This is a genomic window from Actinokineospora sp. (assembly GCF_050699995.1).
Lineage (GTDB): Bacteria > Actinomycetota > Actinomycetes > Mycobacteriales > Pseudonocardiaceae > Actinokineospora.
The window spans coordinates 1-41,282 of sequence record NZ_JBOHGC010000127.1; the positions used below are offsets into that span (position 1 = coordinate 1).

Here is a 41,282-nt window from a genome sequence, read left to right on the forward strand (position 1 = left end):
CCGCCCTTGGAGTTGAAGTGGTTGGCCACCACGAACACCGTCTTGCCGTTGAACTTGAACTCGCCGGCCAGCGGCTTGCGGCTGTTGGCGAACGCGTCGTTGGTGGGGTCGATGCGGCCCGGGGAGATGGACAGCTGCGGCTTCGGCTTGCGGTCCTTCGACGACACAACCTGCACCGCCGTCGTGGCGTTGCCGCCCGGACGGTCCACAAAGGACACCCGAGCCGGGTTGAACAGGAAGCCGACCCGGATGTTGCCGCCCGGCTCGCCGCCGTCCTGGTCGTCGACCGGGTTGATCTGGCGGTAGTCGTAGGCAGGCCCGCCCGCCGCGGCGATGGCGCTGATCAGCTCGCCGTATGTCTGGTCGGCGGCCACGACGCTGCTGTTCGTGGCTCCGTCGTTGTCCTGGATCTCCTCGACCACGACGATTCCCGGCGAGCGCAGGTTGTCGACGATGGTCGAGGCGTGCCCGTCGAAGCTGCTCTGCGGGTCGTTCGGATCGAGGTTCTCCACGTTGTAGGTCGCCACCGAGAGCTGTCCCGCCGGGGTCACCGCGGTGGTCTCCTTGGTGAGCCCGCCCGACACCCGGCTCAGCGCCGAGGTCAGTTCCAGCTTGAAGTTGCCGAAGTCGTAATCGATCACCCCGACAGCGGGACCGGAGAAGTGGTCGCCCACGTTGACACCCGCCGGGGTCGAGCCCACGGCGACGGCGTCATCGAGGATCACGCGCTCCGGGTTCGCGTCGCTCTGCCGGAGCAGGATGCCGCCGCGCGCGGTGCGCACGCCCGCGCCCGCGCCGTCGTCGGCCAGGACGGGGATCTCGCCGTACGCGCTGCCCGCGTCGGTGGCGACCGGGTTGTTCACCTGCACGCGCATGGCTTCGAGCGACTCGTAGAAGTCGATGCCGTCGGTGCCCGCGTCGAACGTGCCGCTGATCTCCACACTGCCCGTGGCATCGTCGTCGATGACCGACGTCGGCGGGACCCGGCCGCCGGACCCGATCACGGTGGCGGCGGGCACCGGTTTCGTCGCGAGCACGGTGATCGACGGCGAAGTGATCTCGGTGGTGGTCAGACCGGTGGAGGACGCCCCGCCCGGCCGGTACTCGGTGACGGTGCCGCCGACCGCGACCTCCTGGCCCACCACGACCGACGGCGCCGACGCGGTGTAGACGAAGACCGCTTCGGAGGTCGCCGGGTCCGCGTCCGGGCACGGGTCCTGGAAGTAGAAGCCGGTGGACCGCTTCGCGGTGACGACACCGCGCACATCGGTGACCGACATGCCGTTCTTGGGTGAGGTGTGGGCGCTGCCCTGGATCTGGCGGATGAGCGTGCCGGTGTGGCAGCCGCCACCGCCACCAGGACCGGTCAGCGGAGTCGGCACGCCCGCGGCGAAGTCGGTGCCGTTGACGTCGGTGTCGGTGTCCGGGTTCGTGCGCGCGACGGACTTGGTGTTGGACCCGGCGGGCGCCCTGGTGCCCTCGAAGTCGTTGGCGGTGGTGCCGTAGCCGACGAAGTCGCGAACGCCCGGCGCGGTGTCGCAGTTCGACCCGCAGCCCAGCGCCGCGGTCGAGGTGACGAGAGCGACCTTGCCCGACGTCGCGGACATGTTCGTCGTCCCGGTGGCGTTCGGCGTCGGCAGGGCGACCCCGCTCGACCCGCCGGAGCCCAGTTTGACCAGGTATCGCGCGCCCGGCGCGATGCTGCCGCTGAGCGCGGTCGCCAACCAGGTGGTGCCCGCGGCGGCCGCGTACTGCACCGACCATCCGGCGACGCTGACCGAACTCGCGCCGCGGTTGTAGAGCTCAAGGAAGTCGTGGGTGTACGGGGCACCCGTGTTGCCACCGCCGCCGTACACCTCGGAGATCACCACGTCTGGGGACACGGCAGCGGCCTGCCCCGGGGCCAGGACCAGCCCGGCGGCGACGAGCACGGATAAGGGAAAGGCAAACCTGGTCACGAACACTCCCTTGCGTCAGAGGGAAATGACTCAACGCAAGGTTGTACTCGAACGGGTGATCGCCGTGACCGCCCAGCAGGTGAACAACCGAGGTCGGTTCGCCCCACCCGGGGCGCGAAGATTCACGGAGACACGGGTCAGCGGCGGTCGAGATTGAGGACCGAGTCGGCCAACCATGCGTTCGTGACCTGTCGGCGGTCGTCGATCACGTACCGGATCCGAACCCGCTCGCCCACCTTTCGCTGCGGGGCGCGTCCTGCCGCATCCGGGCGGTCCGAGACTCGCCGCCAGGCAGATGGAAGTCGACCACCACCTGAAGTGCCGACAGTCCATCAGGACGTGATCGCACCCGAGTCGAAGCCGTTAGGCCCCATACACCAGAAATGTGACCCCCATCTCATTCGTGTATCCCCACCCCGAAACCCCGCACTTGAACTCATGGGAGCGCGGGTGCTGCTTGGGGGAGGAGCATCCGCGGAGGGGGGAATCGGACTGGAGTCCGCCCGACGTGGGGGCGGGCGGACTCCACTCTGGCCCGTATCCGCCTCATGAGCCGTGTTTCCGTCACCGGCGCACAATCACCGCGGCCAGGCCTCTGGTGTTCATGACGTCTGTCTGATTCGATTAAGAGAGACCGCTGACCTCTTGACCTGCGGCACCACGCGCGGGCAGTAGGGTTCAGCGGAAGTACCAGTCAGTCCAGCCCAAGGGATGAGGGAGACGCACGGTGACGGTTCGCGTAGGTGTCAACGGTTTCGGTCGCATCGGCCGCAATTTCTGGCGGGCGCTCGAGGCCAGTGACCACGACATCGAGATCGTGGCCTTCAACGACCTCGGTGACATCAACACCATGGCGCACCTGCTCAAGTACGACAGCGTGCTGGGCCGCCTGCCCTACGACGTGAAGGTGACCGACGACGGCATCCAGGTCGGCGACCACCACCTCAAGGCGCTCGCCGAGCGCGACCCGGGCAAGCTGCCCTGGAAGGACCTCGGCGTCGACGTCGTGGTCGAGTCCACCGGTTTCTTCACCAACGCCGCCGACGCGCGCAAGCACGTCGACGAGGGTGGGGCCAAGAAGGTCATCATCTCCGCCCCCGCCAAAGGTGAGGACCTGACCGTCGTCCTCGGCGCCAACGACGACCAGTACGACGGCTCGCAGACCGTCATCTCCAACGCCTCCTGCACCACCAACTGCCTGGCCCCGCTGGCGAAGGTGCTGCACGACTCGTTCGTCGTCGAGCGCGGTCTGATGACCACGATCCACGCCTACACCCAGGACCAGAACCTGCAGGACGCCCCGCACAGCGACCTGCGTCGCGCCCGCGCGGCCGCGCTGAACATCGTGCCGACCTCGACCGGTGCGGCGAAGGCCATCGGCCTCGTCCTGCCCGAGCTCAAGGGCAAGCTCGACGGCTACGCGCTGCGCGTGCCCGTGCCGACCGGCTCGGCCACCGACCTCACCGTCACCCTGGGCCGCGAGGTCAGCCTCGAAGAGGTCAACGCCGCGTACAAGGCCGCCGCTGAGGGCGCCCTCGCCGGCATCCTGCGCTACAACGAGGACCCGATCGTCTCCACCGACATCGTCGGCGACCCGGCGTCCTGCATCTACGACGCGCCGCTGACCAAGGTCAACGGCAACCAGGTCAAGGTCGTCGGCTGGTACGACAACGAGTGGGGCTACTCCAACCGCCTCGCCGACCTGACCGCGCTCGTCGCCTCCAAGCTCTGACCGCGATGAGGAATCTCGACGACCTGATCGCCGAGGGCGTCAAGGGTCGGCGCGTGTTCGTGCGCTCCGACCTCAACGTCCCGCTTGACGGCGACAAGATCACCGATGATGGCCGAGTCCAGGCGTCGCTGCCGACGATCTCCAAGCTGGCGGAAGCCGGCGCGAAGGTCGTCGTGGCGGCGCACCTGGGCCGCCCCAAGGGCAGCCCGGACCCGAAGTTCTCCCTCGCCCCGGTCGCCAAGCGGCTCGGCGAACTCCTCGGCAAGCCGGTCGCACTCGCGACCGACGTCGTGGGGGAGTCGGCCAAGTCCACTGTGGACGGCCTGGCCGACGGCGGCGTCGCGCTGCTGGAGAACGTGCGGTTCGACGCGCGTGAGTCGAGCAAGGACGCCGCCGAGCGCGGTGCCCTCGCCGACGAGTTCGCCGCGCTGGTCGGCGAAACCGGCGCGTTCGTCTCCGACGGATTCGGTGTGGTGCACCGCAAGCAGGCCTCGGTCTACGACATCGCCACCAAGCTCCCGGCCTACGCCGGGGGCCTGGTGCTCGCCGAGGTCGAGGTGCTCCGGCAGCTCGCGGGCGAGCCGAAGCGGCCGTATGTCGTGGCACTGGGCGGTTCCAAGGTGTCGGACAAGCTCGCGGTCATCGAGTCGCTGCTGCCCAAGGTCGACACGCTCCTCGTCGGCGGCGGCATGTGCTTCACCTTCCTCGCGGCCCAGGGCCACGGGATCGGTGACTCGCTGCTCGAAGCCGAGATGGTCGAGACCTGCAAGAAGCTGCTGGCCGACGCGGACGGCAAGATCGTGCTGCCGACCGACATCGTCATCGCCGACGACTTCTCCGCCGAGGCCAACACCGAGACGGTGCCCGCCACGGAGATCCGCGACGGCTGGAAGGGTCTCGACATCGGCCCGGACAGTGTCGCCGCCTACGGCAAGGTCCTGCGCGACGCGGGAACGGTCTTCTGGAACGGCCCCATGGGTGTGTTCGAGCTGGCTCCCTTCGCCGAAGGCACTCGCGGTGTCGCGCAGGCGATCGCGCAAGCAACCACAGCTGGAGACGCCTTCTCGGTCGTCGGCGGCGGCGACTCGGCGGCGGCCGTGCGGCTACTCGGCCTGCCCGAGGACGGGTTCTCCCACATCTCCACCGGCGGCGGCGCGTCGCTGGAATACCTGGAGGGCAAAGAGCTCCCCGGCGTAGCGGTCCTGGAGGCCTGAAGTGGCTAGGCAAGTCCTGATCGCGGGCAACTGGAAGATGAACCTCAACCACCTCGAGGCCATCGCCCTGGTGCAGAAGATCGCCTTCTCGCTGCCCGAGAAGTACTACGCGAAGGTGGAGGTGGCCGTGCTGCCGCCGTTCACCGACATCCGGTCGATCCAGACCATGACCGACGGCGACAAGCTGCTGCTCAAGTACGGCGCGCAGGACATCTCCCCGCACGACTCCGGCGCCTACACCGGCGACGTGTCGGGGCTGATGCTCGCGAAGCTCGGCTGCAGCTACGTCACCGTGGGCCACTCGGAGCGCCGCGAGTACCACGCGGAGACCGACGAGCTGGTCAACAAGAAGGTCAAGGCCGCGCTCAAGCACGGGATCACGCCGATCCTGTGCCTGGGCGAGCGCATCGAGGTCCGCGAGGCGGGCAACCACGTCGAGCACTGCACCACGCAGCTCGTCGAGGGCCTCAAGGGTCTCAAGACCGAGCAGGTCGCCAAGGTGGTCATCGCCTACGAGCCCGTGTGGGCGATCGGCACCGGCCGCGTGGCCACCCCGCAGGACGCGCAGGAGGTCTGCTTCGCCCTGCGCAAGCAGCTGTCGGAGAAGTACGGCGACGACGTCGCCAACACCGTGCGCGTGCTCTACGGCGGCTCGGTGAAGTCCGGCAGCATCGGCGAGCTGGTCGCCCAGGACGACATCGACGGCGCTCTCGTCGGCGGTGCGAGCCTGCAGGCCGACGAGTTCACCAAGCTCTGCGCACTGGCCGCAGGCGGTCCGTTGCCGTAGGTGAGGACGCTTTTTCCGGGCCGGGTAGCATTGCGCTGCCCGGCCCGCGGCGTTCTCGCGGATGCGGGCGCCTTGGATATCTGGTAACAGTTCGCGGCTTTCAGGCCGGGGCGGTGCTCGAAGACGTGCGCCGCACCAGGTAGCCTGTGGCTTCCACCGTTCGACAGCGAGGATGACATGGTTCTGACCCTGCAGATCGCACTCATTGTGACCAGCCTTCTGCTGATCCTGTTGGTGCTGCTGCACCGCGGTCGCGGCGGTGGCCTCTCCTCGCTCTTCGGCGGCGGAATGCAGTCCAGCCTCTCCGGCTCCAGCGTCGTCGAGAAGAACCTCGACCGTGTGACGCTGTTCGTCGGGTCGGTTTGGATCATCTGCGTCATCGGCTTGGGCCTGCTCGTCAAGGTCATCTGAGTCGGCATTCACCCGCTGCCGGGCTGGGGCCAGGCGGCGGGGCTCGCAGGACAAACTGACGAACCACGTGGTGGGGGTGTGAACATCAATGGCCGGTGGCAATGCGATCCGGGGTACCCGGGTCGGGGCTGGTCCCATGGGTGAATCCGAGCGAGGCGAGTCCGCCCCTCGGCAACGAGTTTCCTACTGGTGCGCGAACGGACACGAGTCGCGTCCGTCGTTCGCCCTCGACGCGGAGCGCCCGGAGTCCTGGGACTGCCCGCGCTGCGGTCTCCCGGCCGGGCTCGACGAGAAAGAGCCGCCGAAGGCGCCGCGCAACGAGCCGTACAAGACGCACCTCGCGTATGTGAAGGAGCGCCGCTCGGACGCCGATGGCGAAGCCATCCTGGCCGAGGCATTGGCCAAGCTCCGCGCCCGCCGCGAAGGCTGACCTTCAGCTGAAAAGCCACCCCAGGGTTTCCTGGGGTGGCTTTTTCGGTTCTCGCAGCGCCCGCCGACTATTTGAGATCTAAACAGAAAGCGGGTAAGTGGCGCGGACCCGGAATCCGCCATCCGCTGTCGGTCCCGCGGTGAAGCTGCCGCCTAGCAGACCGGCCCGCTCGCGAAGTCCCAATAGTCCGTGGCCCCCTGATGGAAGCCCGGACGGACGGCATTTCGGCCGGTCGTTGCGGATCTCCACCACCAGCGTCGACCCGGCGGCCTGCACCCGCACGGTCGTCGGCGAGCCCGCGGCGTGCTTGTGCACGTTGGTCAACGCCTCCTGGATCGTGCGGTACGCGGCGCGCGACACCGGCGCCGGAAGCAGCTCCGGCGAGGCCTCCATGGCCAGCGTCACCGACACGTCGCAGCCGTGCACGAGCGTGCCGATGTTCTCCAGCCCCGGCTGGTATTCGTCCTCGTCGCCACCCGAGCGCAGCACGCCGACAAGCTCGCGCAGCTCCTCCAGCGTCCGGGTGCTCAGCGCGCGGATCGTCTCGGCGGCGTCCACCGACTCGGCGTCCTTGGCCGACACCTTCAGCGCCCCGGCCTGCATCGCGATCAGGGTCACCTGGTGGGAGACCACGTCGTGCATCTCGCGCGCGAGTTTGGCCCGTTCGGCCGAGCGCACGGTCTGGGCGTGCAGGCGCTGTTCGCGGGCGCGGCTGCGGGCGAGCTGGGTTATCCGGGCCGACAACTCCTGCCGAACCGTGATCAACATCCCGATGGCCACGGGCATCCCGGCGACCAGCACCCCGTAGATCGCGTCCAGGAAGTGCTCGCGCCACGTCAGGTCGAGGAAGTCGGCCCACGGCCACAGCACGAATCTGCACAGCCCGACCAGGAACGCGGCCACCAGCGTCCGCCAGGTCAGCAGGTAGCGCTTGGCCAGCGTCCCGAGGGCGATCATCGCGGCGAGCTGGGCCCACCCGGTGAAGAACCCCGGGATGGTCAGCACCAGCGCCACGCACGGCACATGCCTGCGCAGCGGCATCGCCAGCACGGCCAGCCACGACAGCCAGCTGGAGTAGCCGGGCGCGCCGTCCGGCTCGACCAGCCACACGTCGAGCGCGGCGATCGCCGTGGCGGCGATGTCGGAGACGATTCCCCTGACCCGGGGGTTGGCCCACAGTGCGGCGAGTTTTGGCGGCAGGGGGATCCGGCGACGCGATCGCCCGGGTGTTCGGGCAGGCGTCACGAGCGCGGTGTCGTCAGGAACGACCATCTGGGCGACCAGGGTGCCACCTCCATCGACGAGCGCAGTGTCCAAGACCGTTTCTCGCTGCTCAGGCTGGTCATGCAGGGCCGCACGCTGCTCGGGAACGGTCTTCGAGGTTGTAGCATTCTTGCGGTTCGATCCCGGGCGGTGCGGTAGGTGTGGCATGGATCGCCTTTCTGGCCCACGAGCACTCTCGGGGCTCGCTACCCACAACGACGGATAATCGCCCATATCGGGACGGAATAGTGCCCGATTCTGTGCGAGAGCAAATCGCCGGCCACAAGCTTGGCGGGGAGGGAGGAGGAGATTTGCGTACGCTGATCATCGATAACTACGACTCCTTCACCTACAACCTTTACCAGGCTTTGGCCGCCATCGATGGCGCTCGGCCGACTGTCGTCCGAAATGATGAGGATTGGGACCTCGGCGGGCTCGTCGATTTCGACAACGTCGTCATCTCGCCCGGGCCCGGCCATCCCGGCGTGCACCGCGACATCGGCCTGAGCCGCGCCGTCCTCGCCGCCGCGCGGCAGCCGCTGTTAGGGGTCTGCCTGGGCCACCAGGGGCTCTGCCTGCTCGCGGGCGCCGAGGTCACCAGGGCGCCCGAGGTGCGCCACGGCAGGCTCTCGGAGGTCCGCCACGACGGCCGTGAGCTGTTCGAGGGCATCCGCTCGCCGATGCGGGTCGTGCGCTACCACTCCCTGGCCGTCGAAGACCTGCCCGCGGAGCTCGAAGCGACCGCCTGGGCCGAGGACGGCGTCCTCATGGGCGTGCGCCACCGCGAGCGGCCCGCGTGGGGCGTGCAGTTCCACCCCGAGTCGGTGTGCACCGAACACGGCGACGCCCTGTTGGCGAACTTCGCCGAACTGACCCGCCGCTGGTGGGACGAACACCCGCGCGAGACTGTGGTCGCCGCCCCGGTGCCTGAGGCCCACCACCCCGAGCCGCCGCCCGCCGCGCCGGTCCATGTCCGCAAGCTGACGGTGCCGGTCACCGCGGAGGAGACGTTCGACGCCCTCTACCGCGACTCCGCGCACGCCTTCTGGCTCGACAGCGCCACCGGCGGCCGGTTCTCGTTCCTCGGCGACGCCTCCGGCCCGCTGGCCCGGGTCGCGACCGCCGACGTGTGGACCGGCCAGGTCACCATCACCTCGCGCACGGGCGTCGAGGTCGTCCAGGAGGAGTTCCTCGCCTGGCTCGACGCCGACCTCGCGCGGTGGCGGGTCGAGGTCCCGGACCTGCCCTTCGGCTTCGCCCTGGGCTGGGTGGGCTATCTGGGCTACGAGCTCAAGGCCGAGTGCGGCGCCGACCGGGTCCACCACTCGCCCGACCCGGACGCGCAGCTGGTCTTCGTCGACCGGGCGGTGGTGTTCGACCACGCGACCGGCGAGGTGTACCTGCTGTCGTTCGACCTGGAGTGGGCGGACCGGACCGCGGCCCGGCTCGTCGACCTCGCCGCCGCGCCCGAGCCGTCGCCGCCGGTGGAGCGCGGTGTCGTGGCGGGAGCGCTCACCCCACGCCACGACCGCGCCACCTACCTGGCGATGATCGACGAGTGCCAGGCCGCGATCGCCGCGGGCGAGACCTACGAGGTCTGCCTGACCAACGTGCTCACCGCGGGCGCCACGATCGACCCGTGGCAGGCGTACCGGTATCTGCGCCGCAAGAGCCCGGCCCCGTTCGGCGCGCTGCTGCTTTTCGGCGACCTGTCGGTGCTGAGCACGTCCCCGGAGCGGTTCTTATCCGTGACGGCCACCGGCCAGGTGGAGTCCCGCCCGATCAAGGGCACCCGCCCGCGTGGCCGCACGGAGGCCGAGGACGAGGCGCTGCGCCACGACCTCGGCACCGACGAGAAGGACCGCGCCGAGAACCTGATGATCGTCGACCTCGTCCGCAACGACCTCGGTGTCTACGCCGAGATCGGGTCGGTGCACGTGCCGGGGCTCTTCGAGGTCGAGACCTACGCGACCGTGCACCACCTGGTCAGCACGGTCCGAGCGCAACTGTCCGAAGGGGTCTCCGCCGTGCGCTGCGTCCGCGCCGCGTTCCCCGGCGGGTCGATGACCGGCGCGCCCAAGGTGCGGACCATGGAGATCATCGACCGGCTCGAACGCGGCCCGCGCGGTGTCTACTCAGGAGCGATCGGCTACTTCTCGCTGAGCGGGGCGGCCGACCTGAGCATGGTGATCCGGACCCTCGTGGCCCGGCCCGGCGAGGTCGGTTTCGGCGTCGGCGGCGCGATCATCGCCCTGTCGGACCCGGCGGGGGAGTACGAGGAGACGGCCGTCAAGGCGACCACGATGCTCGGTCTGCTGGGCGCGGAGTTCCCGGACCGCGTGCGCGCGTCCTGAGTTTGCCCGCAGGCCACCGACCGGCCATCTCGGCTTGCCACCATCCGCGTCATGACCCCATCCCGGTTATCCCGGGCAGGCGCCGTGGTCCTTGCCGCGGCCTGCCTTTCCGCTGTCCCCGCCGCTGTTCCCGTCTCAGCTGAGCCCGCTCGCGCTTTCGACCTGCAAGCGCACCGCGGTGGCCTCGGCCTGCGCGTGGCGAGCACACTCAGCGCTTTCGGCAACGCCTTCCGGCTCGGCGTGTCCACTGTGGAACTCGACGTCCAGATCACCGAGGACGACCAGGCGGTGGTCACCCACGACCGCAGGGTCGACGCCCGCAAGTGCCGCGACACCGCGCCGGTCGCCGCGGGCGACCCGGAGTTCCCCTATGTCGGGAAGTTCGTGCACACGCTGTCCTTCGCCCAGGTGCGCACCCTCGACTGCGGCTCGGTCCGGCTCGCCGACCGGCCCGGCCAGGAGTTGGCGCCGGGTTCGAAGATGCCGCTGCTGCGTGAGGTGTTCGCGCTGGCCCAGCGCTACGGCGCCAAGGACGTCCGGTTCAACATCGAGACCAAGGTCGAGGCGGGCGCCCCATACGAGACCGCCCCGCGCGAGAAGTTCGTCCAGCTCACCGCCCGCGAGATCACGGCGGCGGGCGTGGAGCGCCGGGTCAGCGTCCAGAGCTTCGACTGGGGCGCCCTGATGCGGCTGCGCGAGGTGGCGCCGCGGCTGCCGCTGGTCGCGCTGACCAACTACGACTTCCTGCAGACCGGCAAGCCCGGCGCGTCGCCGTGGCTGGGCGGGATCGACATCGACGACTTCGGCGGGGACCCCATCGCGGCCGTGAAGTCCTTCGGTGTCACGGCGTTCTCCCCGGTCCACGGCTTCCCGCAGGGCGGCTCGGTCGTCGACCCCGGCTACCGCCCCTACGTGACCCGCGCGATGGTGGACCACGCGCACCGCAACGGGATCAAGGTCGTCCCGTGGACGGTCAACGACGTCCCCACCATGGCCAAACTCCTCGACGACGGTGTCGACGGCCTGATCACCGACTACCCCGACCGGCTGCGTGGTCTGCTCGCGTCCCGTGGCTACCGCCTTCCCCGCGGGTATGCCTCGCTGTTCGACATCCAGGGCCACCGCGGCGCCCGGTCGGTCCGCCCGGAGAACACCCTCGCCGCATTCCGCCACGCCCTGGGCAACCCTGGTGTGTCCACTTTGGAGCTGGACACCGGCGTCACGGCGGACGGTCACGTCGTGGTGATCCACGACCGCACGGTGAACGGTTCACACTGCGTCGACACCGCGCCGGTCTCCGCGGGTGACCCGGAGTTTCCCTATGTGGGCAAGCGAATCCACGATCTGACCTTGGCCCAGGTCAAGACCATCGACTGCGGTTCCAAGACGCTGCCGGAGTTTCCGTTGCGCAGCAGGCCGCGCCGGGCGAGCGCATCCCGACGCTGTCGGAGGTCTTCGACCTCGTCCGGTCGAGCGGGCGCGGCGACCTCGGGTTCAACATCGAGACGAAGATCAGCCCGACCACCGACGACACGGCGCCGTACGACGTGTTCACCCGCAAGGTCATCGGCGAGATCAGCCGTTCCGGCTTCGCTTCCCGCACGACGCTGCAGTCCTTCGACTGGCGCACGATCATGCTGGCCAGGGAGCTTGAGCCGCGCGTGCGGACGGTCGCGTTGGTGTGGCAGTACGGCCCGGCGGAGTGTGCCGCGCTCGCGGATGAATGCTCGCTTCAGGCGGCCTACGGGGATCCGTCGGTGAAGAGCCCGTGGACCAGTGGCCTGGACTGGTGGAAGCACCAGGATCTCGCCAAGCTGGTTCGCCAATCCGGTGCCACGACGGTGTCATCGAACTGGCAGGTCCACGATCCCGCCCAGGCCAAGGTGACATCGCCGGACTGGTACCTACGCGAGGACCCGGCGTACTTCCACGGCCCCGACATCGCCGGTCTGCACCGCCGCGGCCTCAAGGTCGTCCCGTACACCGTGAACGACGAGCCCACCATGCAGCGCGTGATCGACCTCGGCGTCGACGGCATCATCAGCGACGACCCAGACCTCCTCGTCAAGCTCGCCACCCGCAACGGCCTCCGCTAACCCGCGAGTCCCCACCTCCCGACAACAAGTTCTCAGCTCACGACAGCGAGTTCTCAGTTCACGACAGCGAATTCTCATTTCGTGGCAGCCAGGTTCCTCGTTCGGAACCGACCGGGGGCGCTGGCGGCGTCGCGAAATGAGAACTCATTGTCGGGTACTGAGAACTCACTGTCGGGAGGTGGGGACTCGCGGTCAGGAGAGGGGTGGGGTGAAGACGTTGGGGACCTTGGCGGCGGCGGGCTTGTCGAGGAGCCAGAGGGTGCGGTGGGTGCCTCGGGCGCCTGCCGCGGGGAGCTGGACCTCGCCCGCGCCGGAGAGGGCCATTGCCACGGCGGGGGCCTTGCTCTCGCCCGTGGTCATGAGCCAGACCTCCGTTGAGCGGCGGGCCGCTTCCAGGGTCAGGCTGATCCGGGTCGGGGGTGGTTTGGGGCAGTTGCGCACCGCCACCACCGTCCGCTCCTTCTCATACACCGCGGGGGAACCGGGGAACACCGACAGCGTGTGCCCTTCCTCGCCGACCCCGAGCAGGCAGATGTCGAACGTCGGCACCGGCCCGTGGTCCTCCGGCTCGGCCGCGTTCGCCAACAAGTCGGCGTAGGCCGCCGCGGCGGCTTCCGGGTCGTTGCCGAATTCGCCGTCCGACGGGGCCATCGCATGCACCCGCTCCGGCGACACCGGCACGTGGTCGAGCAAGGCGGCCCGTGCCTGGGTCTCGTTGCGGTCCGGGTGGCCTGAGGGCAGGAACCGCTCGTCGCCCCAGTACAGGTCGACCTTGGACCAGTCCACGGCGTCGCGGGCCGGGGTGGCGCGGACCTGCTCCAGCACCGAGATGCCGGTGCCGCCGCCGGTCAGCACCAGCGATGCCGAGCCGGTGGCGGCCTGGACGTCGACCAGCCGGGTGATCAGCCGGGCCGCGGTGGCCGCCGCAAGCAGGCTGGGGTTGGAGTACACGACCACCTGTGGGCGGCTCATGACGCGGCCTTCGGCTTGGGCGCGGCCTTCTTCGCCGCCGCCGTGGAACGGGTCTTCGCGGAAGCGGGTGACCCGTTGGGCGAGGCCTTCGCGGACGACTTCGTCGTCGAGGTGCCCGTGGGTGCCTTGGCCTTGCCATCCGCCGCCGTCTTCGCCGCGACCTTCGCCGACGGCCTCGGCGTGTTCGCCGACGGTGCCGGGGCAGCCCTGCGGGCCGCCGTCGCCCGGCCGCGGGTGACCTTCGCGAGCCCGTTGAGCGTGGCCTCGTAGATCTCGTCCGCGTCGAGCCTGCGCAGTTCCTCCGAGAGGCAGTCGCGCACCTCCCGACGCTGCAGGGCCACCCGGCGCGCGGGTTGGCCGGGCTGGGTCAGGGTGCCGACCTTGCCGTCCGGCCGCTGCAGTTCCACCGTGCCCGACCGGCGTTCCATCGCCACCGACACGATCCCGTGCCCGTCACCGGCGTTGATCCGCTTCACCGGCACCTTCAGGAACGTCGCCAGCCACGCCGCGAGCAGGTCGGTCGACGGCGAGTCGCCGCCGCCGCTGACCGAGGCCGCGGTGACCTTCTCGTACGGCGGCAGGTCCAGCGCCGCCGCCAGCAACGCCCGCCACAGGGTCAGCCGGGTCCACGCCAGGTCGGTGTCGCCGTCGGCGTACTGCTTCTGCCGGATCTGCAGTGCCTTGATCGGCTGCCGCTCGGCCGCGGAGTCGGTGATCCGCCGCTGCGCGAGCCTGCCGATCGGGTCGTCCGAGGGCTTCGCGGGCGCCTCGAACGGCCACCACGCCACCACGGGGGCGTCGGGCAGCAACAGCGGGATCACGCAGCTCGCGCCCTCGTCGGCCAGCGGGCCGTAGAGGCGCAGCACGATCACCTCGCTCGCACCGGCGTCGCCGCCGATCCGGATCTGCGCGTCCAGCCGCGCCGCGGCCTTCTTGGCACCCCGGGCCACCACGATCACCCGGCACGGGTGCTCGCGGCTGGCGTCGTTCGCCGCGTCGACGGCGTCCTCGACGCGCTCGCCGTCGTCGGTGACGATCACCAGCGTCAGCACCCGGCCCAGGGTGTGGGCGCCACCCTGCTCACGCAGGTGCACCAGCTTGGCGTTGACCTGCGAAGTCGTCGTTGAGGGCAGGTCGATGATCACGGTCGCCTCCAGTGCCTGCCGGTGCGGGACATCATCTTGTCCGCGGACTCCGGCCCCCATGTGCCCGCCGCGTAGCCCTCAGGCTTGCCCGCGGTCTTCCAGTACTTCAGCACCGGCTCCAGGATCTCCCAGGACAGCTCGACCTCCTGGTTGACCGGGAACAGCGACGGCTCGCCGAGCAGCACGTCGAGGATCAGCCGCTCGTAGGCCTCCGGCGACGACTCGGTGAACGCGTGACCGTAGCTGAAGTCCATCGACACATCTCGGACCTCCATGGCGTTGCCCGGCACCTTCGAGCCGAACCGCATGGTCATGCCCTCGTCCGGCTGCACCCGCACCACCAGCGCGTTCTGCCCGAGTTCCTCAGTGGACGTCTCGTCGAACGGCAGGTGCGGCGCGCGCTTGAACACGACCGCGATCTCCGTGACCCGGCGCCCCAGCCGCTTGCCGGTGCGCAGGTAGAACGGCACCCCGGCCCACCGCCGCGTGTTCACCTCCAGGGTGATCGCGGCGAACGTCTCCGTGGTGGAGGTCTTCGCGAAACCCTCCTCCTGCAGCAGCCCGAGCACCTTCTGCCCGCCCTGCCAGCCACCGAGGTACTGCCCGCGCGCGGTGGTCTCGGCGAACGGCCCGACCGGCTTCGTCGCCTCCAGCACCTTGATCTTCTCGGTGCGCAAGGCTTTGGGGTTGAAGGAGACCGGCTCCTCCATCGCGGTCAGCGCCAGCAGCTGCAGCAGGTGGTTCTGGATGACGTCGCGGGCGGCGCCGATGCCGTCGTAGTACCCCGCGCGCCCGCCCAGGCCGATGTCCTCCGCCATGGTGATCTGCACGTGGTCGACGTAGTGGGAGTTCCAGACCGGCTCGAAGAGCTGGTTGGCGAAGCGCAGCGCCAACAGGTTCTGCACGGTCTCCTTGCCGAGGTAGTGATCGATGCGGAACACCGACTCCTCGGGGGACACCTTGTTCACGACCTTGTTCAGCGCCACCGCCGAAGCCAGGTCGTGGCCGAACGGCTTCTCGATGACCACGCGCCGCCACTGGTCGGCCGCGGCCGGGGTGGCCAGACCGGCGCGGGCCAGCTGCTTGGTGACCACCGGGAACGCGCCCGGCGGGATCGACAGGTAGAACGCGTGGTTGCCGCTGGTGCCGCGCTCGCGGTCCAGGTCGGCGATGGTCGTGGCGAGGGTGTCGAACGAGGCGTCATCGTCGAATGTGCCCGGCACGAACCGGAAACCCTCGGCGAGCCGGTCCCACACGGCCTCGCGGAACGGCGTCCGCGCGTGCTGTTTGACCGCCTCGTAGACGATCTGCCCGAAGTCCTGGTCCGCCCAGTCCCGGCGGGCGAAGCCGACCAGGGAGAAACCCGGCGGCAGCAGGCCGCGGTTGGACAGGTCGTAGATCGCGGGCATGAGCTTCTTGCGCGACAGGTCGCCGGTCACGCCGAAGATCACCAGGCCGCACGGCCCCGCGATCCGCGGCAGCCGCTTGTCCCGCTCGTCACGCAGCGGGTTCGCCCACTGCTTGGTTGTAGTCACCGGTTAACCTCCGAGAGGGCGTTCAACAGATGCGCGAGCCCCGCGGCGCGATCGGTGAAGTGCAGTCGCAGGACGGGCCTGCCGTGGTCGGCGAGGACCTGTCCGTCGCCGAGAGCTTGGGCGTGCTGGAGCACGCCGAGGGTGTAGGGCCGGTCGGGCACCGGCAGGTCTTCCTCCACAGCGCCGGTGATCTGGAGGAACACGCCGTTCTGGTGCCCGCCCTTGTGGTACTGCCCGGTCGAGTGCAGGAACCGCGGTCCCCAACCGAACGTGGTCTGCACACCGCTGCGCCGCGCGATTTCCGAGCGCAGCAGCAGTGCGGAGGCGTCGTCGAGCCGGTCGAGATAGGCCTGAATGGACACATAGCCGAACTCGGGCGCGGCGTCGAGCAATGCGTTCAGCGCGTCCACCAGGGACTCGGTGCCCTCGGGCAGCCAGCCGCCGGAAGGATACACCTCGACCGGACCGTCCACAATGGACGGAGCGACCTCGGCCGCGGCGTCGGGGGAGTCGAGCAGCGCGCGCGCCGCCTTCTTCGCCGCCTCGACGTCGGGCTGGTCGAACGGGTTGATTCCCAGCAGCCTGCCGACGATCGCGGTGGCGTACTCCCACAGCAGCATCTGGCCGCCGAGCGGACCCGAGGTGGCGATGGCGCTGACCGGCGGTCCGATCGCGATGGCCGTCGCGTCCTCGCCCGCGTCGGCGAAGCCGGGGGAGTCCGCGTCGGCCACGACCACCGGCAGCAAACCGGTTCCGTCCTTGCCGGTGGACTCGGCGACGAGCTGTTCGGCCCAGTCGCCGAAGCCCGCGATGCCCGAGCCGGTGTCGGCGATGACGATCTTCTCCGCGCCCCGCGAGTGGGCGGCGCCGAGCGCGGCGGCCAGCACCAGGGCCGGGTTGTCGAGCGTGTCGGTGGCGAGGATCCGGGCCGCCTCGGCCGCGTCGTCGAGCAGTGCGGCCACGTCCGCGCCCGCGAGCCCCGAGGGCACCAGGCCGAACGCGGTGAGCGCGGAGTAGCGGCCGCCGACATTCGGGTTGGCCAGGAACACCTTGCGGTATCCCGCTTCCACGGACGCGGCTTCCATCGGCGAACCGGGGTCGGTCACCACGACGATGCGGGAGGCCGCGTCGATGCCCTCGGCGGCGAACGCCTCGGCGAAGATCCGCCGGTGGCTGTCGGTCTCCACAGTGGACCCCGACTTGGACGACACCACCAGGACGGTCCGGGTCAGGTCGCCCGCGAGCGCGTCGGCCACCTGGCCGGGGTCGGTGGTGTCGAGCACGACGAGCGGGACACCCGCCGTGCCGGTGATGACCTCGGGGGCGAGCGACGAGCCGCCCATGCCCGCGAGGACCACCCGGTCGACGCCCTCCGCGTGCAGTTCCGCGCGGAGGGCGTCGATCTCGGCGAGCAGCGGGCGCGAGGTCTCGTGCAGCGTGGTCCACGCCAGCCGGATGGCCGACTCGGACTCGGCCTCAGGACCCCACAGCGTGGGGTCCTGGGCCGCGAGCTTCGACGCCACGGCGTCGTCCACGAGTTGTTGGACGAGCGAAGCGGCTTCCTCGGTGAGCCGCTGGTCGACGATGGTTACTGCGACGGTCTCTCCGGGGTGTGCCACGTGGCGTCAGCCTTTCCTATCGCGCCTTGTCGAGCTGTCCCTGCACCGTGTCCAGCAGTTCGGCCCACGACTTCTCGAACTTGTCGACGCCCTCGGTCTCCAGGACGCGGAACACGTCGTCGAGGTCGATGCCGACCGCTTCGAGCTTGTCGAAGACCTCCTGCGCCTGCGCGGCGGTGCCGGTGACGGTGTCACCGCTGATCTTGCCGTGATCGGCGACCGCGCGCAGCGTCTTCTCCGGCATGGTGTTGACCGTGTCGGCGACGACGAGGTCGTCGACGTACATGGTGTCCACGTAGTCCGGGTTCTTCACGCCCGTCGACGCCCACAGTGGACGCTGCGGGCGGGCGCCCTCGGCGGCGAGTGCCTCCCAGCGCTCACCGGCGAAGACTTCCTGGAACGCCGCGTAAGCGAGTCGTGCGTTGGCGATGGCCGCCTTGCCGCGCAGCGCACCCGCGGCTTCGCCGCGCGATGTTCCAGCCTCGTCGTCGACGATCTTGTCCAGCCGCTTGTCGATCTCGCTGTCCACACGGGACACGAAGAACGACGCGACCGACTCGATCGACTTGAGCGCGTGGCCGTTCTCCTTGGCCCGCTCCAGGCCGGTCAGGTAGGCCTCCATGACCGCGTGGTAGCGCTCGACGGAGAAGATCAGCGTGACGTTGACGCTGATGCCCTCGGCGAGCGTGCGCGCGATCGCGGGGATGCCCTCGACCGTGGCCGGGATCTTGACCAGCAGGTTCGGCCGGTCGACGGTCTTCCACAGGTCGGCCGCCTCGGCCACGGTGGCCTCGGTGTCGGCCGCGAGCCGCGGGTCGACCTCGATCGACACCCGGCCGTCGACACCGTCGGAGGCCGCGTGGTGGCTGCGGAACAGGTCGCACGCGTTGCGCACGTCCGTCGTGGTCAGCTCGCGGACCGCCGCGTCGAGCGACGCGCCGCGCGCGGCCAGCTCACGGACCTGGGCGTCGTACGCCTCGCCGGCCGAGAGCGCCCCGGCGAAGATCGTCGGGTTGGTCGTCACGCCGACCACGTGCTGATCGCGGATCAGCTCGGCGAGGTTGCCCGAGGTGAGCCGCTCACGGGACAAGTCGTCCAGCCAGATGGACACACCGGCGTGCGACAACGCAGCCAGTGCCCCTTTGCCAGTGGAGTCGCTCATTTCTGGCCTCCATTCGCGGTGAGGGAGCGACGCGCGGCCGCCACGACTGCCTCTGTCGTGAAGCCGAACTCGCGGAACAGCGTCTGGTGGTCCGCCGACGCGCCGAAGTGCTCGATCGAGACGACCTCGCCGGTGTCGCCGACGTAGCGGTGCCACGGCTGGGCGATGCCCGCCTCGACGGCCACGCGGGACTTGACGTTCGGCGGGATGACGGTGTCGCGGTAGGCCTGGTCCTGATCCTGGAACCACTCCATGGACGGCATGGAAACAACGCGGGTCGGCACGCCGTCGGCTTCGAGGACCTTGCGGGCCTCGACCGCGCGCTGCAGCTCCGAGCCGGTGGCGATCAGCACGACCTGCGCGGGGCCGCCGGTCTCCTCGGCCAGCACGTAGCCGCCCTTGGTGACATTGTCGCCCGCCAGTTCCTTGGTGCCTTCCAGCACCGGCAGGTTCTGCCGGGTCAGCGCGAGGCCGACCGGGGCGTCGGACTGCGACAGGATCGCCTTCCATGCCGCGGCGGTCTCGTTGGCGTCACCCGGGCGCAGCACGACCAGGCCCGGGATCGCGCGCAGCGCGGCCAGGTGCTCGATCGGCTGGTGCGTCGGGCCGTCTTCGCCGAGGCCGATGGAGTCGTGCGTCCAGACGTAGGTGACCGGCAGCTTCATCAGCGCGGCCAGCCGGACCGCCGGGCGCATGTAGTCGGAGAACACGAGGAACGTGCCGCCGTAGGGGCGGGTCGGGCCGTGCAGCACGATGCCGTTGAGGATCGAGCCCATGGCGTGCTCGCGGACACCGAAGTGCAGCGTGCGGCCGTAGGGCTGCGCGTTCCAGTGCTTCGTGGCCGACTCCACCGGGCCGAACGAGTCGGCGCCGGAGATGGTGGTGTTGTTGCTCTCGGCCAGGTCGGCTGAGCCGCCCCACAGCTCGGGCAGCAGCCCGCCGACGGCGTTGAGGACCTCGCCGGAGGCCTTGCGGGTGGCGACACCCTTCGGGTCCGGGTCCCAGCTCGGGAGCGCCTCGGCGAAGCCAGCGGGGAGCTTGTAGGCGGTCGCCCGGTCCAGCAGCGCCTTGCGCTCCGGGTTGGCCTGCGCCCACTTCTCGAACTCGGTCTCCCAGTCGGCGCGGGCGGCCTTGCCGCGCTCGGCGACCTCGCGGGTGTGCGCGAGCACGGTCGGGTCGACCTCGAAGGTCTTTTCCGGGTCGAAGCCCAGGATCTTCTTGACCGCGGTGACCTCTTCGTCGCCCAGCGCGGCGCCGTGCGCCTTGCCGGTGTTCATCAGCTTCGGCGCCGGGTAGCCGATCACCGTGCGCAGCAGGATGAACGACGGCTTGCCGGTCTCGGCCTTGGCGTTCTCGATCGCCTCGAGGATGCCGGTGACGTTCTCGCCGCCGATGACCCGCTGCACGTGCCAGCCGTAGGACTCGTAGCGCTTGGCCGTGTCCTCAGCCATCGCGATCTTGGTGTCGTCCTCGATCGAGATCTCGTTGTCGTCGTAGAAGACGATCAGGTTGCCCAGCTGCTGGCGGCCCGCGATCGATGACGCCTCGGAGGTGACGCCCTCGGCGATGTCACCGTCGGAGGCGACCACGTACACGTGGTGATCGAAGACACTCTCGCCCGGCGCGGCGTCCGGGTCGAACAGGCCGCGCTCGCGGCGGGCGGCCATCGCCATGCCGACCGCGGAGGCCAGGCCCTGGCCCAGCGGTCCGGTGGTGATCTCGACACCCTTGGTGTGGCCGTGCTCGGGGTGGCCGGGGGTCTTGGAGCCCCAGGTGCGCAGCGCGGCGATGTCCTCGATCTCCAGGCCGTAGCCGGAGAGGAACAGCTGCAGGTACTGGGTGAGGCTGGAGTGCCCGCAGGACAGCACGAACCGGTCGCGGCCGATCCAGTCCGGGTCACTTGGGTCGTGGCGCATCGTGCGCTGGTAGAGCGAGTAGGCCAGCGGGGCCAGGCTCATCGCCGTACCTGGGTGGCCGTTGCCGACGTTCTGCACGGCGTCGGCGGCGAGCACGCGGATCGTGTCGACCGCGCGCTTGTCGAGGTCAGTCCAGTCCTCGGGCAGCACCGCGGTGGTGAGTTCGGTCAATTCACTGGGTACTTCACTGACGGACACGGACTTGAGCTCCCATTTCCACGTCTGGCGGGTTCGCGGCTCATGATCACCCCTGCCACCGGATTCTAGATCGATACCGTAGGGGGCGACCTGGCCGGACCCGCATGCCATCCCTGGTCCGTGGTCAGCGTAGTCGTCGGGGTCGGCCGATGTGATTCCCGACCGACTTCGGGCCCCACGCCGCCACCCGATACGGGTGCCCGTGAGACTCGCGGTTAACATTTCCTTCGGTGTCGCGGGCGTCCCGCGGCGCGGACGCAACCGCCGTGACCGGCGTCTCAGCCGGGTCGCGAGCAGATCTGAGGAGCGAGATGTCGTCGGTGATACCAGTGCCCGTCGACGCCGTTCCCCCGTCAGCGCCGACCCGCGGTGAGGTCTTCAAGGCCTACGTCGCCCTCACCAAGCCGCGCATCATCGAGTTGCTGCTGGTCACGACCGTCCCCGCGATGTTGCTCGCCGAGCGCGGCATCCCGTCGCCGTGGCTGGTGCTGACCACGCTGTTCGGCGGCACCATGGCCGCGGGCAGCGCCAACGCGCTGAACTGCGTGGTCGACGCCGACATCGACGCGCTGATGAAGCGCACCAAGCAGCGCCCGCTGGCCCAGCACGTCGTGCCGACCCGCAACGCGCTCGTCTTCGGCGTCCTCCTCGGCGTGCTGTCGTTCGCCTGGCTGTGGGCGACCACGAACTTCCTCGCCGCGGCCATGGCCGTCGGCGCGATCCTGTTCTACGTCCTCGTCTACACGATGATCCTGAAGCGCCGCACCGCGCAGAACATCGTCTGGGGCGGGGCCGCCGGCTGCATGCCGGTCGTCATCGGCTGGTCCGCGGTCACCGGGGACGTCGGCTGGCCCGCGTTGGTCATGTTCGGTGTGATCTTCTTCTGGACCCCGCCGCACTTCTGGGCGCTGGCGATGAAGTTCCGCGACGACTACGCGGCGGCCGGTGTGCCGATGCTGCCCGTGGTCGCCACGCCGCGGCAGGTGGCCAAGCAGATCGTCATCTACTCCTGGGTGATGGTGGCCTGGACGCTGCTGCTGGTGCCCGCCACTGGCTGGGTCTACACGGCGTTCGCGCTGCTGGCCGGGCTGTGGTTCCTGATCTTCGCCCACCGCCTCAACGGCGCCATCCGGCGTGGTGAGCCGGGCAACCCGATGAAGCTGTTCCACCTGTCGAACAGCTACCTGACGCTGGTCTTCGTCGCTCTCGCGGTCGACTCCGCCTTGGCGCTTCCCGTCACCGGCTGGCCCTTCTAGCTCGCCCGATGCTGGGGGGACGAGCGCCGCGGCGGCCGGTAAGCCAGGCGGTCCAGGCGGCTGAGGTCAGCGGGTCGGGAGCCTGCTGTGGAGTTCGTCGATCTGGCGCGCGATGGCAGTGTCGGTGCCGGGTGTCAGCGTTATCCAATGCCTGCCGCCGCTGGGTTTGCGGGTGAACAGGTAGCGCTGCTGATGCGTGTCATAGACGCTGACCACGTGGTCGGCGCGCACGCGATCCCCGACGCGCGGGGTGCGGGCGGCGCCGAAATGGCCGAGCCGGATCACGTTGCCTGCCACATCGGTGAGTTTGTTCGACTCGCCTTTGCCGAGTCCCTGCGCCGTGAGTTCCCGCGCGAGCGTGTTCCGATCGCTACCCGCCCGGCGGGTGGCGGCATCGAAGGCCTCAGCCGGGATCGTGATCGAACCGCCGGTTCCCGGTGGATGCCCTGGGAGGAACCACACCGCGGTCAACGCGACTCTGGCCGAGGGCACGGCCCACAGGGTCAGGTGATGGGCGTCCAGGACCGCGACCGCGGCCTCTTGGCCGGACCACGCGATAAGGCAGGAGATCCGTGGGCCGAGTAGGTCCATGTGCAGACGGGCGTCGAGTTCCCACTCGGGGTGAACCAGTTTGTTGAACCAGCGTTCCAGACGGGGGTCGAACTCCTGTGGCGTTCCCAAGTCCTTGACAGCCAGTGACTTCCACGCCGCTCGGCGCAACTCGTCGCGTTCACCCATGGTGCGGCCGTGCGAGTCGATCTGCAGGATCGGCGGGAACGCGCCGAGGGCGAAGTGCTCCCACAGGAAGTCGTATTCCGCCCACGTAAGCTCGATCTTGCTCAACGGATCTATTCCCCGATCACCGGCGGTGCGACGATGTGGTTGTCATCCCAGAAGTCGTCGTGCTGGTCGTGCAGGTAGGTGGGGGAGAAGTGCTCCAGGTCTTCCTCGCTCTTCGCACCCGCGCCGCCGGAACCCATCGCTCCCGCGCCCACGCCGCCGCGTCCCGCCGCCGCGCCACCCCGTGTGCCTGCGCCATGTTCGCCCGCCGCGCCGAGGCCGCCGCGAGCGCCTGAACGGTGTCCGTCCTCGGCGAGGCCACCCACGGCGCCGCGCCCGCCACGGGCGTGCTCACCGCCGCCCCCAGTCGATCCGGCCCCGCGCCCGCCACGGGCGTGCTCACCCCCGGAGGTGCCTCCGGCAGGGCGACCGCCCTGCCCAGAGCCGCCCGGCCGAAGGCCGCCGCGGCCGTCGGACGCTGGCATCCCAGGACGACCGGTCGTGCCGCTGATCGGCAATCCGGTACCCGGAGGGTAGGTGTTGCCTGGGCCACCCGATCCGCCGCCGACGGTGGGCTGTCCCCCGGTCACCGGAGTGGGTCCCACCGGCGCGACGGGGCCTGCACTGGACGTGGTCGTCCTGCCGGAGGGCTCGACCACGGTTCGCCCCGCGCTCGACTCGCCACCGGGCGGACCGTCAATGCCGTTGTAGTCGCCCGTGATCACCCCGGTTCCGCCGGTCTTCCCCTGGCGGCCTGATGGGCCCACGAATTCGCCGTCGGTCGAGTGGACCTGGCCGGGTTCGACACTGGGCGGCGGCACCGCCACGACGACAGACTGCGGCGGCACGAACGTGCCCACACTGCCCACCGCGGAATCGGCCTCGGTCGAATAGGCGTTCATCAACTCCACGGCCCGCTGCTTGGCTTCCTGCGCCGCACGTTCCTGTTTGTCCTGGTCGGTCTGTCCGCCGAAGAGGTGAACGAACCCGGCGGAGAGGCCGCCGAAGTCGGAGTTGGCGGTCGAGGTCACCGGCACGGGTTCCGGCATCGAGTTCGACGTATGCGCGAATGCCTCACTGACCTGCCGCACACTCGCATTGCTCGCCGTGCTCGCCGTGCCCGCGTCACCGGCCCACTGCGCCAGCGGGGTCACCCCAGCGGTCATCGACTCGACCGCGAGGCCTTCCCAACTCGCACCGGCCTCGGCGAGCGCTTGCTCGGTGTCGGCCTTCGACTCCTCCATCAGCTTGCTGAACTCGGCCCACGTCTGATCGGTCTCGCCGACCGCGCCCGGACCTTCGGCTTCGGTGCGGACCATCGCGTGGAGCTTCGCGTGCGGATACCACGCCCAGTTCGACACGCCCGACGATTGCTGAGACAGCCGCCCCATCAGGAACCCACCAGCGTCTTCATCGCCGACTCAGCCAACTGATGCGCATACTCACACCGCTCCGGCAACTCATCGACCTTGCTGTCATCCAAGATCACTGTCGTCCACAAGTACTGCCCGTCCGCCACATCGACCGCAACATTGCAACCGAAGTCCCGATCTCCGAGGGTGATCTTTAGTGCCGGGAACCCCGCCACAGGATCGGTTTCTTTCGCCTCGGCGTTGCGACTGCCGTCCAGCCATGTGGCCACGCCCTCGGTGACAACGGTCGTCACGCTGAACGATCCGACATCCGTGCTGAAGAAGCAGTCCGGCGACTTGGTGGTCTCACGGACCCGTGCCTTCCCCGGCTTCTCGATGTGGAACTTCGTCCAGTCCGACTGCGGTATGAGGGTGCACGGATCTTTGCCGACCAGGCGAATCTCGCGAGGCCGTGGGGGCGTGCTGGGTTTCGAACTGGGCTGCTTGGACGTTGTTCCGGACGTTGTGGATGGGCTGGGAACGGCAGTTCCAGATGATGGTTCGCTGCATCCGACAGTTGTGGCCGCGACGATGATCAGCGAGGTCGCGAGCGCGAGTCGACTCATCGCTGCACCTGCTGAAACGCCTGGGCGTTGTTGTCCTCAACCAAGCCGTAGGTTCGGGCGGCCTCCGACAACGAGTCGATCACAGCCGTCAGCTCGTTGATGTATCCACGGGCCGCGTCGAGCGCTGAGGCACCGTTCTCGCCGAGTGCGGCGACGGTCTTCTCGCTGCACGGATCGGTGCCCGGCGGACGGACGGAGACCAACGCATCACGCTTCAGGTCGATGAACTCGCGGACGATCTCGCGGCGGTCTTCGAAGCGGCGTTTGAGCGCGAGGATTTTGTCCGGTTCGACTCGCATGGTAGCGGCTGGTAGGGCTGAGCCGATTTCGCCCAGCGCGTCTGTCGACCCGCTACCGCCGTCCTGTAGGAACGGCATCTCTGTACCCCCTCGTGACCACCCCAGCACTGACCGGAGTCGATGCTAGCAAGCCGCACGGATGCTCTGGGGTGGTTTCGGCGCATGTCACCCTGTGGGCAATCCCGCGCCCACCCGGCCGCCGGCGGCGTGATCGAGCAGGTCGGCGGCGATCCGCCTGCTGATCGGGCAGAACCGGTCGACCGCCGTGGTTCACGTCCAATGCCCCTGGTGCGGTGACCACGACATGGAAGGTCTCGGCGCTGCCGGACTCCGCAGTCAGGTAGCAGCTGGACGACGTGTCGGATGCCAGTATGCGTTCGATGGCGTAGTGCGAGCCGATGCGCAGCCAAACGAGGTGTGACAGCGCGTCCGCGCCACGGCCCGCCGCCATGTCGACGTGTTCGGCGACTTCCGCTGGCATCGGCGATCGCAGCGAGCCGATGGCCAACTCCAACGCGGTGTCGCCGGTTGGCCCCTTCGGGGTGAATGTGCAGAGGAACTTGGCGCGTTGGTTCGGTTTCGGGGCCATGCCGACCGCGCTGATCATCTCGGCAGGGACCGAGCCGCAGGCGTCGCGCGAGTCGATGACCGGGGGAGCGGCGGTGGACAGTTCGTTCACCGGTATCCGCCGGATGACTTCCACACCGTCGCCGATTCGCGCGCCCACCGGGTATGACTGGGCCACGGTGCCCATGTCGGCCGCCCGTGTGAGTGGTCGAAGTGTGCCTTGCGCACAACCCGCGAGTGCCAACGACACCAGCGCCATCCCGCCCATGTGCTTACCGGACAACGGTCTTGCTCCCTTCCAGACACACCACGATTTCCGTGAGCGTGTCGACCAATGCTTGGTATCGGTCAGTGCGGTACACGATGTGGATCTCCCGACCACCGGGCAACCGGACCGACAGCGCGATCGGGCCGAGATAAGGCGGCGCGTTGGCGGGCCGGTCGGTCCACGGCGGCTCGACGAGTCCCTGATACGGGGCGATTGACAGCAGACGCTTGCCGTGCGCCGGGTGCACACCTGGTACCGCGCCCGCGTTCCTGCACTCCACAATGGACAGGAACATGCGGACGGCGTCGAGATCGAGCGTCATCGAATAGTCGTCGACAGCGGCCGGGTAGACGACCAGCCACCGCCGGTTCGGCGTCAGATCGAAGATCGTTGTGCAGTCGCTCCCGTCCGGCTTGCGCCCCTTGACAGTCCACCGCGCCGCGAACACAACCATCCGAACTCCCTACCTCGTCGTTATCTGAACGATAAGATGAGGCTCATCTACATACAATCACACGATTGGGCAATGTTGATGAGCGCCGGTTCCTCGTATCCTGCTCCTTGAACGAGAGGGGAACGACGTGGCTTCAGGTGGACGGACCGCACGACGGAGGCGGCTGGGAGCGACCCTGATCGCATTGCGTGAGAAGGCCGCTCTTACTCAGCGAGACGCTGCCAAGGCGCTGGACTGTTCGGTGGGCAAGGTCGTCAACCTGGAACGTGGCGACGCTGCGGCAAAGAAGGCTGAACTGGAGCTGCTGCTGCGGCTTTATAGGGCTGACGATGACCAGTTCGAGGTCTTGGAGTCAATCCGACGGGAGAGCGCCAAGCGCGGGTGGTGGTCGACTTACAACTTGCCGGAGTGGGTCAAGCCGCTCGTCGGCTTCGAGAGTGAGGCGGTCTCGGCGCGGAATTTCGAGCCGAATCTGGTCCCGGGGCTGCTCCAGACTGAGGCGTACTCGCGCGCGTTGCACGTGGCGGGCAGGCAGCTCACACCTGTCAACCTGGTCGACAAGTTTGTCGCCGCTAGGAAGGAGCGCCAGCAACGGCTCACGGTTCGCCTTCCGGCGTTGGAGTTGTGGGCGATCATCGGTGAAGAAGCGTTGCGGCGGCCGGTACTTTCCGCCGGGGGAATGGCGGATCAGTTGGACCACCTTGCCGACATGGCGAAGGCTCCCCATGTCAAGATCCAGGTGTTGCCGCTCGTATCGGGCGCTCATCCGTCCATGTCGGGCTCGATCTACGTGATGTCGTACGAGGACCCGCAAGATCCAGACATCGGGTGGATCGAGCACCCGCTGGGTGGGTTCGTGGTGGATGACCCGAGGGGTGTCACCACCATGTCGATCGTCTTCGATGATGTTCGCGCCGCCGCACTGAGTGTTCGGGACTCCGCTACGCTGATCTCCACGATCGCCGAGGAGTTCCGTGAGGTACGCGCACATGAAGAACCCGGGGTGGCGCAAGTCGAGCAGTAGCCAGAGCGCGGGTCAGTGTGTCGAGGTCGGGGGTGGGCTTGACACGGTGCGGGACTCCAAGAATCCGGCGGGTCCCTTCCTGGTGGTCGGCACGCCCGGTCTGCGGGCGTTGCTCGCCCTTGTGAAGAGCGCTCGAACGGAGTAGCAACCGGCGCGTCGGTGTCCGCGTCGTACTGGAACAGGGTGGAGCACAGGGGAGCGGACAAGCCGGTGGGGGATGGGTTCAGCGTGCAGTTGAACGAGTTGGAGTTGGCTGCGAGAGTGGACACGGGCACGATCCCGTATGCGGCGTCATTGCTGCGGGCGCCGGTCAGCGACCTGTTCCAGTACGACGACTTCTATGGTTCTGGCCGGTTCGACGCAGCCTATGACGTTCAGGCCGCCTACGAGTCCTATGTGACGTTGCTCGCCGAGCGGCAAGCCAAGGCGTGCAACATCATCGATGCGTCGGCGGAATCCCTGCGCGAGATCATCGCCCTCTATCGTCGCGTCGACGGTCAGGGGTAGATCCGAATGGGGAACTGGGTTTCTGACCGCGATGTTGACCTTGCGCGCGGGTTTATGGAGTCGGCTCTGACCTACATGTTCGACGGTGGCTGGGTCGCCGATTATCCCGGCGATGTGATCGAAGCAGCCCGAGGCCACAGTCAAGCAGTGCTCTGTCTGGAGCCGCAGAAGATCATTGACGAGTTCGATCGGACTCTCCGCGCGGCCAAGTCCGTGGGAGAGAACGCCGAGGCGGTGGCCAAGTTGAGGCTGACGGCGAACACGCACCTTGCAGGCTGGAACGGCTCTGCCGCCAATGCCTACAAGGAACAGATGACCAAGATGGAGATCTTCTGCGACGGCCAGCAGACGGATCTTCTCCAAGCGCTTCAAGGCTTGTCGACGGCGTTCGTCTTGGCGATCGCGGCACGCAGGAGTTATCACGGACTCTGCGTGGCAACTGAGGCCGCTGCCATCAACGAGATCGGCGAACAAGCGAAGCGAGACGCCAAGTTCACTATCGATATCCTCGGTGATCTCGCGAAAGGCGTACTCAGCGCCGATCCTCGTCGTCTGCTCAGCGGAGCACTTGAAACCATGATCGACGTCGGTACCCACGTCTACGAATATGTCATGGGTGGTGACGCGGACGAAGTGATCGGCACGTATCAACGACAAGCCACCGCGCTGCTCGACGGCTTCCAAGATGGCCTGTTGACGATTCGCGATCACTTGCGTCGCCAAACGGAATCGGTGGCTGGAACCGAGGTGGCGCTGTATGAACCGCTTCCTCTGTCGTGTGACGTGGACAGCCCGGACTTTAGGTACGAGACCTTCAAACTCGCTGGCCAGGACGAAGCCGCAGTCGGAACCATTAGCCCACGCGTCGCCGCCGAGCGTGACAGACAAGCGCAAGAAGAACACGACCAAGACAGTCCCATTGGTCGGCGGCTCGCTGGGGACAAGGGAGCGATATGAGGACCTGGAAACACCCTCGAATCGGCTCAATTCGGCGGTGGCTCGCGGTGATCACCTGTGCCGCTTCCACGATCGCCTGCGGGACTTCGGGGCAGCCCACACCCCCGAACTCGACAGCTAGCCGCCCGTCCAGCCCGCCACCGATCGATCGCGAGTTGGACGCGTCCGTCTATCACGGCCGGTTGTGCGAGCTCTTCACCGACGAGCAAGCCAAGGTCGAAGGTTTTGACAAGCCTGGAGAAATCAAGCTCGAAACCAATGACCGTGCTGCCGCATGCTCTCGATTCACAAGTTCCGGCGGTGTATACCGGCACCTCATAATCGAACACTATCCAAACTTTGACTTTCTCGGTTCCGTATACCGGGGTAGGTCGGCAGCGCCTCTTATGTGGCCACGTGAAGACTGGGCACCCCACACCGTGGCGGGGCAGCCGGCGGCGCGAACCACCTTTCCCATCCATAGTGTTTGCCGAATCGCCATTGGCCTCTCGCCCAACCAAGGCATAGTTGTCGACGTCGGCGGAGTGGATCGCGCATGTGCGCAGGCGGACTCGGTGGCTGAGGAGATCGTCCGGAAACTCGGCGGGTGATCAGTTTCAGCCTATTGGCAGCCGATAGCAACGGGGCGGAAGCCATCGTCGACAAACTCCGTGAATGAGCCGACGGCGCAATGTTGGCCGGAGTCGTGGCTGAGCGCGGGTGGTCCGGTCAGCCAACAGCCTTGAGTAGTCGCTCCACTGTGGGATCGTTGAGCGATTCCCGGATGCAGGACCACAGTTCGAGGTTCGCGGTGGCCCACCGGGAATAGCTTGAGGCGGCGGCGGGGGAGTAGAAGTAGAAACCCTCGTCGTGCACGTCGCGCTGTTCGCCGACGATCTTGTCGGCCAGCTCGCGCAGACTGACTCCGTTCTCCGCCAAGTACTTGTGCGCCAACACGACTGGGGTCACCGGCAGCGCCTTGAAGAGCGTGTCCGCGTCGCTGAGCGCTTGGGCTTCCAGCGAGATGTCACGGTGCCGGGTGCGCATCTCGGCTTCGTCGATGAGCGAGTCGATCCAGTCGACCGTGGCCGTGCCGATGCCCGCGTCGGCCAGGATGCGCTTGCGCAGCGCGCTTCCGGCCGCGGCGAAGGAGTTCCGCCGCACGAGGTAGTTGACGTCGTGGACCAGCGCGGCCGTCTCCACGACAGCCACGTCGGAGCCGTTGAGCACGGCAAACTCGACGGCCTTGTCGCGCACGAAACTGACGTGGTGCCAGCCGTGGAAAGGCAGTCGGTCGGCGTAGCGCCTGCACAGCATTCGGACCCGGCGGCTGACGTGCGCGATCGCGTCCGCGCTGACGGTTTCGGACAGAACTGGCGTGGACATGGAGCCCCTCCCGAGCGGTGTGGAATCGGGTGGGGCTGATGGTAGGTGGTTTAGATCCTGCTGGTCAGCTCCTCAAGTCGGGATTCGACGGGGACGTGGCGGTGGCCGATTTTGGTGGCCGGGTCGAACGAGAGGCTGGCGGGGCTCACGGGGCGGGATTTCACCAGGAACGTCATCGTCTGGTCGGCCGCGCTGGGGATGCGGTGGAACTCGTCGGCGAGCAGGAAACCGGACTCGCCCACAGCGCATTCTGTGCGACGGAGCAGGGTCGCCGACGAGATCAGGCCGGTGTTGGGGTCGATCGTGGTGGCGTAGCGCTCGTGGAGGTAGCCACCGCGCAGGATGACCGTGCAGAAGTGGTAGCGGTGGTTGTGCACGGAATCGGCGTAGCCGGGCCGCCAGTCGCTCTGCGGTTTGTACTCGTGCAGCCAGAAGGTGAACGGCTCGGCCGCACGGTCGCGCAGGCACCAGGCGAAGTGGGTCGTGGTTTCCCGGGAGCGGCCGATCAGGGCCGCCGCCTTGTCCGGTCCCAGGCTCAGAAGGTGTTGGCGCAGAACGGATCGCAGCGTCGAACCGTCCACCCAGGACCCGAAGCAGTCGTGCATGGCCGCCCAGCGGCGCGCGGGCGTGGTGCGCATCCGGTCGGCGAGCTCGGACAGCGCGGTCGACAACGGGATCAGGCCTCCAGTTCGGCTTTGGCGGAGAAGTCATGGCGGAACGCGTGGAACTTCGCTTCCAGCTCCCGGAACCGCTTCTCGGTGAGCGCGGTGCCGGTCACCCGCTCGAAGTGCGCCAGGAACTCCGCGCGGGTGGTGTCGGGGGTGATCTGGAACCGCCCGGCGTCCCGGGCGCCGCGCAGCCGCGCGAAATCGGCGCGTTCCATCGAGTAGATGAACGACCCCTCGGAGAAGCGCAGTGTCCTTGGGTAAAGCGAGGCGACGCCCGCGACATCGCTGTAGAGGGTGATCCAGACGCTGTCGTCGAACAGTTCCAGGCGGTCCAGCGGGGGATCGGCGATGACGGTCACGTCGATCACCGAACACCTGGCGCGTGCCAGGTAGAGGCCGACGAGCCCGATGCGGGTCTCCTCGTGCAGCGTCGCCTGGATGCCTTCGTAGTCCGCGTCGACCCCGGCGTTGCGCACCAGGTGCCGGGCGCGTCCGCTGATTGCCGTGCGCTCCCGAGGATCGGCCACGACAGCCCGCACTTCCCATTCGGCGTGGGAGTGCAGCAGGCGGACCGCGGCGTGGCGGCCGGAGAAGCCGCGGAAGCAGAACTGCCTGGTGTCCCTGAGGTCGCGCATCATCAGGGCGTTGAACGTCGGGTCGGGGTCAGTGGTCGCCTCGAAGACGTGGGTGGGGAAGAACTCCTGGTTGAGGGCCCGGTACTCCGCCGACAACTCGCGAAGCGCGCGCCTGCTCTCCTCGATCACCGGCGTCACCATCGCGCGTTGGGCGGCGGTGGCGGTGATCAGCGTCTGGCCGAACCCGACGACCGCGGACACCATGGTCCCGGTCCCGAGCGCGGCGAGCAGATTCTTGGCCGTACCCGGGTCGAGACCGCTCGAAGTCCACATCGACGTTCCCGACACCACGAGCAGGATCAGGAGCAGCAGACCCGTTCGGGTCCAGAAAAGCTCCTGGATCGGGTGGGTGCGGAGGCCCTCGGCATCCGCGGGCACGGTGGTCACCTCCTTGGGGCGCACCCGAACGGACGAACGCGGTCAGTATCCGATCAGGCGCGCGGAGTCACTTTACGCGCCATTTCCCACCCATGGATTGCGAAAATCGGGTGAGGATTCACCTTCGGGCGGACCGGGTGCGGCACCTCGGAGCGCCTTTCCTAGACTCGCTGACCATGCAGAACGTCGGCAAGATCATGATCGCGGCGGCGGTGGCGGTGGGCCTGACGGCTTGCGCCCCGACGGAGCAGGCCTCCACCCAGCCGCAGAGTGGCCCGAGCACCCCGGCCGCGGCCCAGCCCACCAAGACCAGCGAGTCTTCCGCCCCGACCAGCGCGGCCGCCTCCGCCGGCGCCGAGTGCACCGCCGACGACGTCAAGGTCACCGGTGCCGTGAACTCGAAGCCCGAGATCACCATCCCCACCACCTGCGCGCCGCCCAAGAAGCTCATCGTCAAGGACTTGACGCCGGGCACGGGCAAGGAGGTCGCGAAGGGCAGCGACATGCTGACCCACTACCTGCTCGTCACGTGGTCGAACAAGGCCGAGAAGGACTCGTCCTGGTCGCGCAACCAGCCGTTCCCGCTGCAGGGTGTCGGCGAGGCCTCGGTCATCGACGGCTGGAACGAGGGACTGATCGGCATCAAGCAGGGCGGCCGCAGGCTCCTGATCGTGCCCCCGGACAAGGGCTACGGCCAGGGTGGCCGCGGCATCGAGCCGAACGAGACCCTCGTCTTCGTGATCGACGCCGTCCAGGTCACCTGACTGTTCCGCCTCCCCGAAATTCAAAGCTTGGGTCACCTGGCGAGCGGCCGCCGCGGGTAGTCGGTAACCGTGGTCGGCCGCCGTCACGGTGCCCCTTGGGCGCCGGTCTGCGGCGACTTCAGTTCGCCTGCGGGGTTGGACGGGGCCTAGTGTCCCGAGTCGGAAATTCGGCGCTCGGGACACTAGGGGAGCAGCAGGAGCTTTCCCGTGGTGCGCCTTCCCTGCAGATCCTCATGGGCCTGCCGTGCCTCGGCGAGCGGGTACCTGCCGCCGACGCGCACCTTCAGGCTCCCGTCGATGATCGAGCCGAACAGCTCATCCGCGCGCCAGCGCAGTTCCTCTTCCGTCGCAACGTGATCAGCCAGTTTCGGCCGGGTCAGGAACAGCGAGCCGCCCTTGTTGAGCCGCTGCGGGTCCACCGGGTCCACCGGTCCGCTCGCGGCGCCGAACAACGCGAGCGTGCCGCGCCGCTTCACCACCGACAGGCTGCCGTCGAACGTCGTACGGCCGACGCCGTCGTACACCGCCGCCACGCCTTCGTCGTCGGTCAGCTCCAGGGTCCGGGCGACGAAGTCCTCCTCGGTGTAGCGGATCACCTCGTCGGCGCCCGCTTCCCGCGCCAGCGCCTCCTTGTCCGAAGTGGACACAGTGCCGATGACCCTGGCGCCCCGGGCCTTGGCCAGCTGCACGAGCAGCAGCCCGACACCGCCCGCGGCCGCGTGGATCAGCACCGTGTCGACCGGGCGGGCCGGGTAGGTCGAGGTGACCAGGTAGTGGGCGGTGAGGCCCTGCAGCATCGCGGCCGCCGCGGTCTCGTCGTCGACGCCGTCGGGGACGCGGACCGCCACCGTGGACTTGACCAGCACCTCTTCGGCGTAGCTGCCCATCGCGTCGGCCCAGGCGATTCGGTCGCCCACCGCGAAGGTGGCGTCATCGCCGACCGCGGTGACCGTCCCCGCGCCCTCGAGGCCGAGGCCGAAGGGCAGCGGCAGGGGATAGATGCCGTCGCGGTGGTAGGTGTCGATGTAGTTGACGCCCGCCGCTTTCACCCGGACGAGCACTTCGCCGGGGCCTGGGGCGGGGGTCTCCCGGTCTGCGTAGGTCAGTACCTCGGGGCCACCGGTGCGTGTCACCACCACTGCCTTTGTCATGTTCCAAGCATGCCCGAGTGGAACCGCTCACGGTGGACGGGTCTGATCGCCCGGTTGGTCCTAAGCTCGGTCCGTGGCTGACGAGAACACCGAACCCCAGGTCCCCGCCCAGGCCGTCAAGGCCGCCACCGCGTTCATCGCGGACCATGGCAAGCCGAGCCGGGCCGTTGTGCAGAACATCGGGCGCACCGGCGCCCGCGTGGTGCTCGTCGGCGACGACGGCGCGATGGGTGACATCATCGTGCCCAGCCCCGCGTCGGGGGAGGCCCTGGTCGCGCGGATCGAGGGCCTTGAGCTCTCCGAGTGGGACCGCGAGACCGTGGAGGCCACCAAGATCGGCGCCGGTCACCGGCGCAAGATGGCCGCCAGGACCCGAGGCTAGTCAGACCGCGACTGCCCGCGCGTGGTCCGCTTCGGCGGTCGCGCGCGGGTAGTCGCGCGTCGCGCACCACAGGGTCGCGGTGGCCACGATGACCGCCATCGCGCCGAGCACGTGCAGCGACACCAGCATCTCCGGCACGCCCGTCCAGAACTGGACGAACCCCAGCGAGCCCTGCGCGAGCACGACGGCGACCAGGACGTAGAACCGACGCCACAGCGAGCGGTCGGACCCCGACCACAGCCGGAACCCGACCGCGAGCACCATGCCGAGATAGACGAACAGGAACGCGGCGTGCACGTGCGCCAGCGTCTCCACCGGCAGCCCCAGTCGCGGCGTCTCCGGGTCGCCCGCGTGCGGGCCCGCGCCGGTGACCATCGTGCCGACCACGAGCAGCCCGGCGAGCACGACCACCATGGCGGTCAGCAGCCCGCGAAGCCCGCTCGGCCCGCGAACGACCCGCGGGCCGTCACCCTCGTCGACCGCGTGGACGAGCAGCACGGCCAGCCACACCATCACCGCCGAGACCATGAAGTGCACCGCCACGGTCCACCACAACAGGTCCAGCCGCACGGTCGCGCCGCCGATGACCGCCTGCAGGAGCACCCCCAGCGGCATGATCAGCGCCAGCCGCAGGTGGCGGCGGCGGTGCGGGCGGTCCAGGTAGGCAAGGAAGAACGCGGCGATCGCGATGAAGCCGACGACACCGGTCAGCATCCGGTTGCCGAACTCGATCCACTGATGCAGGGCCGCGAACTCCGGGTGGTCGACCGGCACCATGCTGCCCGGATGGCACTGCGGCCACGTCGTGCAGCCCAGCCCCGACCCGGTCACCCGGACCACCGACCCGGTGACCGCGATCAGCGCTTGCGTGACGACGACAGCGATCGCGACGGCGCGCTGGGCGCGGACACCCGGCGCGGGCAGGCGGTCGATCCGGTCCTTCAACGATTGCGGCAGCACGCGACGATGGTATGCGGGCGCCCCTGAGAGCGCGTTCGCGGCCGGTCGGGGATGTGGCGGGCCTCCCATCGTGCGCAGAACGGGGCGAAGCTCGGCAATCTTCGCCGTTCATTCCCACGCAGTGATCATGAGCTACTACACTGAGTCGTCAGAGGGCGAACTCCCCCATCGCCTCTCTCAGCTGTCGCCGGCCCGGTCGCGTCCCCCCTCGACCAGGGCCGGCGGCAGCGCCCGGTGGTCAACCTGTCGCTCCAGGTCTACCGTTGTCTCGACGACGATCACTGGAGGCTCCGTGAACGTGTTCGTGTGGATTGTGCAAGGCCTTCTCGCCGCGGTTTATCTCGCCGGGGGCTCCATGAAACTGGCCAAGTCGTACGACGCGCTCAAAGCCGACCCGAACATGGCCTGGACCGGCGATTTCCCGGCGCCCGTCGTGAAGGGCATCGGCACTCTGGAGATCCTCGCCGCGATCGGGTTGGTCGTCCCGTGGCTCACCGGCATCGCGCCGGTGCTGACCCCGATCGCCGCCGTCGGCATCATCGTGCTCATGATCGGCGCGAGCGCCACCCACCTGCGCCGCGGTGAGACCAAGATGGTCCCGGTCACCCTCGTGCTGGCCCTGCTGGCGGCCTTCGTCGCCTGGCAGCGCTTCGGCGAACTCTGAGGCGACCCGACCGCTAAACGAGCTTGGTGGTGCGGGTGGCCAGCAGCGCCGCGCCGCCGCCCCAGCCCGCGAGGATCGCGAACACCGACCAGTCCGGCACTTTGCCGTCGACCAGTGCTGTCGTCAGTCCCTCGGTCAGCGCCGCGCTCGGGAGCAGGCGGACCACCGTCGCCATCCCGTCCGGCAGTGAGTCGGCGGCGACGATGATGCCGCCCGCCAGCAGCAGCACGAACCACACGATGTTGGCCAGTGCCAGCACGACCTCGGCCTTCAGCGCGCCCCCGAGCAGCACGCCGAGCGCCCCGAACGCCACCGTGCCCAGCACCACCAGCAGCAGTGTCCACACCAGACCGGACGGCGACGGGGACCAGCCCAGCAGGGCCGCGGTCACCGCCAGCAGAGCCAACTGCAGGACCACCACGGCCAACGCCGCGAGCACCCGGCCCGCGACCAGCAGCCAGCGTGGCAGGGCCGTCGCGGCGAGCCGCTTGAGGACGCCGTAGCGGCGGTCGAAGCCCAAGGCGATCGCCTGGCCGGTGAAGGCCGACGACATCACCGCGAGGGCGAAGATCCGGGGCGTCACCGAGTCGACTCGGGGTTCGGGCATGTCGATGATCTTCAGCAGGCTCAGGCCGACCAGCAGTGCCAGCGGGATCAGCACGGTCAGCAGCACCTGCTCGCCGTTGCGCAGGGTCAGCATCGCCTCGGTGCGCGCGTGCGTGATCAGCATCCGCAGGGGCTTGCCCGCCCCCGGCGCCGGTGTGAAGGTGCCGGGCTCGAATCGTGCGGTCACGAGCGCAGCTCCCGTCCGGTCAGGTCGAGGAAGACGTCCTCCAGGCTGCGCCTGCCCACCTGCAGTTCCTGGGCAAGCACGCCCTGCTGGGCGCACCACGACGTCACCGTGGAGACGACCTGGGGGTCGACCGTGCCGGTCACCAGGTACTGGCCGGCCATCGGCTCACTCACCCGGCACCCGTGGGGCAGCGCGGCCACCAGCAGCGTGGTGTCCATCCCGGACTTGGCCCGGAACTTCAGGTGCTGCTCGTCGGCGCCCTGCTCCGTGAGCTCACGCGGGCTGCCCTGGGCCACCACCCGGCCGTGGTCGATGATCACCACCCGGTCGGCGAGCGCCTCGGCTTCCTCCATCAGGTGGGTGGTGAGCAGGACGCTCACGCCGTCGGCGCGCAGGGCGGCCACCAGTTCCCAGACCAGCCTGCGGGCCTGCGGGTCCATCCCGGCTGTCGGTTCGTCGAGGAACACCAGCTCGGGCCTGCCGATCAGCGCGCACGCGAGCGACAGCCGCTGCTGCTGCCCACCGGAGAGGCGCTTGTACGGGGTCCGGGTCGCGCCCGCGAGCCCAAGGATGTCGAGCAGCCACGCCGGGTCGAGTGGGTTGGCCGCGCAGGCCGCGACCAGGGTGAGCATCTCGTCGACCCGCACGCCGGGGTAGGCGCCGCCGCCCTGGGGCATCACGCCGATCCGGGGGCGCAACTTCTCGCCGTCGGTGGCCGGGTCGAGGCCGAGGACGCGCACCGAACCGCCGTCGCGGCGCAGGAAGCCCTCGCAGATCTCGATGCTGGTGGTCTTGCCCGCGCCGTTGGGCCCGAGCAAGGCCAGCACGGAACCACGTTCCACGGTGAACCCGATGCCGTCGACGGCAGGGGTGGACCCGTAACTCTTGGCCAGGTCGGACACCTCGACGGCGGGCACACTCACGACTCGAAAGCCTAAGGCGTGCCGGTGGTCACCCGGCGGGCGGGCGGCCACGGCAGGCGCCGCCACACCACGGCGACCGCCAGCAGGGTCGCCAGGCTCGCCGCGAGGTAGGCGTAGGGGAGCACGAAGATGTGCCCATCGAAGGTCCCGCCGGTCGGCGCCAGCACCACCGCGAGACCCGCGCTGATCACCGTCGCCGCCGTGCGGAACCGGGTGTTGCCCGCCGCGGCGGCCAGCGGGAGCGCCGCCCACAGCAGGTACCAGGCGTGCACGGCCGCGCCGAACACGAGCACCGCGCCCAGGGCGACGCCGAGGCCGGTCAGCGGCCGCAGCTTCCAGCGGAAGCTGTCCAGCAGCAGCTTCGCCGCGATCAGCGGGCCGATGATGGCGCCGAACAGCCGCGCGACGGTGATGGCCGCGTCGGTGTGGTTGCCCAGGCCCATCAGGATGCCCAGTCCGCCCGCGCCGAAGCCGAGCGCGGTCATCGGGGCAAGCCAGCTCTTGATGGTCGACGCGGTGTTCAGGGTGCTCACCCAGCCGTAGCCCAGGCCGCCGCCGAACGAGCAGGCGGTGAGCACGACCAGGAACACAACACCGAGCCCGCCCGCGACCTGGAACAGGTGTTTCCACTTGCCGCCCATCCGCCGGGCGATCATCACCCCGAGGAAGCCCAGTGCCAGCGCCGCCGGGATCTTCACCGCCGCGCCGAGGGTGATCACCGCGCCGCCGATGGCGTACCAGGCCAACTCGCCGCGCTGCCACGGCGGGAACGGGCCGTCCGGGGTCACCTTCGCCATCCGGGTCAGGGCCAGCTCGAAGCCCACCAGCATCAGCCCGATCGCCAGCGCCTCGTTGTGCACGCCCACGACCAGGTGGAACAGCACCAGCGGGTTGGCCGCGCCCAGCCACAGGGCACTCACCGGACTCACCCCGAACCGCTTGGCCAGCCGGGGGAGCGACCACACGATCATCGCCAGGCCGATCAGCGCCAGCAGCCGGTGCAGGGCGACACCGTGCACGACGTGATCGCCGGTGAGCCAGTTGATGGCCTTGCCCAGGGTGAGGAAAAGGGGGCCGTACGGCGACGGCGTCTCCCGCCAGATCGTCGGCACACCCTGGGTGAGCGGGTGGTCGACGCCGAGTGCCTGGGCCGGGCCGAGCGTGTACGGGTCCATGCCGCGGGCCACGATCTCGCTTTGCGCGAGGTAGCTGTAGACGTCGCGGCTGAAACTGGGGACGGTGAACACCAGCGGCGCGATCCACATGACCAGCGTCCGCGCCATCTGCGGCACGGAGACGACCCGCTCGCGGCCAGGGCGCGAGAGCCTGCCCAGGGCCAGCCAGGCCACCACGATCATGAACACGCCGGTGAAGCCGATCGCCAGCGACACCGTGGTCATCCGAATGAACAGGTTGAACACCGGGAGCCGGATCACCGGGTTGAACACCGGAGCGGCCCCCGCGCCCAGCGAGCCCACGGTGAGTAACAGCGCGCCTACCGTGCCGAACCGCCGCACGATGTCGAGCTGCTTGCGCTCCACCGCGTTGAGCGCGCCTGCCTCGTCATCGGACACCCGCACGCGTCGCCCCGCCTCCGCCATCACCACGCGCAAAGACTAACCACCCGGGTGGGTGGGGTGAGGCCGGTCACCGGAAGGCACCCCACCTTTGCCCCTGGGTCGGAAATAAGACACACTTGTGTTGTGAAAAAGACCGCCCCCGCTCCGCGGGCCCCTGAGGAGACCACTGGTCTCGCTGGGGTCGGGCAGCAGGACGGCCGCACCAGGGTTGGTGTGGCCCGCATGCTGCTGGAGCAGGGACCGATCTCGGCCGTCGCGGTCGCCGAGGCGCTGGGGCTCAGCCCCGCCGCCGTCCGCAGGCACCTCGACGCCCTGGTGGCCGACGGGGAGGCCTACACCCGTGAGGCCCCGCGCCTGGGCCACCGCGGCCGCGGCCGCCCGGCGAAGCTCTTCCTGCTCACCGAGGCGGGCCGGTCCCGCTTCGGCCACGCCTACGACGACCTGGCCATCTCCGCCCTGCGCTTCCTCGCCGAGACCGGGGGAGAGCAGGCGGTCCGCGCGTTCGCGGAGCGCCGGATGGGCACCCTGGTCGACCGGCACCGCGCGGCCATCACCTCGGTCGCGGACCCGGTCGCCCGCGCGGAGGCCCTGGCCACCGCGTTGACCCGCGAGGGTTACGCTGCGTCGACACGAAGTGTCGGCGCCGGGGAGCAGCTCTGCCAGCACCACTGCCCCGTCGCGCACGTCGCGGCGGAGTTTCCCCAGCTGTGCGAGGTCGAGACGGCGGCGTTCGCCGCGCTTCTCGGCACCCACGTGCAGCGCCTGGCGACGATCGCGAACGGCGACGCCGCGTGCACTACGCACGTGCCGCTCCAGTCCTCAGGCAAGACCGCTTCACCCGTTCCGCATGGAGGGAAGTCCCTATGACTGCCGCTGCCGAGCAGCGCACCACCACGCAGCTCACCCAGGAAGAGACCATCGACTCCCTGGGTCGCTACGAATTCGGCTGGGCCGACACGGACGTCGCGGGCGCAGCCGCCCAGCGCGGCCTGTCCGAGGCCGTGGTCCGGGACATCTCGGCCAAGAAGAGCGAACCCGAGTGGATGCTCGAGTCGCGGCTCAAGGGTCTGCGGCTCTTCGACCGCAAGCCCATGCCGAGCTGGGGCGCCGACCTGTCGGGGATCGACTTCGACAACATCAAGTACTTCGTGCGGTCCACGGAGAAGCAGGCCCAGTCGTGGGAGGACCTGCCCGAGGACATCAAGAACACCTACGACAAGCTGGGTATCCCGGAGGCCGAGAAGGCCCGCCTGGTCTCCGGTGTCGCGGCCCAGTATGAGTCCGAAGTGGTATATCACAAGATCAACGAGGAGCTTGAGAAGCAGGGTGTCATCTTCCTCGACACCGACACCGCGCTCAAGGAGCACCCGGAGCTGTTCGCCGAGTACTACGGCTCGGTGATCCCGCACGGGGACAACAAGTTCTCCGCGCTCAACGGCGCCGTGTGGTCGGGTGGCTCGTTCATCTACGTGCCCAAGGGCGTCCACGTCGAGATCCCGCTGCAGGCCTACTTCCGGATCAACACCGAGACCATGGGCCAGTTCGAGCGCACGCTGATCATCGTCGACGAGGGCGCCTACGTGCACTACGTCGAGGGCTGCACCGCGCCGATCTACTCCTCGGACTCGCTGCACTCCGCGGTGGTCGAGATCATCGTCAAGAAGAATGCGCGGTGCCGCTACACGACGATCCAGAACTGGTCGAACAACGTCTACAACCTGGTCACCAAGCGGGCCCGCGCCGAAGAGGGCGCGACCATGGAGTGGATCGACGGCAACATCGGTTCCAAGGTCACCATGAAGTACCCGTCGGTGTTCCTGCTGGGCGAGCACGCCAAGGGCGAGGTCCTCTCGATCGCGTTCGCGGGCGAGGGCCAGCACCAGGACGCGGGCGCGAAGATGGAGCACCTGGCGCCGTACACCTCATCGACGATCATGTCGAAGTCGGTGGCCCGCGGCGGCGGCCGCACGTCGTACCGCGGGCTGGTCAAGGTGGCCAAGCGGGCGCATCACTCGAAGTCGTCGGTGGTGTGTGACGCGCTGCTGGTCGACACGATCTCGCGCAGTGACACGTACCCGTACGTGGACATCCGCAACGACGAGGTGTCAATGGGCCACGAGGCCACCGTGTCCAAGGT

The 41,282-nt window shown here is 68.8% G+C and carries 40 protein-coding genes and 3 pseudogenes; 21 read left to right on the forward strand and 22 right to left on the reverse strand.

The window, feature by feature from the left end; genetic code table 11:
- A partial coding sequence (locus ACRDSQ_RS07320; RefSeq protein WP_431419859.1) for a lamin tail domain-containing protein occupies positions 1 to 1,958 on the reverse strand: 1,958 nt, incomplete at its 3' end.
- A gap of 727 nt (positions 1,959 to 2,685) precedes the next feature.
- Between ACRDSQ_RS07320 and gap the strand changes: the two genes are divergently transcribed.
- The 5 genes from gap to ACRDSQ_RS07345 all read left to right on the forward strand — a co-directional run bounded on the left by gap (position 2,686) and on the right by ACRDSQ_RS07345 (position 6,532).
- Complete coding sequence (gene gap, locus ACRDSQ_RS07325) at positions 2,686 to 3,690, forward strand: type I glyceraldehyde-3-phosphate dehydrogenase (protein WP_431419860.1); 1,005 nt, start codon at positions 2,686 to 2,688, stop codon at positions 3,688 to 3,690.
- A gap of 5 nt (positions 3,691 to 3,695) precedes the next feature.
- Positions 3,696 to 4,904, forward strand: a complete 1,209-nt coding sequence (locus ACRDSQ_RS07330; protein WP_431419862.1) for a phosphoglycerate kinase — start codon at positions 3,696 to 3,698, stop codon at positions 4,902 to 4,904.
- Position 4,905: 1 nt separating this feature from the next.
- Complete coding sequence (gene tpiA / locus ACRDSQ_RS07335; RefSeq protein WP_431419863.1) at positions 4,906 to 5,691, forward strand: triose-phosphate isomerase; 786 nt, start codon at positions 4,906 to 4,908, stop codon at positions 5,689 to 5,691.
- A 177-nt stretch (positions 5,692 to 5,868) separates the two neighbouring features.
- Positions 5,869 to 6,102 carry a preprotein translocase subunit SecG gene (gene secG, locus ACRDSQ_RS07340; RefSeq protein WP_091383272.1) on the forward strand — a complete coding sequence of 78 codons (234 nt, stop codon included), beginning with the start codon at positions 5,869 to 5,871 and terminating at the stop codon, positions 6,100 to 6,102.
- Positions 6,103 to 6,190: 88 nt separating this feature from the next.
- Positions 6,191 to 6,532 (forward strand): RNA polymerase-binding protein RbpA, encoded by a 342-nt coding sequence (locus ACRDSQ_RS07345; RefSeq protein ID WP_091383273.1) that lies wholly within the window; start codon positions 6,191 to 6,193, stop codon positions 6,530 to 6,532.
- Positions 6,533 to 6,610: 78 nt separating this feature from the next.
- Here ACRDSQ_RS07345 and ACRDSQ_RS07350 read toward each other — a convergent pair whose 3' ends face one another.
- Positions 6,611 to 7,849 (reverse strand): sensor histidine kinase, encoded by a 1,239-nt coding sequence (locus ACRDSQ_RS07350; protein WP_431419865.1) that lies wholly within the window; start codon positions 7,847 to 7,849, stop codon positions 6,611 to 6,613.
- A 257-nt stretch (positions 7,850 to 8,106) separates the two neighbouring features.
- Here ACRDSQ_RS07350 and pabB point away from each other — a divergent pair, with 257 nt between their 5' ends.
- The 5 genes and pseudogenes from pabB to ACRDSQ_RS07375 all read left to right on the forward strand — a co-directional run bounded on the left by pabB (position 8,107) and on the right by ACRDSQ_RS07375 (position 12,245).
- Positions 8,107 to 10,149, forward strand: coding sequence for an aminodeoxychorismate synthase component I (pabB, locus tag ACRDSQ_RS07355; protein ID WP_431419867.1), 2,043 nt, complete (start codon positions 8,107 to 8,109; stop codon positions 10,147 to 10,149).
- 51 nt (positions 10,150 to 10,200) lie between these two features.
- Positions 10,201 to 11,244, forward strand: a pseudogene (locus ACRDSQ_RS07360) (glycerophosphodiester phosphodiesterase family protein); the annotation flags it as partial.
- Between the two features lie 15 nt (positions 11,245 to 11,259).
- Positions 11,260 to 11,523: pseudogene (locus ACRDSQ_RS07365) on the forward strand (glycerophosphodiester phosphodiesterase family protein); the annotation flags it as partial.
- Positions 11,524 to 11,591: 68 nt separating this feature from the next.
- Positions 11,592 to 11,765 (forward strand): annotated as a pseudogene (locus ACRDSQ_RS07370) (glycerophosphodiester phosphodiesterase); the annotation flags it as partial.
- A gap of 141 nt (positions 11,766 to 11,906) precedes the next feature.
- A complete protein-coding gene (locus ACRDSQ_RS07375; RefSeq protein WP_431419868.1) occupies positions 11,907 to 12,245 on the forward strand; it encodes a glycerophosphodiester phosphodiesterase in 339 nt (112 codons plus the stop codon).
- Positions 12,246 to 12,437: 192 nt separating this feature from the next.
- On the opposite strand, the gene pgl is transcribed toward ACRDSQ_RS07375, so the two are convergent.
- Genes pgl through tkt form a run of 6 tightly spaced genes read right to left on the reverse strand, consistent with a single transcriptional unit; the run spans position 12,438 to position 20,765 of the window.
- Positions 12,438 to 13,217: a 6-phosphogluconolactonase gene (gene pgl, locus ACRDSQ_RS07380; RefSeq protein WP_431419870.1), complete on the reverse strand. Its 780-nt coding sequence runs from the start codon at positions 13,215 to 13,217 to the stop codon at positions 12,438 to 12,440.
- Positions 13,214 to 14,362 (reverse strand): glucose-6-phosphate dehydrogenase assembly protein OpcA, encoded by a 1,149-nt coding sequence (gene opcA, locus ACRDSQ_RS07385; protein ID WP_431419873.1) that lies wholly within the window; start codon positions 14,360 to 14,362, stop codon positions 13,214 to 13,216. Before opcA ends, pgl begins: the two co-directional genes overlap by 4 nt.
- Positions 14,359 to 15,897 (reverse strand): glucose-6-phosphate dehydrogenase, encoded by a 1,539-nt coding sequence (gene zwf / locus ACRDSQ_RS07390; protein WP_431419876.1) that lies wholly within the window; start codon positions 15,895 to 15,897, stop codon positions 14,359 to 14,361. The genes opcA and zwf overlap by 4 nt, the downstream gene beginning before the upstream one ends.
- The gene (locus ACRDSQ_RS07395) at positions 15,894 to 17,516 is read right to left on the reverse strand and encodes a glucose-6-phosphate isomerase (protein ID WP_431419878.1); all 1,623 of its coding nucleotides are present in this window, start codon (positions 17,514 to 17,516) and stop codon (positions 15,894 to 15,896) included. The genes zwf and ACRDSQ_RS07395 overlap by 4 nt, the downstream gene beginning before the upstream one ends.
- 16 nt (positions 17,517 to 17,532) lie before the next feature.
- A complete protein-coding gene (gene tal, locus ACRDSQ_RS07400) occupies positions 17,533 to 18,678 on the reverse strand; it encodes a transaldolase (RefSeq protein ID WP_431419880.1) in 1,146 nt (381 codons plus the stop codon).
- The gene (gene tkt, locus ACRDSQ_RS07405; RefSeq protein WP_431419882.1) at positions 18,675 to 20,765 is read right to left on the reverse strand and encodes a transketolase; all 2,091 of its coding nucleotides are present in this window, start codon (positions 20,763 to 20,765) and stop codon (positions 18,675 to 18,677) included. Before tkt ends, tal begins: the two co-directional genes overlap by 4 nt.
- 338 nt (positions 20,766 to 21,103) lie before the next feature.
- Here tkt and ACRDSQ_RS07410 point away from each other — a divergent pair, with 338 nt between their 5' ends.
- Positions 21,104 to 22,048, forward strand: coding sequence for a heme o synthase (locus ACRDSQ_RS07410; protein WP_431419884.1), 945 nt, complete (start codon positions 21,104 to 21,106; stop codon positions 22,046 to 22,048).
- Positions 22,049 to 22,114: 66 nt separating this feature from the next.
- Here ACRDSQ_RS07410 and ACRDSQ_RS07415 read toward each other — a convergent pair whose 3' ends face one another.
- From ACRDSQ_RS07415 to ACRDSQ_RS07440, 6 genes are all read right to left on the reverse strand, one after another.
- Positions 22,115 to 22,891: an ESX secretion-associated protein EspG gene (locus tag ACRDSQ_RS07415; protein WP_431419886.1), complete on the reverse strand. Its 777-nt coding sequence runs from the start codon at positions 22,889 to 22,891 to the stop codon at positions 22,115 to 22,117.
- Positions 22,892 to 22,896: 5 nt separating this feature from the next.
- The gene (locus ACRDSQ_RS07420; RefSeq protein WP_431419888.1) at positions 22,897 to 24,147 is read right to left on the reverse strand and encodes a PPE domain-containing protein; all 1,251 of its coding nucleotides are present in this window, start codon (positions 24,145 to 24,147) and stop codon (positions 22,897 to 22,899) included.
- Positions 24,148 to 24,218: 71 nt separating this feature from the next.
- Positions 24,219 to 24,806: a DUF3558 domain-containing protein gene (locus tag ACRDSQ_RS07425; protein WP_431419890.1), complete on the reverse strand. Its 588-nt coding sequence runs from the start codon at positions 24,804 to 24,806 to the stop codon at positions 24,219 to 24,221.
- Positions 24,803 to 25,105 (reverse strand): PE domain-containing protein, encoded by a 303-nt coding sequence (locus ACRDSQ_RS07430; RefSeq protein WP_431419893.1) that lies wholly within the window; start codon positions 25,103 to 25,105, stop codon positions 24,803 to 24,805. The genes ACRDSQ_RS07425 and ACRDSQ_RS07430 overlap by 4 nt, the downstream gene beginning before the upstream one ends.
- A 52-nt stretch (positions 25,106 to 25,157) precedes the next feature.
- Entirely contained in the window at positions 25,158 to 25,955 is a 798-nt protein-coding gene (locus ACRDSQ_RS07435; protein ID WP_431419894.1) for a hypothetical protein, read from the reverse strand.
- Positions 25,945 to 26,394, reverse strand: coding sequence for a hypothetical protein (locus ACRDSQ_RS07440; protein ID WP_431419896.1), 450 nt, complete (start codon positions 26,392 to 26,394; stop codon positions 25,945 to 25,947). Before ACRDSQ_RS07440 ends, ACRDSQ_RS07435 begins: the two co-directional genes overlap by 11 nt.
- Before the next feature lie 127 nt (positions 26,395 to 26,521).
- Between ACRDSQ_RS07440 and ACRDSQ_RS07445 the strand changes: the two genes are divergently transcribed.
- The 5 genes from ACRDSQ_RS07445 (at position 26,522) to ACRDSQ_RS07465 (ending at position 29,472) form a co-directional block, all read left to right on the forward strand.
- Positions 26,522 to 27,418 (forward strand): helix-turn-helix domain-containing protein, encoded by an 897-nt coding sequence (locus tag ACRDSQ_RS07445; protein ID WP_431419898.1) that lies wholly within the window; start codon positions 26,522 to 26,524, stop codon positions 27,416 to 27,418.
- A complete protein-coding gene (locus ACRDSQ_RS07450; protein WP_431419899.1) occupies positions 27,384 to 27,563 on the forward strand; it encodes a DUF397 domain-containing protein in 180 nt (59 codons plus the stop codon). The genes ACRDSQ_RS07445 and ACRDSQ_RS07450 overlap by 35 nt, the downstream gene beginning before the upstream one ends.
- Positions 27,564 to 27,646: 83 nt before the next feature.
- Complete coding sequence (locus tag ACRDSQ_RS07455) at positions 27,647 to 27,925, forward strand: hypothetical protein (RefSeq protein ID WP_431419901.1); 279 nt, start codon at positions 27,647 to 27,649, stop codon at positions 27,923 to 27,925.
- A 6-nt stretch (positions 27,926 to 27,931) separates the two neighbouring features.
- Positions 27,932 to 28,882: a hypothetical protein gene (locus ACRDSQ_RS07460; protein WP_431419903.1), complete on the forward strand. Its 951-nt coding sequence runs from the start codon at positions 27,932 to 27,934 to the stop codon at positions 28,880 to 28,882.
- Positions 28,879 to 29,472 (forward strand): DUF3558 family protein, encoded by a 594-nt coding sequence (locus ACRDSQ_RS07465; RefSeq protein ID WP_431419904.1) that lies wholly within the window; start codon positions 28,879 to 28,881, stop codon positions 29,470 to 29,472. The genes ACRDSQ_RS07460 and ACRDSQ_RS07465 overlap by 4 nt, the downstream gene beginning before the upstream one ends.
- A gap of 118 nt (positions 29,473 to 29,590) precedes the next feature.
- On the opposite strand, the gene ACRDSQ_RS07470 is transcribed toward ACRDSQ_RS07465, so the two are convergent.
- Genes ACRDSQ_RS07470 through ACRDSQ_RS07480 form a run of 3 tightly spaced genes read right to left on the reverse strand, consistent with a single transcriptional unit; the run spans position 29,591 to position 31,928 of the window.
- Positions 29,591 to 30,247 carry an HD family phosphohydrolase gene (locus tag ACRDSQ_RS07470; protein WP_431419905.1) on the reverse strand — a complete coding sequence of 219 codons (657 nt, stop codon included), beginning with the start codon at positions 30,245 to 30,247 and terminating at the stop codon, positions 29,591 to 29,593.
- Positions 30,248 to 30,297: 50 nt separating this feature from the next.
- Positions 30,298 to 30,927, reverse strand: coding sequence for a hypothetical protein (locus ACRDSQ_RS07475; RefSeq protein WP_431419920.1), 630 nt, complete (start codon positions 30,925 to 30,927; stop codon positions 30,298 to 30,300).
- Positions 30,924 to 31,928 carry a hypothetical protein gene (locus ACRDSQ_RS07480; RefSeq protein WP_431419921.1) on the reverse strand — a complete coding sequence of 335 codons (1,005 nt, stop codon included), beginning with the start codon at positions 31,926 to 31,928 and terminating at the stop codon, positions 30,924 to 30,926. Before ACRDSQ_RS07480 ends, ACRDSQ_RS07475 begins: the two co-directional genes overlap by 4 nt.
- Before the next feature lie 176 nt (positions 31,929 to 32,104).
- On the opposite strand from ACRDSQ_RS07480, the gene ACRDSQ_RS07485 reads away from it, so the two are divergent.
- Positions 32,105 to 32,692: an FKBP-type peptidyl-prolyl cis-trans isomerase gene (locus tag ACRDSQ_RS07485; RefSeq protein ID WP_431419907.1), complete on the forward strand. Its 588-nt coding sequence runs from the start codon at positions 32,105 to 32,107 to the stop codon at positions 32,690 to 32,692.
- A 182-nt stretch (positions 32,693 to 32,874) separates the two neighbouring features.
- On the opposite strand, the gene ACRDSQ_RS07490 is transcribed toward ACRDSQ_RS07485, so the two are convergent.
- Positions 32,875 to 33,843 carry a quinone oxidoreductase family protein gene (locus ACRDSQ_RS07490; RefSeq protein ID WP_431419909.1) on the reverse strand — a complete coding sequence of 323 codons (969 nt, stop codon included), beginning with the start codon at positions 33,841 to 33,843 and terminating at the stop codon, positions 32,875 to 32,877.
- A gap of 73 nt (positions 33,844 to 33,916) precedes the next feature.
- Here ACRDSQ_RS07490 and ACRDSQ_RS07495 point away from each other — a divergent pair, with 73 nt between their 5' ends.
- Positions 33,917 to 34,225 (forward strand): hypothetical protein, encoded by a 309-nt coding sequence (locus ACRDSQ_RS07495; protein ID WP_431419910.1) that lies wholly within the window; start codon positions 33,917 to 33,919, stop codon positions 34,223 to 34,225.
- Here the strand turns inward: ACRDSQ_RS07495 and ACRDSQ_RS07500 are convergent, their stop codons facing one another.
- Positions 34,226 to 35,185 (reverse strand): COX15/CtaA family protein, encoded by a 960-nt coding sequence (locus ACRDSQ_RS07500; protein ID WP_431419912.1) that lies wholly within the window; start codon positions 35,183 to 35,185, stop codon positions 34,226 to 34,228.
- Positions 35,186 to 35,477: 292 nt separating this feature from the next.
- On the opposite strand from ACRDSQ_RS07500, the gene ACRDSQ_RS07505 reads away from it, so the two are divergent.
- Positions 35,478 to 35,849: a DoxX family protein gene (locus ACRDSQ_RS07505; RefSeq protein WP_431419915.1), complete on the forward strand. Its 372-nt coding sequence runs from the start codon at positions 35,478 to 35,480 to the stop codon at positions 35,847 to 35,849.
- A gap of 13 nt (positions 35,850 to 35,862) precedes the next feature.
- On the opposite strand, the gene ACRDSQ_RS07510 is transcribed toward ACRDSQ_RS07505, so the two are convergent.
- Genes ACRDSQ_RS07510 through mptB form a run of 3 tightly spaced genes read right to left on the reverse strand, consistent with a single transcriptional unit; the run spans position 35,863 to position 39,166 of the window.
- Positions 35,863 to 36,579 carry an ABC transporter permease gene (locus ACRDSQ_RS07510; RefSeq protein WP_431419922.1) on the reverse strand — a complete coding sequence of 239 codons (717 nt, stop codon included), beginning with the start codon at positions 36,577 to 36,579 and terminating at the stop codon, positions 35,863 to 35,865.
- Between the two features lie 59 nt (positions 36,580 to 36,638).
- Complete coding sequence (locus ACRDSQ_RS07515) at positions 36,639 to 37,565, reverse strand: ABC transporter ATP-binding protein (protein WP_431419917.1); 927 nt, start codon at positions 37,563 to 37,565, stop codon at positions 36,639 to 36,641.
- Positions 37,566 to 37,576: 11 nt separating this feature from the next.
- Positions 37,577 to 39,166, reverse strand: coding sequence for a polyprenol phosphomannose-dependent alpha 1,6 mannosyltransferase MptB (gene mptB / locus ACRDSQ_RS07520; RefSeq protein WP_431419924.1), 1,590 nt, complete (start codon positions 39,164 to 39,166; stop codon positions 37,577 to 37,579).
- A gap of 201 nt (positions 39,167 to 39,367) precedes the next feature.
- On the opposite strand from mptB, the gene ACRDSQ_RS07525 reads away from it, so the two are divergent.
- Both ACRDSQ_RS07525 and sufB read left to right on the forward strand, forming a co-directional pair.
- Positions 39,368 to 40,012 (forward strand): helix-turn-helix transcriptional regulator, encoded by a 645-nt coding sequence (locus ACRDSQ_RS07525; protein ID WP_431419925.1) that lies wholly within the window; start codon positions 39,368 to 39,370, stop codon positions 40,010 to 40,012.
- Positions 40,009 to 41,282: Fe-S cluster assembly protein SufB (sufB, locus tag ACRDSQ_RS07530; protein ID WP_431419919.1), on the forward strand; the 1,274-nt coding region annotated here is incomplete at its 3' end. The genes ACRDSQ_RS07525 and sufB, both read left to right, overlap by 4 nt.

Excerpts from the sequence above, each read along its gene's own strand:
- ACRDSQ_RS07420 (WP_431419888.1), bottom strand. The coding sequence starts at position 24,147 with ATGGTCCGCACCGAAGCCGAAGGTCCGGGCGCGGTCGGCGAGACCGAT.
- ACRDSQ_RS07410 (WP_431419884.1), top strand. The coding sequence starts at position 21,104 with ATGTCGTCGGTGATACCAGTGCCCGTCGACGCCGTTCCCCCGTCAGCG.
- ACRDSQ_RS07460 (WP_431419903.1), top strand. The coding sequence starts at position 27,932 with ATGGGGAACTGGGTTTCTGACCGCGATGTTGACCTTGCGCGCGGGTTT.
- tal (WP_431419880.1), bottom strand. The coding sequence starts at position 18,678 with ATGAGCGACTCCACTGGCAAAGGGGCACTGGCTGCGTTGTCGCACGCC.
- mptB (WP_431419924.1), bottom strand. The coding sequence starts at position 39,166 with ATGGCGGAGGCGGGGCGACGCGTGCGGGTGTCCGATGACGAGGCAGGC.
- ACRDSQ_RS07470 (WP_431419905.1), bottom strand. The coding sequence starts at position 30,247 with ATGTCCACGCCAGTTCTGTCCGAAACCGTCAGCGCGGACGCGATCGCG.
- ACRDSQ_RS07465 (WP_431419904.1), top strand. The coding sequence starts at position 28,879 with ATGAGGACCTGGAAACACCCTCGAATCGGCTCAATTCGGCGGTGGCTC.
- ACRDSQ_RS07525 (WP_431419925.1), top strand. The coding sequence starts at position 39,368 with ATGCTGCTGGAGCAGGGACCGATCTCGGCCGTCGCGGTCGCCGAGGCG.
- ACRDSQ_RS07330 (WP_431419862.1), top strand. The coding sequence starts at position 3,696 with ATGAGGAATCTCGACGACCTGATCGCCGAGGGCGTCAAGGGTCGGCGC.
- pgl (WP_431419870.1), bottom strand. The coding sequence starts at position 13,217 with ATGAGCCGCCCACAGGTGGTCGTGTACTCCAACCCCAGCCTGCTTGCG.
- ACRDSQ_RS07430 (WP_431419893.1), bottom strand. The coding sequence starts at position 25,105 with ATGCGAGTCGAACCGGACAAAATCCTCGCGCTCAAACGCCGCTTCGAA.
- secG (WP_091383272.1), top strand. The coding sequence starts at position 5,869 with ATGGTTCTGACCCTGCAGATCGCACTCATTGTGACCAGCCTTCTGCTG.
- ACRDSQ_RS07425 (WP_431419890.1), bottom strand. The coding sequence starts at position 24,806 with ATGAGTCGACTCGCGCTCGCGACCTCGCTGATCATCGTCGCGGCCACA.
- ACRDSQ_RS07440 (WP_431419896.1), bottom strand. The coding sequence starts at position 26,394 with ATGGTTGTGTTCGCGGCGCGGTGGACTGTCAAGGGGCGCAAGCCGGAC.
- ACRDSQ_RS07450 (WP_431419899.1), top strand. The coding sequence starts at position 27,384 with ATGAAGAACCCGGGGTGGCGCAAGTCGAGCAGTAGCCAGAGCGCGGGT.
- ACRDSQ_RS07510 (WP_431419922.1), bottom strand. The coding sequence starts at position 36,579 with ATGCTGATCACGCACGCGCGCACCGAGGCGATGCTGACCCTGCGCAAC.
- ACRDSQ_RS07490 (WP_431419909.1), bottom strand. The coding sequence starts at position 33,843 with ATGACAAAGGCAGTGGTGGTGACACGCACCGGTGGCCCCGAGGTACTG.
- ACRDSQ_RS07345 (WP_091383273.1), top strand. The coding sequence starts at position 6,191 with ATGGCCGGTGGCAATGCGATCCGGGGTACCCGGGTCGGGGCTGGTCCC.
- ACRDSQ_RS07485 (WP_431419907.1), top strand. The coding sequence starts at position 32,105 with ATGCAGAACGTCGGCAAGATCATGATCGCGGCGGCGGTGGCGGTGGGC.